The sequence below is a fragment of the Clostridium lentum genome (assembly GCF_014287815.1).
GTDB classification, from domain to species: Bacteria; Bacillota; Clostridia; order Clostridiales; family Clostridiaceae; genus Clostridium; species Clostridium lentum.
In genome coordinates this window covers 115343-173013 of sequence record NZ_JACOOQ010000002.1, presented here as the reverse complement: position 1 = coordinate 173013, position 57671 = coordinate 115343, and the positions used below count along the sequence as shown (strand labels likewise).

At 28.0% G+C, this 57671-nt stretch carries 59 protein-coding genes, 1 pseudogene and 2 riboswitches (1 of these 62 cut by a window edge); of the genes and pseudogenes, 11 read left to right on the top strand and 49 right to left on the bottom strand.

The features are described 5' to 3' along the window. Window positions 1–164 precede the first annotated feature (164 nt). The 11 genes and pseudogenes from H8R92_RS02355 to H8R92_RS02305 form a co-directional block, all read right to left on the bottom strand. Window positions 165–680 (bottom strand): DJ-1/PfpI family protein, encoded by a 516-nt coding sequence (locus H8R92_RS02355; protein WP_186834604.1) that lies wholly within the window; start codon window positions 678–680, stop codon window positions 165–167. A 28-nt stretch (window positions 681–708) separates the two neighbouring features. Further along, window positions 709–1272: a class I SAM-dependent methyltransferase gene (locus H8R92_RS02350; RefSeq protein WP_022213014.1), complete on the bottom strand. Its 564-nt coding sequence runs from the start codon at window positions 1270–1272 to the stop codon at window positions 709–711. Window positions 1273–1292: 20 nt separating this feature from the next. Then, window positions 1293–1454, bottom strand: coding sequence for a hypothetical protein (locus tag H8R92_RS02345; protein ID WP_022213015.1), 162 nt, complete (start codon window positions 1452–1454; stop codon window positions 1293–1295). A gap of 24 nt (window positions 1455–1478) precedes the next feature. Then, window positions 1479–1907 (bottom strand): GNAT family N-acetyltransferase, encoded by a 429-nt coding sequence (locus tag H8R92_RS02340; RefSeq protein WP_022213016.1) that lies wholly within the window; start codon window positions 1905–1907, stop codon window positions 1479–1481. A gap of 113 nt (window positions 1908–2020) precedes the next feature. Then, window positions 2021–2188 (bottom strand): hypothetical protein, encoded by a 168-nt coding sequence (locus H8R92_RS02335; protein ID WP_022213017.1) that lies wholly within the window; start codon window positions 2186–2188, stop codon window positions 2021–2023. 24 nt (window positions 2189–2212) lie between these two features. After that, entirely contained in the window at window positions 2213–2380 is a 168-nt protein-coding gene (locus H8R92_RS02330) for a hypothetical protein (RefSeq protein WP_022166580.1), read from the bottom strand. A gap of 378 nt (window positions 2381–2758) precedes the next feature. Beyond that, window positions 2759–3883 (bottom strand): annotated as a pseudogene (locus tag H8R92_RS02325) (RNA-guided endonuclease InsQ/TnpB family protein). Between the two features lie 644 nt (window positions 3884–4527). Beyond that, entirely contained in the window at window positions 4528–5298 is a 771-nt protein-coding gene (gene dapF / locus H8R92_RS02320; protein WP_186834603.1) for a diaminopimelate epimerase, read from the bottom strand. 30 nt (window positions 5299–5328) lie between these two features. Then, window positions 5329–5856: a GNAT family N-acetyltransferase gene (locus H8R92_RS02315; protein WP_022166582.1), complete on the bottom strand. Its 528-nt coding sequence runs from the start codon at window positions 5854–5856 to the stop codon at window positions 5329–5331. Between the two features lie 40 nt (window positions 5857–5896). Continuing rightward, on the bottom strand, window positions 5897–6352 hold the full coding sequence (locus H8R92_RS02310; RefSeq protein WP_186834602.1) for a GNAT family N-acetyltransferase: 456 nt from the start codon (window positions 6350–6352) through the stop codon (window positions 5897–5899). 152 nt (window positions 6353–6504) lie between these two features. Continuing rightward, window positions 6505–7941, bottom strand: coding sequence for a deoxyguanosinetriphosphate triphosphohydrolase (locus tag H8R92_RS02305; RefSeq protein WP_186834601.1), 1437 nt, complete (start codon window positions 7939–7941; stop codon window positions 6505–6507). A 96-nt stretch (window positions 7942–8037) separates the two neighbouring features. Here H8R92_RS02305 and H8R92_RS02300 point away from each other — a divergent pair, with 96 nt between their 5' ends. Next, the gene (locus tag H8R92_RS02300; protein ID WP_186834600.1) at window positions 8038–8250 is read left to right on the top strand and encodes a hypothetical protein; all 213 of its coding nucleotides are present in this window, start codon (window positions 8038–8040) and stop codon (window positions 8248–8250) included. Between the two features lie 194 nt (window positions 8251–8444). Here the strand turns inward: H8R92_RS02300 and H8R92_RS02295 are convergent, their stop codons facing one another. From H8R92_RS02295 to H8R92_RS02255, 9 genes are all read right to left on the bottom strand, one after another. Further along, a complete protein-coding gene (locus H8R92_RS02295) occupies window positions 8445–8624 on the bottom strand; it encodes a YjfB family protein (protein ID WP_186834599.1) in 180 nt (59 codons plus the stop codon). A gap of 193 nt (window positions 8625–8817) precedes the next feature. Then, on the bottom strand, window positions 8818–9282 hold the full coding sequence (locus tag H8R92_RS02290) for a DUF1648 domain-containing protein (protein WP_186834598.1): 465 nt from the start codon (window positions 9280–9282) through the stop codon (window positions 8818–8820). 112 nt (window positions 9283–9394) lie between these two features. After that, the gene (locus H8R92_RS02285; protein WP_186834597.1) at window positions 9395–10450 is read right to left on the bottom strand and encodes an IS1595 family transposase; all 1056 of its coding nucleotides are present in this window, start codon (window positions 10448–10450) and stop codon (window positions 9395–9397) included. A gap of 85 nt (window positions 10451–10535) precedes the next feature. Beyond that, window positions 10536–11099 carry a GNAT family N-acetyltransferase gene (locus tag H8R92_RS02280; RefSeq protein ID WP_330606856.1) on the bottom strand — a complete coding sequence of 188 codons (564 nt, stop codon included), beginning with the start codon at window positions 11097–11099 and terminating at the stop codon, window positions 10536–10538. Between the two features lie 108 nt (window positions 11100–11207). Further along, a complete protein-coding gene (locus tag H8R92_RS02275; protein ID WP_186834596.1) occupies window positions 11208–11993 on the bottom strand; it encodes an ABC transporter ATP-binding protein in 786 nt (261 codons plus the stop codon). Further along, a complete protein-coding gene (locus tag H8R92_RS02270; RefSeq protein WP_022213028.1) occupies window positions 11990–12982 on the bottom strand; it encodes a FecCD family ABC transporter permease in 993 nt (330 codons plus the stop codon). Before H8R92_RS02270 ends, H8R92_RS02275 begins: the two co-directional genes overlap by 4 nt. A gap of 3 nt (window positions 12983–12985) precedes the next feature. Next, on the bottom strand, window positions 12986–13864 hold the full coding sequence (gene isdE, locus H8R92_RS02265) for a heme ABC transporter substrate-binding protein IsdE (RefSeq protein ID WP_022213029.1): 879 nt from the start codon (window positions 13862–13864) through the stop codon (window positions 12986–12988). 15 nt (window positions 13865–13879) lie between these two features. After that, window positions 13880–14524 carry an NEAT domain-containing protein gene (locus H8R92_RS02260; protein WP_022213030.1) on the bottom strand — a complete coding sequence of 215 codons (645 nt, stop codon included), beginning with the start codon at window positions 14522–14524 and terminating at the stop codon, window positions 13880–13882. Window positions 14525–14585: 61 nt separating this feature from the next. Beyond that, complete coding sequence (locus tag H8R92_RS02255) at window positions 14586–16541, bottom strand: NEAT domain-containing protein (protein WP_186834595.1); 1956 nt, start codon at window positions 16539–16541, stop codon at window positions 14586–14588. Between the two features lie 181 nt (window positions 16542–16722). Here H8R92_RS02255 and H8R92_RS02250 point away from each other — a divergent pair, with 181 nt between their 5' ends. Then, the gene (locus H8R92_RS02250) at window positions 16723–17448 is read left to right on the top strand and encodes a helix-turn-helix transcriptional regulator (RefSeq protein ID WP_022213032.1); all 726 of its coding nucleotides are present in this window, start codon (window positions 16723–16725) and stop codon (window positions 17446–17448) included. Between the two features lie 40 nt (window positions 17449–17488). On the opposite strand, the gene H8R92_RS02245 is transcribed toward H8R92_RS02250, so the two are convergent. From H8R92_RS02245 to H8R92_RS02235, 3 genes are all read right to left on the bottom strand, one after another. Further along, the gene (locus tag H8R92_RS02245; protein WP_186834594.1) at window positions 17489–18937 is read right to left on the bottom strand and encodes a TrkH family potassium uptake protein; all 1449 of its coding nucleotides are present in this window, start codon (window positions 18935–18937) and stop codon (window positions 17489–17491) included. Window position 18938: 1 nt separating this feature from the next. Beyond that, on the bottom strand, window positions 18939–20294 hold the full coding sequence (gene trkA / locus H8R92_RS02240) for a Trk system potassium transporter TrkA (protein ID WP_186834593.1): 1356 nt from the start codon (window positions 20292–20294) through the stop codon (window positions 18939–18941). A gap of 178 nt (window positions 20295–20472) precedes the next feature. Then, window positions 20473–20703 carry a hypothetical protein gene (locus H8R92_RS02235; RefSeq protein WP_022213035.1) on the bottom strand — a complete coding sequence of 77 codons (231 nt, stop codon included), beginning with the start codon at window positions 20701–20703 and terminating at the stop codon, window positions 20473–20475. Between the two features lie 266 nt (window positions 20704–20969). Here H8R92_RS02235 and H8R92_RS02230 point away from each other — a divergent pair, with 266 nt between their 5' ends. Beyond that, window positions 20970–21818, top strand: coding sequence for a DegV family protein (locus tag H8R92_RS02230; protein WP_022213036.1), 849 nt, complete (start codon window positions 20970–20972; stop codon window positions 21816–21818). Between the two features lie 67 nt (window positions 21819–21885). Here the strand turns inward: H8R92_RS02230 and H8R92_RS02225 are convergent, their stop codons facing one another. From H8R92_RS02225 to H8R92_RS02190, 8 genes are all read right to left on the bottom strand, one after another. Then, on the bottom strand, window positions 21886–22659 hold the full coding sequence (locus H8R92_RS02225) for a sugar phosphate isomerase/epimerase family protein (protein ID WP_186834592.1): 774 nt from the start codon (window positions 22657–22659) through the stop codon (window positions 21886–21888). Window positions 22660–22680: 21 nt separating this feature from the next. Beyond that, the gene (locus tag H8R92_RS02220) at window positions 22681–23376 is read right to left on the bottom strand and encodes an ECF transporter S component (RefSeq protein WP_022213038.1); all 696 of its coding nucleotides are present in this window, start codon (window positions 23374–23376) and stop codon (window positions 22681–22683) included. Then, a complete protein-coding gene (locus tag H8R92_RS02215; RefSeq protein WP_186834591.1) occupies window positions 23358–25037 on the bottom strand; it encodes an ABC transporter ATP-binding protein in 1680 nt (559 codons plus the stop codon). The genes H8R92_RS02220 and H8R92_RS02215 overlap by 19 nt, the downstream gene beginning before the upstream one ends. Continuing rightward, the gene (locus H8R92_RS02210) at window positions 25010–25909 is read right to left on the bottom strand and encodes an energy-coupling factor transporter transmembrane component T (RefSeq protein ID WP_186834590.1); all 900 of its coding nucleotides are present in this window, start codon (window positions 25907–25909) and stop codon (window positions 25010–25012) included. The genes H8R92_RS02215 and H8R92_RS02210 overlap by 28 nt, the downstream gene beginning before the upstream one ends. Window positions 25910–25934: 25 nt before the next feature. After that, entirely contained in the window at window positions 25935–26786 is an 852-nt protein-coding gene (locus H8R92_RS02205) for a DUF4430 domain-containing protein (RefSeq protein ID WP_186834589.1), read from the bottom strand. A gap of 132 nt (window positions 26787–26918) precedes the next feature. After that, window positions 26919–29189, bottom strand: a complete 2271-nt coding sequence (locus H8R92_RS02200) for an outer membrane protein assembly factor BamB family protein (protein WP_186834588.1) — start codon at window positions 29187–29189, stop codon at window positions 26919–26921. Between the two features lie 244 nt (window positions 29190–29433). After that, window positions 29434–29635: riboswitch (cobalamin riboswitch) on the bottom strand. 153 nt (window positions 29636–29788) lie between these two features. Then, the gene (locus H8R92_RS02195) at window positions 29789–31366 is read right to left on the bottom strand and encodes a starch-binding protein (protein WP_186834587.1); all 1578 of its coding nucleotides are present in this window, start codon (window positions 31364–31366) and stop codon (window positions 29789–29791) included. A 250-nt stretch (window positions 31367–31616) separates the two neighbouring features. Continuing rightward, window positions 31617–32471, bottom strand: coding sequence for an alpha/beta hydrolase (locus H8R92_RS02190; protein ID WP_186834586.1), 855 nt, complete (start codon window positions 32469–32471; stop codon window positions 31617–31619). A gap of 400 nt (window positions 32472–32871) precedes the next feature. Between H8R92_RS02190 and hydG the strand changes: the two genes are divergently transcribed. After that, on the top strand, window positions 32872–34290 hold the full coding sequence (gene hydG, locus H8R92_RS02185; RefSeq protein ID WP_186834585.1) for a [FeFe] hydrogenase H-cluster radical SAM maturase HydG: 1419 nt from the start codon (window positions 32872–32874) through the stop codon (window positions 34288–34290). Window positions 34291–34373: 83 nt separating this feature from the next. Here the strand turns inward: hydG and H8R92_RS02180 are convergent, their stop codons facing one another. The 8 genes from H8R92_RS02180 to H8R92_RS02145 all read right to left on the bottom strand — a co-directional run bounded on the left by H8R92_RS02180 (window position 34374) and on the right by H8R92_RS02145 (window position 41855). Beyond that, entirely contained in the window at window positions 34374–34925 is a 552-nt protein-coding gene (locus H8R92_RS02180) for a hemerythrin domain-containing protein (protein WP_186834584.1), read from the bottom strand. Between the two features lie 10 nt (window positions 34926–34935). Beyond that, window positions 34936–35574, bottom strand: a complete 639-nt coding sequence (locus H8R92_RS02175) for a hypothetical protein (RefSeq protein ID WP_186834583.1) — start codon at window positions 35572–35574, stop codon at window positions 34936–34938. A 153-nt stretch (window positions 35575–35727) separates the two neighbouring features. Next, window positions 35728–37401 (bottom strand): hydroxylamine reductase, encoded by a 1674-nt coding sequence (hcp, locus tag H8R92_RS02170; RefSeq protein WP_186834582.1) that lies wholly within the window; start codon window positions 37399–37401, stop codon window positions 35728–35730. A 100-nt stretch (window positions 37402–37501) separates the two neighbouring features. Then, entirely contained in the window at window positions 37502–38314 is an 813-nt protein-coding gene (locus tag H8R92_RS02165; RefSeq protein WP_186834581.1) for an ABC transporter ATP-binding protein, read from the bottom strand. 11 nt (window positions 38315–38325) lie between these two features. Beyond that, a complete protein-coding gene (locus tag H8R92_RS02160) occupies window positions 38326–39375 on the bottom strand; it encodes a FecCD family ABC transporter permease (RefSeq protein ID WP_186834580.1) in 1050 nt (349 codons plus the stop codon). 12 nt (window positions 39376–39387) lie between these two features. After that, window positions 39388–40335 carry an ABC transporter substrate-binding protein gene (locus tag H8R92_RS02155; RefSeq protein WP_022213051.1) on the bottom strand — a complete coding sequence of 316 codons (948 nt, stop codon included), beginning with the start codon at window positions 40333–40335 and terminating at the stop codon, window positions 39388–39390. 36 nt (window positions 40336–40371) lie between these two features. Next, window positions 40372–40582, bottom strand: a riboswitch (cobalamin riboswitch). Between the two features lie 148 nt (window positions 40583–40730). Next, window positions 40731–41660, bottom strand: coding sequence for a glycoside hydrolase family 32 protein (locus tag H8R92_RS02150; protein ID WP_186834579.1), 930 nt, complete (start codon window positions 41658–41660; stop codon window positions 40731–40733). A gap of 6 nt (window positions 41661–41666) precedes the next feature. Continuing rightward, window positions 41667–41855 (bottom strand): hypothetical protein, encoded by a 189-nt coding sequence (locus H8R92_RS02145; protein ID WP_302703154.1) that lies wholly within the window; start codon window positions 41853–41855, stop codon window positions 41667–41669. Between the two features lie 164 nt (window positions 41856–42019). Here H8R92_RS02145 and H8R92_RS13420 point away from each other — a divergent pair, with 164 nt between their 5' ends. Together H8R92_RS13420 and H8R92_RS13415 are read left to right on the top strand one after the other, a co-directional pair. Then, a complete protein-coding gene (locus H8R92_RS13420; protein ID WP_330606862.1) occupies window positions 42020–42667 on the top strand; it encodes a LacI family DNA-binding transcriptional regulator in 648 nt (215 codons plus the stop codon). 27 nt (window positions 42668–42694) lie between these two features. Continuing rightward, on the top strand, window positions 42695–43033 hold the full coding sequence (locus H8R92_RS13415) for a substrate-binding domain-containing protein (protein WP_330606861.1): 339 nt from the start codon (window positions 42695–42697) through the stop codon (window positions 43031–43033). A 54-nt stretch (window positions 43034–43087) separates the two neighbouring features. Here H8R92_RS13415 and H8R92_RS02135 read toward each other — a convergent pair whose 3' ends face one another. The 5 genes from H8R92_RS02135 to H8R92_RS02115 form a co-directional block, all read right to left on the bottom strand. Beyond that, on the bottom strand, window positions 43088–44017 hold the full coding sequence (locus H8R92_RS02135) for a carbohydrate kinase family protein (RefSeq protein WP_022213055.1): 930 nt from the start codon (window positions 44015–44017) through the stop codon (window positions 43088–43090). 68 nt (window positions 44018–44085) lie between these two features. Further along, the gene (locus H8R92_RS02130) at window positions 44086–45552 is read right to left on the bottom strand and encodes a glycoside hydrolase family 32 protein (protein WP_022166815.1); all 1467 of its coding nucleotides are present in this window, start codon (window positions 45550–45552) and stop codon (window positions 44086–44088) included. A 71-nt stretch (window positions 45553–45623) separates the two neighbouring features. Next, window positions 45624–47228 carry an extracellular solute-binding protein gene (locus tag H8R92_RS02125; protein WP_186834578.1) on the bottom strand — a complete coding sequence of 535 codons (1605 nt, stop codon included), beginning with the start codon at window positions 47226–47228 and terminating at the stop codon, window positions 45624–45626. Window positions 47229–47253: 25 nt separating this feature from the next. Further along, window positions 47254–48150, bottom strand: coding sequence for a carbohydrate ABC transporter permease (locus H8R92_RS02120; protein ID WP_022166817.1), 897 nt, complete (start codon window positions 48148–48150; stop codon window positions 47254–47256). Window positions 48151–48159: 9 nt separating this feature from the next. Then, window positions 48160–49038: an ABC transporter permease gene (locus tag H8R92_RS02115; protein WP_186834621.1), complete on the bottom strand. Its 879-nt coding sequence runs from the start codon at window positions 49036–49038 to the stop codon at window positions 48160–48162. Window positions 49039–49454: 416 nt separating this feature from the next. On the opposite strand from H8R92_RS02115, the gene H8R92_RS02110 reads away from it, so the two are divergent. Then, entirely contained in the window at window positions 49455–50501 is a 1047-nt protein-coding gene (locus H8R92_RS02110; RefSeq protein ID WP_186834577.1) for a LacI family DNA-binding transcriptional regulator, read from the top strand. 259 nt (window positions 50502–50760) lie between these two features. Here the strand turns inward: H8R92_RS02110 and H8R92_RS02105 are convergent, their stop codons facing one another. Both H8R92_RS02105 and H8R92_RS02100 read right to left on the bottom strand, forming a co-directional pair. After that, complete coding sequence (locus H8R92_RS02105) at window positions 50761–51063, bottom strand: HNH endonuclease (protein ID WP_186834576.1); 303 nt, start codon at window positions 51061–51063, stop codon at window positions 50761–50763. Between the two features lie 96 nt (window positions 51064–51159). Beyond that, window positions 51160–52068, bottom strand: a complete 909-nt coding sequence (locus tag H8R92_RS02100) for a patatin-like phospholipase family protein (protein WP_022213060.1) — start codon at window positions 52066–52068, stop codon at window positions 51160–51162. A gap of 303 nt (window positions 52069–52371) precedes the next feature. On the opposite strand from H8R92_RS02100, the gene H8R92_RS13290 reads away from it, so the two are divergent. Next, window positions 52372–52503: a hypothetical protein gene (locus H8R92_RS13290; protein WP_279287093.1), complete on the top strand. Its 132-nt coding sequence runs from the start codon at window positions 52372–52374 to the stop codon at window positions 52501–52503. A 185-nt stretch (window positions 52504–52688) separates the two neighbouring features. Next, entirely contained in the window at window positions 52689–53540 is an 852-nt protein-coding gene (locus tag H8R92_RS02095) for a metallophosphoesterase family protein (RefSeq protein ID WP_186834575.1), read from the top strand. 98 nt (window positions 53541–53638) lie between these two features. On the opposite strand, the gene H8R92_RS02090 is transcribed toward H8R92_RS02095, so the two are convergent. Then, entirely contained in the window at window positions 53639–54502 is an 864-nt protein-coding gene (locus H8R92_RS02090) for a DegV family protein (protein WP_022213062.1), read from the bottom strand. A gap of 256 nt (window positions 54503–54758) precedes the next feature. On the opposite strand from H8R92_RS02090, the gene H8R92_RS02085 reads away from it, so the two are divergent. Then, on the top strand, window positions 54759–55670 hold the full coding sequence (locus H8R92_RS02085; protein ID WP_186834574.1) for a patatin-like phospholipase family protein: 912 nt from the start codon (window positions 54759–54761) through the stop codon (window positions 55668–55670). Between the two features lie 112 nt (window positions 55671–55782). Here H8R92_RS02085 and deoC read toward each other — a convergent pair whose 3' ends face one another. Then, window positions 55783–56448, bottom strand: a complete 666-nt coding sequence (gene deoC, locus H8R92_RS02080) for a deoxyribose-phosphate aldolase (RefSeq protein ID WP_186834573.1) — start codon at window positions 56446–56448, stop codon at window positions 55783–55785. Between the two features lie 224 nt (window positions 56449–56672). Between deoC and H8R92_RS02075 the strand changes: the two genes are divergently transcribed. Beyond that, complete coding sequence (locus tag H8R92_RS02075; protein WP_022213065.1) at window positions 56673–57191, top strand: ferritin-like domain-containing protein; 519 nt, start codon at window positions 56673–56675, stop codon at window positions 57189–57191. 45 nt (window positions 57192–57236) lie between these two features. Here H8R92_RS02075 and H8R92_RS02070 read toward each other — a convergent pair whose 3' ends face one another. Then, on the bottom strand, window positions 57237–57671 hold the 3' portion of the coding sequence (locus H8R92_RS02070; RefSeq protein WP_186834572.1) for a hypothetical protein. It continues 51 nt past the right edge of the window; the window shows 435 of its 486 coding nt (coding positions 52–486); the start codon falls outside the window, past its right edge; it ends in the stop codon at window positions 57237–57239.

The following is a 57671-nucleotide window of genomic DNA, read 5'->3' as shown; positions in this document are numbered from 1 at the left end:
AATTTCCTAAGATTGAATTTTTCACAATTATAACATAAAGCCGTTATTAATTTAACATATTTTTTTATTTTTATTCTTATATATTTATTATTTCCAATATTATATTTAAGCATATAATATTTTCACATTAATTTTCTCCATAACTATTATCCATATTTTGCATCTTACTGAACTCTTTTATGAAATTTCCAAAAATCTATGGTTTCCTTTAAATCGACTTCATCTTTAAATAAATTTAATTCCTTTGCAACTTCAATGGCAAAATCCACATATGCATTAGCTCTTGCTGTAATTACTTTTTTATCATTATAAATATCAGTATCCTCTGAATGAGTTGATTTAGTATCTTTTAATACTCCTGTATTTTCTAGTACGTCCACCCCTGCACAAATAGCTGCTACAATTATTTCTTTTTTCACTAAATCTTTGATAAGTTCATATACCTCTTCATTACATATAATCTTTATATCTCCACCTGGAATAATCAAACTCTTTATATTATCTATTTCTACATCTTTTAATGCCATATCTACATTAACTGAATAACCTTCCATACAAGTTATAGCACTTCCATTTAGTGAACAAATAACTACATCTTGACCTGTAAATTTCATAAAGTAATTTAATATCACTATTTCATAAAAGCAACAATCATCATATACCAGAAAAACATTCTTCATAATCTTCTCCTTAAAATATTTTATATATCTACTCTTTATATGCATCAATAATAATTGAAACCATTCCTAAACTACCATTATTATTTCTAGTATCAAATCTTAATGATCTGCCAATTATACCATCGTCTGGACTCCAATAATTAAAATGAAATCTACCATTTTCATCACAATACTCAAGCAAATCCACTTTAAACCCTATTCTTTCAAAAATTTCAATTAAAGTTCTATAGTCGTAAAAAACTTTATGGCTATAGGCAGGATGATTTATATCTCCTGTCCCTCCTGGTTTGCACATATTATGATACCATTCATTTTTAAAATTAATGTCTGGAACAGCTACTCTAATATACCCACCTTGCTTCAAAAATTTATATATATTTTTTCCTGCCTCTGCTCCTTCTTCATAACTTAAATGTTCAAAAACATGTTCAGCTAAAAAGGCATCAGCTGACTCTTCCTTACCAAATAATTTATAATAATCCTCAATATTTAGCAGATTTAATTCTTCTTCTTGTGTTGCTATCCACCCTTCATATGAAGTATTACCTGCTCCAATAATAACTCGTTTTATAAAATTCTTTTCCTTACTCATCACTCTTTACCCTTTATTATTTATGGTAATATCTCATTCTTTTTGTTATTTACCATATATAAATAACCTAATGAAATTAAAGCTATATTAGCAGCATACGCCACCATCATCCTTATTCCTCCAGATAACAATGCAGCTATACCACTAAAGACTATTACTAAGATTGCTAATTTTTTATTCATATTACTAATTCCTCCTATATATATTTATTTAATTAACTTTTTAAGATAATATCTTTTATGCTTCTTTGGACATTCATCTAAAACACCAAATACTTCATATCCATGCTTAATATAAAAATCCTTTGCTTGAAAATCAAAAGTATCCAAATGAATCAAATGACATCCTTTTTCTATTGCAATATTTTCAATTTCTTTTAATAACTTTGATCCTAATCCATCTTTTCTATAACCTTCTTCAACCCATAAAACATCTATATATAAGCAGTTCCAACAATACATTTTGGCAAGTATTCCAGCAATGATATTACCTTTAACATCTTCTACAACTCTATCTATATTTAAAAAGTCAATTTCTTGTGTACTTGCTACTTTGGATAAATTGTATTCTACTAATTTATCAATAACAAAATCTGCTTCTTCATTACTACATTCTCTTATATCATAATCTTTCATCACTATTATCCTTTTTCTCTCATATACTTGTTTACAGTCTTTTAGTAAAATAATGACGCTTTCCTTCTAATGGATATTCTTCTAAAACAAACTTTTCTTTATATCCATGTTTTTTATAAAATTCTGGTGCTTGCTAAAAGTTCATCATTGTCATCTTTTAAATAAACACCTAAGTCTTGAGGATTTTTATCTTCTAGTCTTGCCAAATTATATTCTAATAATCCTTGGAAAATAATTTCTTTATCTTTTGCATTAATTTTATCAGTAACCTTAAATTCCATTTAAACACTACCCTTACTTTCAAACTAATAATATTTTGCAAAATAATAAATTACATATACCCAGCTAAGCAAACCATGTATAATTGCCCATCCAATTGATTTCCATGCAGTATAAGATATTACCATAGCTAAGCATGTCCCAAATGAAATTCCACTTTTCACTGCACTATTTCTCTTACTATTATCTACCATCCCTTTCACCTCACAAAATTATATTACTCTTTCAATAAACAAAACATTCTATTATGCTTTACAGAAACTCCCCTCAAGGAGTTTCCTCCTTCATTTTTAATTCTTAATTCTTCATTTTTCATTTACTTAAGGTCTTCAATAAGTTCTCCATTTAAAATTCCTTCAGCTATTTGTCTAACTTCTCCAGTCATTCTTACATTAAAGTCATCATCAATCTCAATTGTAAGCTCTGGTGCTAAAAATATACTTAAATGTGTATATTTTTATTTATTCACTACTTCGTTGTGTCCTATTTTGCCTAAGCTACTTTAGTTTGTATAACACTCCATAGCATCTAAGGATACACCAAAATCCCTAAGACCAAAGCCTCTCAACATTTTAGGCTCTAGAATAATTACTTAAATTAATACTTGCATTATAATCTCTATCTATTTCTAAACCACATTTATCACATTTATAATTTCTATCATTAAGTTTTAAATCTTTTTTATAAATCCACAACATGAACAAGTTTTACTTGATGGATAAAATCTATCTACTTGAATAAATTCAATTCCATTAAATTCACATTTATATTTAATTTGTCTCATAAACTCATAAAATCCTTGTTCTGCTATTGCCTTAGATAAATGCTTATTCTTCATCATTCCACTAACATTTAAATCTTCTATTACAATTCTATATGGGTAATGCTTTATTATTTTATTAGTAGTTTGATGTATATAATTATTTCTTATATTAGATAACTTTCTATAAATTTGCTTCACTTGTTTTTCTAATTTAATAATATTATTAGTTTTAACAAATTTACTTCCTTGTTTATTATCTTCATATTTTCTGCTAATACTACGTTGCAAGTGTTTTAATTTACTTTTTAAATTTTTAATTCTTTTTGTTTTGTTTATATTTTTAAATACATCATCATTGGAACAAGTAGCTAAATCTTTTACCCCTAAATCTATTCCTATTGATAAATCTTCATTTAAAGCAGTTTGGTTTTCTTCTACTTCAACACTAAAACTTAAAACCCAACACCTTCCATTATAACTACAGTAAGGGTTACTATACTTACAGTTTTTAGGAATACTATAATTAGTTTTAAATCTTACTTTTCCTATCTTTTCAATGTTGCACATATCATCTGTGAAATATAAACTATCACATCTAACATAAAAAGATTGTTTTGATTTTCTTTTAGTTTTAAATTTAGGATACTTTAAATTGTTTATTAAAGAAACTTTTAAATGCCTTATCTAAATTTCTAATAGATTCTTGTGTTACCTTACTAGAAACTTCATTTAGCCATTTAAACTTTTCTTCTTTCTTTAGCTTAGTAAATTCTTTTCTTATATTTGCTATTGAATATTTTTCATTATTATTATATTTTTCATTACACTTATTCAAAGCCCAATTATAAGCAAATCTGCTACAACCACTACTTTTTAACATTAATACTTCTTGTTCTTCTGTTGGTAATAATCTTATTTTTATTGACTGTTTCACTTTTTCACCTCCTTCCATATATCCATATTTTAGTTATACCACTGTTATAACTTCTTTATTCTTATGATATATTCCCTTTTAAGAGGTGACATTGTATTTTAATAAATAGTATTTTTTAATTAAAAATATATAAATTATTCATTCTTAGAAATTTTCATCATCGTTATTTGAATAAATAAAAATATATACAGTTAGCATATTTTTAGCATGTTCAATATGGTTCGTTACTCCATACCAGTTCTCTTATGAACTTCTTATGCTTTCACATAAGCACAGACTATATCACCACCTTTTTAAAAGGTGCTACCCACTTCCATCCACTTAGATGTACTTCCTTTACGGAATAGTCGTTGAAGTTTCCTCTATTGGAGGCTTACCTGCTGATTATCCATTGTATAAGCACTTAGGATTTAACCTTATGCCATCTAACTAATTTTTTCTACTTTCGTAACCTTCACGCTTAACTTTATTTCATGTTTACGTTGTGGTTTAGTTAGCTTTAGGAACTTCCAGCAATTCAAGTAGTTTTGGATAGGTATTTCCTATCACTCCATGCTCTTTATAAACATGGGGAGCTTTTTATATTAAAAATATATTAAACACATTTGTTCACAACTAAACATATTTGTATATATTTTTAACAACTAAATAGTTGCTCCTCCAAGCATTTTAATTTTCACCTTATTATCAATAAGATTTCTTTTTCTTAAAACACAAGCTACTGCACAAGAAGAAGTTCCTGATGCTAAAGTAAATTCTGCTCCTCTTTCCCAAATAAGAATTTCTGCTTCATTTCTTGAAATAACCTTAGCAAATTGAACATTAATTCTGTTAGGAAACATTTCATGATGTTCTAAGTATCTACCATATTCTTTAATTTCATCTATACTTAATTGTTCCTTTAAAACAACACAATGAGGATTTCCCATAGATACGCAGTTAACTTCAAATTCTTTTCCATTTGCCATTAGTTTTTTACCTATGGCTTCTTCAGAATCAAATCTTGTTGGAATTTCCTTTGCGTTAAATATTGCTTGTCCCATATCTACTGTGATTAGTTTAGCTTTTCCAGCCTCAGTAACTTCAACAATATCAGCATTAACTAATCCACCTTTAGTTTCAACAGTAAACTGTCTATTTTCTGTAAAGTTATAATCATAAATATACTTGCAAAATATTCTTAATCCATTACCACTCTTTTCAGCTTCTGAGCCATCTGGATTATATATTTTAAGACCAAAATCTGCTTTATCTGATGGAACTTTTAAAAGAATTCCATCAGAACCTATTCCAAAATTAACATTACAAATCCTTTTTATAGCCTTTTCTGTTAATTGAAAACTGATATTATCACTATCTAAAACTATATATTCATTTCCTAATCCATGTGTTTTTACAAAAGTATTTTCTTTCATTTTTTCTTCCCCTTTTATTTATGCTTATTGCTATTTATTTAAATTAATCCAATATCTTTGAACTATTTCATCTTCTTCATTTACTTCATTTTCTAATACCCCACCTTGGCTTTTAATGGTACTAGCAGAAGCTATATTTTCTTTATCACAGGTGATTAGCACTTTATCTAATCCCATTTCTCTGCATTTTCCTAAGGCTTGTCCTAACATTTCTTTTGCATAACCTTTTCTTCTTTCACTTTTTCTAATGCTATAGCCAATATGTCCACCAAAATTAAATAAATATTCATTTAGCTTATGCCTTATATCTATCATTCCTAGCAATTTGTCATCTTCTACCCTTACAGCTAAATAAGTAGATGATGGAACAAAGCCTTGCCTTACTGTTTCTTCAAATGAATTATCAACTATTGCCTTCAACCATTCTTCAAAGTTTTCAGCTTTTCCTAAGCCTGCTGTACCATGTAAAATTTCATTATTATTATCAAATTCATCTTTATATTCTAAAACTTGTTCTCTAAAATTTTCACTAACTTCAACTAATTTTAAAATTCCCATCTTATACCCCTTTTCTTATTTCAAATTCTATAATGTTAAATTATTTTCTTATCATCCTATAAAATTCACCTTCTCCAATTGTAGTAGTTTTCCTTAATTTCTTCTCAATTACAAAACCAGCTTTCTTATAACAATTAATAGCTCTTTTATTCCATGTTCTAACTTCCAAATATAATGGCTTCAGAGGATATAATTCTTTAGAAATTTTATAAGCTGTATCTAAGATCATCCTCCCATACCCCTGGTTACAGTACTGTGGGTTTACACCAATGCCTATAAACACTTTATTTTCTTCCTCAAAAATATTAGTAAAACCAACTAAAGTTTCCCCATCATAATAAGAGTAAAAATTCTTTTTTATTGCTGGATTACAAAAACTCTGCTTATTTTGCAATAGCTCCTCATATGGTGAAAAATTATAGATAGCATACTCATCAGGATACTGCCAATTACATATTTCTTTTTTATCACTTTCTGTAGTCAAATTATATTTCACTCTCTCACCTTACTTTATATCTCTTTTATGTTATATATTAACATATTACTGTGGTATTTTACAAAAAAAATCAGCAACTGGCTATGTTACTGATTTTAACTTTATTCTTTATCTAATTCATTTATCACTGTCTATTCAAAATTTATAACTATCTAGGCCTTCACCCCATTTATTTCCTCATATAAATAAGCTGCATAAGAATCTGTCATGCCACATATAAAATCCGTTACTAATAATAATCTTGAATATTCTTCACTGCATTCTTTTTGTTCAATATTATTTTCACATACAAACCTATAATTTTTTGAAATAAGTGAATAAAGCTTCCCATCATAACCTTTATAAGGTTTAACTTCTTTATTAAGTGCTGCTGGTACAAAGATATCTAAAAGATTATGAATTATATTATAGCCAACTATTTCATTTGCCACTATTTTTTCATTGGTATATACATATTCTTTTGATATACTTCTTAAAAATAAAGATATCTTATTAGCTTTTGAGTTGCTTATTAAATCACCTTCATAAACTCCATCCATAATTTCATCATAAGAATTAATAAACTCTTCAATAACTGAATCTTTTAAATATCTATTAAGCTTAATAATAAATGATTTTAATGCATATTCTCCTGGATCTTCATATCCATATTCCTCTTTTGCTATATTATAATTTTTAGAAAGATAAAATGATAAGCTTTCTTCTAGTGTTTTTTCTTCATATCCCTCTTCTTTAATAAATTCTTCATATTTCATTTTAAAAATATCATGTGTTATTATCTTTTTATTAAATGCATCTTCCAAATCCCCTAAAAGATATGCTATATCATCAGCTGCTTCTAAAATATATACAAGAGGATTTCTACACTTCCATATATCAGTATCTTCCGCTATTTCTTTAAATATCTTTTCCTCTGCTTTATAATATCCAATCTTTTTTAAATTACTATTTTCTTTATCTAAAGATGAAATAGGATATTTTATTATTGCACTTAATACACCTGTTGTTAAGTTCATGCCATATCTATCAATAACAAAATGTAATTTTGTTAATATTCTAAGTCCTTGAGCATTACCTTCAAAGTTTAATAAATCTAAAGCTTCTTGTTTATCTAAATTAAAATCATATTTATCATACTTAAAATTATAGCTTCCATCTTCATTTTTACATAATTTATTTTTAAACCACTCTCTAATGGCTACCTCTCCAAAATGACCAAAAGGTGGGTTTCCCAAATCATGTATTAGTCCTGCACATGCTAAAATATTACTTATATCTTCAACCATGGATATGGTTACCTTTTCCTCATAATTTATGGTTTTTTTCACTAACCTACTACCTATACTAATACCTAATGACTTTCCTATAGATGAAACTTCTAATGAATGGGTAAGCCTGGTTCTTACGAAGTCAAGCTTTTCTAAGGGAAATACTTGTGCTTTATCTTGAAGTCTTCTAAAAGATGCACTAAAAAGAATTCGATCATAATCATTTTCAAACTCATCCCTACAATCTGAACTCTTCTTATTGATTTTATAATCTCTTATTCTTTTCTTATTTAAAATTTTTTCCCATTTAAATTTGCTCATTTTTAACCTCACCAATACTTTAACTTATATAATAGTTTTTCAATTTAACTTTTTTCTTATGCAAAAATTTCTTCTTTAACATAGGTCATATATATTATGAAAAAAATAAGAGTTCCAGCTATTGAAGTACCTGTACATATAGCTGCTGTGCTAAAATATTCATTTTCATTGATCAAATTTAATATAAAAGGAATAACTCCTATAAATATAGATAAAAGAAACCACCATTTAGATATAGACATTTTACTCTTTGCTTTAGTCAGCTATGTATCTATATTTAAAATATGCTTATTAGGTAAAAGCCAATGATTTTTTCTTTTTACTTCTTTTAATTTACCATTGTACTTACAAATCAGCTTATAATAAATATAGTAAAATAATGCAAACCATAAAAACCATCCAATTAACAGCCATACGGTTTTTATAAACATCAAATATAACTCTTTTGACAAGTATAAATAACATAATAACAAAAAACTGTGACATTAAATGCCACAGTTTAGTTAAACATATTTATCTAAATTTAATCCTTTTCCAGGCTCAACTGCCATAGTTTTAGCCATTTCTAATAAATTATTAGAAGTTTCTTCACCAGTATTCATCTGCATTTTCAGCAAAGCTATTGACGCTGCGGTATTTACTGCATTTTGACTCATCCCAATTGATAATGCTGCTATATCCATATTATTCCTCCTATTATATTATTCATCTTAATTATCGTACAAAAACAAAATAGTATTAAATTTATTTGGCTTTGTTTTAAAATAGTGTTGAAATTAGCATAACATAATAGGACGTCCATTGGACATCCTATTTGAATCGTATAATATTAAGATTGTTTATCTAAATATACTGGACATATTAGAATTTCAAAAACTATTTAACCCTATATAACTTCAAAATCCAATAAAGTAAATTACCAAATATAACCAAAAGAGATATAGGTGTAAACCATGCAGATAATTCAAATGACAATGCTGTCTGTACTGTAAGATATGCAAACACGCACACCATTATAAATTTTATTGTGCTTACAAGATGGAGTAAGGTAGAATAAACTCTTTCTATATTTTCTTCTGTAACTTTAACTCCTGTATTCCATGCTTCTGGAAATTTTTCAATGATTGTCATAAAAACATACATAATCCATGTAATAATGGGTAAAATAAGTATTTCTAATTTTGAACCCCACCTATCAATATTCCCAGCAAAATCATAGTGCATAGGTACTTTATCAGGAATTTTTGACCAAGTTAATATAAGAAATAAAATTGTGCTAACTAAAATTATCAAGCATAAGCCATTCAATATAATGTCAAATTTTCCTCTTTGAAATTTCAATATATTTGCCCCCTTGTTAATCCCTATTCCTCTCACAATATAATACAATTGTTCATCAATCATTATATTTATTGTACACTAAAAACAGTAAAATAAAAACAAATTTTACCTTTTATACATATATTGGTCTTCTAATCTTAAAATCCTTTATTAAAGATATAGAATATGTTGAATTGGCATGAACAAAGAACTTTTTAGGCTTATTTATTTCCATTTCTGTTTTAAATAATTGGGTCCATTTATACCAAAATAGGTAGTTTGTTAAGAACTTGGTTGAAACGCCGTTAAACTTCCTTATCCATATTTTTAAGCTACTATGAAAAGCATTAACTCTTTGAATATTATATATATCCACATTTTTTCTCCCACCCCTAATTTGATGTAACTCAAAATTATGTTGAGCGGCAAAAGGTATATAACTTCTATGTTTATCTGTACATAATATAGAATTATCTTCAACAACTTCCGATAAAGCTCTATCTATATCAGTATATTTAGGTCTACCATCACATATTAAACCAGTATATATATTTCCTAATCTATCTACACCGCACAATACACAAGCAAATTCCTTTGATATACCTCTTGTATTTATTTCTTTGCCACGCTTTCTTGATTCCCTTGGCATAGTAAAACTAGAACTTTTACTATGATTACCTTTATAGCTAAGGGCAAAATAAGTCTCATCAAGTTCAATAACACCTTCAAGAGAACCATAGCCAACAAACTTTCTAATTGCGTCTATAATTTTATGCCTCCAAAAGAAAGCTGTTGCAATATTAATTTCAACGATTTCAGCACATTGCCTAATGGTATTACCGTTTACCATACATTGAGCGTATAGTAGCCATTTATCTAATCCCTTTTTACTACTTGAAACTGGAGATTTAGAAAAATCATTGAAAGTTTTTTTGCACTCTGCATTTTGGCATTTATACCTTTGTTTAACACCGTTCTTACCATGATATTTTCCATACTTAGATATTTTATCATGATTACAAAAAGGACAGCACTTCCCCTTGTTAAATCTATTTTCAGCGATTTCTTCATCTATAGAATTAGTTATTCCGTTTGACATCAGTACAGTCTTTAAAAAATCAAATACCTTCCCTTGCTCATATGTATTTAATTGTGAAACTTGTTGGATAACATTATTAACTCTTGGCATAAAAAAACCTCCTAAATAGTAGTTATATTATAACCATATTTATAGAGGTTAATCAAATTTCAACAGTTTATTAAAACAAAGCCATTTATTTTTGAAGTTCCTTAGCTACAACATATCTTCTCAATCCGCCATATTTTAACTTGTCCTTTTTAATTTCATAACCAAGATCTAAGAAACTTTTTAAACTATATTTATTATAAGGAGAAACAGTGGCACATAATAGCTTATCATTATTATTTTTTGATATCCTTTCTAATTGAAGACAAATCTTCTTTTGCAGTGAATTTCCTCTGTACTCTGGTGAAACCACCGTTGATTCAATTTGTCCTACTGATAACAATTCCTCTTTAGCCATTTCCAAATCATAACCATAGTTATTTTCTCTATGTCCTAGTTTACCATATACACCCATAGCTATAAGTTCATTGCTTTCACTTTCATAGCATCCAATTACATTGCCTAATTCTTTAATGTATAAAAGGAATTCGCCTTCCTCTGATGGTGCAAATAATTGCTTATCTTCCAATGCATCTATAACAATTTTCTGTAATCTCATTATATCCTTAATATCTTTTTCTTCTAGAAGCTTAAACTGACCTTGTAGTATTGCTCCATCTTTTCTTTTTATCTCAAGTATTTCTCCCATCATAAACTACTCCTTAAAATTTATTTTTTATTACATATTTGTTATTATATCATAATCATTATATTATTATTTATACCTTTTATTATATTAAAAACAGCAAAAAGAATTGCGTTAAACGCAATTCTTTTCTTTTTTCATTGGTACAAAGTACACATTATCTTTTTGATTACTTAAGAATCCACCTATATTATAAACATCATTTAATAAATTCATACTTATTACTACACTTGCTTCTCCACTTTTAATAAGTTCCCCATTTTTCATGACTATAATATTATCGCTATATGTTAAAGCTTGATTTATATCATGCAAGACCATTACTATAGTCAATCCCTCTTCTTCCTTTAATTCCTTTATAAGCTCCAACAATTCTATTTGATGATAAATATCTAAATATGTAGTAGGCTCATCTAAAAATAATATCTTACTTTTTTGAGCTAAAGCCATGGCTATAAAAACTCTTTGTCTTTCTCCACCTGACATACTCATGACTTCCTTATCTTTTAATGGTTCTAATCCTGTTCTGTCAATTGCCCACTTTACTATTTCTTCATCATCATGAGAATTCTTTGCAAAATATTTCTTATGTGGCATTCTACCATATGCGATAAGCTCTTTTACTGTTATGTCATCTGGCACAGTATTTTGCTGGTGTACAGTAGCAATTTCCTTAGCTATATCTTTATATTTCATACTCTTAATATCTTTATCATTAATGATAATCTCTCCAGATGAAATCTTATTTAAACCACATAATAAACTTAATACTGTAGACTTTCCACTACCATTTGGACCAAGTATAGTAGTAATTTTTCCTTTTTCAATATTAAAGCTTAAATCTTTAATAAATTTTTTCTTCTTATCATAACTAAACGATAATTTATTTACTTTTATCATTTTAAGTCACTCCTTCTTAAAAGATATAAGAAAAATGGTGCCCCTATTATACAGGTAACTACTCCCACAGGTATTTCATAAGGTTTCATAACAACTCTTCCTATAGTATCAGCAAAAAGCACCAAAAATGCTCCTAATATTCCACTGCATGGTATTAGATACTTATGATTAGATCCTACTATTATCCTACATATATGAGGTACAACTAATCCTACAAAAGAAATCACTCCTCCAATAGCCGTTGAGATACTTGCCAAAAATACGGCAATTAAAGTTACTATAATCATATATAAATCACTATTAAATCCTAAGCTCTTAGCATTCTTACTTCCTAGTACAAGTACATTACATATTTTGCTTACACATATTGATAAGATTATTCCTATAATTGAATATGGCAATAACATATATACATTATCCCATGTAACTGTGGCTAAACTTCCCATAATCCACTTTTGTATATTGCTAGCTCCAAGTCCTGCACTTATGGTAAACATTGATGATAGTCCACCTAGTAGAGCATTACAAGCTGCTCCTGCTAGAACTATTCTTATAGGTAAAAGTCCTTTTTTATAAGCCATTAAATAAACTATGGCACAACAGATAAGGCCTCCAAAAAAACCAAATACAGGCCTTAATGTTGTTACACTTGGTACAAATACCATAAAGAAAACTGTTACAGCACAAGCTCCAGATGAAATACCTGTAATATAGGGATCAGCTAAAGGGTTTCTAATAACTGCTTGCAAAAGCACACCTGAAATAGCTAAATTTGCCCCAATAAGTACTGCAATGATTACTCTTGGCATTCTTAAATCCTTTATAATTCCTATATTACCAGTGCTATCACCGGTGAATATTCCCTTAATTAACTCCGTAAAGCTTATATCAATACTTCCTAATTTTAAAGATATTAATATAGTAGACAATAATACTAAAAGCAAAGAAACTGTAAAAACTATTTTCGTTTTTTTATTCAACATCTTCATTTTCTATTCACCTTTATTATGCACTATATCATATAGCATGTCTAAACCTTCAATTACTTTTAAATTAGCACTCATACCAAAATAAGTATTATCTAGATATTCAACTTTACCATTTCTTACAGCCTCAATATTTTGCCATGATGAATCAGTAGCCATTTCAGTTTCTAAAGCTGCCTTAGTTTGCTCTGGAAGTGCATGCATCATTACAAGGATTTTATCTGGATTTAACTTTGCTATTTCTTCCTTACTATATGTTACATACGCTAAAGAAGTATCCTCAATAATGTTCTTTCCTCCCACAATTTTAACTAAATTTCCTATATAAGATTTTTCAGTGGCAATCATTGTTGAACCTGGTGCTGCAAATAAAATAAGTATATTAGGTTTTTCTTTTTCACTTATTGAAGCCATTTCTTCTTCCTTAGTATTTAGTTCTTTAAGTATAGCTTCTGCCTCAGCCTGCTTATTAAATTTATTTCCTAAATTACTAACTGTCTCTTTTAATCCTTCCAAGCTTGATAATGAAACAAATTCACTTGGTATATTGTTATCTGTAAATAGCTTTTCATAATCTGCTCCTAATGTATCAACAGACACTACCACCGACGGATTTAATGACTTTATTATTTCTAAATCAGGACTCATTGGATTACCAACTTCTACTGCCTCCTTTGTACTTTCTGGTAGTTCATATGAAGTGGTAGGAACTCCTGATACTTTTACTCCTAAAGCATCTAAAATTTCTGTTACTGCTACAGAAGTAGCTACTACAACATCTTCATCATTGTTAACAACAACATCTTTTTTGTCATTACTACAACCTATCATTGTTGCAGAAAGCATTGTTACCATTAACATTCTTAATATATTCTTAAATTTCATATTAATTCTCCAGTCTTACTTTTTTCTTTTTAACATTATAGTACAAACTATACCAATCACTAATATTGCTACTCCACCAAATAAAATTACTTTACTAATACTACTATTTTCTTCTGTATTATTATTTTCACTTATAGGCATTATTTCATTATCTTGTATTTCTTCAATAGCACTATTTTCAGTAGTTTCTTCTGTACTTTCTTCTTCAATAGATTCAATTAATGACATTGTTTCTAATTTTGGTATTATTCCAAACTCTACGTCTCTTCCCATTGGACCTACATATATACATGCTTTTAGTTCATCACTTAATGAAGTTGCAGATACTTTCAATGTTACTATTCCATCTCCATCAACTCTTTCTACTGGAACTTCAACATCATTAACCTTCACTCTATAATTTTCCATATAATCAGTTCCTGTAAAACCAATAGTATATAAAACTTCATTTTTTGTAATTTTCATAGTCATGGTATCTTTTAAATAACTTCTAGCCATAGACATACCAATTTCAGTATCATGATACACTTCATTAGAAACTTCATATATTCCACTTGCTATCTTTTCTTCTGCAAATACCGTATAAATATTGATATTTCCCATAACTACTATTGATAGCATAATCATTATTAAAATCTTTATCTTATTAATTATTTTCATTTTTTTCCCACCTTATCCTTTACGCTGAAAATGGGCCTTTACAGCCCATTTTAATCTTTTTCTATTTAACTTTTTTTCTTAAAACTACTCCTGAACCAATGGCCATTAATCCTATAGATAATGCTAATGCTGATGATGTTGCTGCTCCTGTTTCTGGAAGTGAATCAGCTTCTATAGTATACTCATTAACTAAAGTCATAGTATCTAATAATAATTCCACACCAAATTCAACATTTCTTGCCATTGGTACAACATAAGTTTTAACTGATATTGTATCATTTAAGCTTGCAATGTTAAATCTAATTGATACTGAATCACTAGTACTTGATACTATACTGTGACTTACTTTGCTACCATTTACATAAACTTCATGATTTTGCATGAATTCAGTTCCTGTAAATGTTAATGTTACATAATACTTACCATTTATCTCTTTTATTTCTGTATCACTGTTTAAATATTTTCTTGCCATAGCTACTCCTGTTGCATTATCATGAGTAACATTATTTTGCACATTATAAACTTTAACTTTTACATTTTCTTTAACATTTTTCTCTTCTTCTACTTTATTAGTAGCATTATTATTAGAACTGCTTGTCCCATTATTTACTAAAGATGAATTATTATTAGATTGATTATTTGTATTATCTTTGTTTTTATCTTCTTCAATATTTCCATTAACTAATGTAAGAGTATCTTCCAATAACTTTACATCAAATTCAATATTTCTACCCATTGGAATTACATAAGTTCCAACTTTAATTGAATCACTTAGGCTTTCTACAGCAAATCTTAAAGCTATCTTACTTGAAGTACTTTCAACAACCTCAGCTTCAACTTTGTTGCCATTTACATATATTTGATGATTATTCATGTATTCAACACCTGTAAAAGTCATTGTTACATAACGCTTACCATTAACATCCTCCACCTTGGAAGTAGTATTTAAATATTGTCTTGCCATTGTCATACCAGTAGCATTTTCATGATATACCTGATTTTCTATTGTGTATACCTTAGTTCCTGGTATTGTCTCTGAACCTTCCCCATTATTTCCTGAGTCTGGTGTAGTTTCTGGTTTAACTTCTGGAGTTTCAGGCACTTCTGGTACTGTGTCATTCTTGTCATCTTCTGCTGGATTATCTGTCTCCTCACTTATCTTTGCCAATGTATCCATATCATTAATCACATAGAAATCAACTGGATGATTCATTCCTTTTATATTCATTCCTAATAATACTTCTGTATCTACTGATGGAACTTCAAAAGTAACTGTTCTTGCATTTGAATCTTCAACTATATCTAGTTTTTTTCCATCTAAAGAAACAGAAATATTTTCTAACATAGAATACATAGATGAAAAAGTAATTGTTAAGTAAGTTTTTCCATTTTCAACCTTTATTAAAGTTTCGCTTTCAATAGCTCTTCTTGCAGATGAATTTCCATGTTCACTATCTGTATAGTATCTTGTAATATTACTTGCTTTATATTTACCATCTTCTAAAACAACAGCATCTGTTTCTTCCTTAAAAGCTTCTTCTAATGTTAAGGTATCCATATTATTTTCTACATAAAAAGATACCTTTCTTCCCATTACACTAACTGTAACATCAACCTTCACCTTTGAATTCACAGATGGTACTTCCATGGTAACTGATTTTTCATCATTATTAACCTCAGATATTAATTCTCCTTCATCCATAGATGCTTTTATATCACTTAGCATTTTAAACATTTCTTCATCAAAATACATCGTTAATAATACTTTACCATCTTTAACTACTATTTTTGAATCTTCCTTTAGTACTTTTCTAGCCATACCTTCGCCTGTAGTATTACCTTCTTCTACATACTTAGTAGTATTTTTTACAGTATATCTTCCACTTTGCAATTGTTTTTCATTTTTTAAAATTGTTTCATTTATTATATCAGCCTTTACCACTGGAGTAACAGCTCCAAATACTGATGTAGCAATCATTATTACTGATAATAGCTTACATATTTTCTTCCTTAACATTCTTTATCCCCCTATATCTTAGTAGTATATTTATTTTTTATTCAATATTGACATTTTATTATTTTCTGCGATAATTGAAATTGATTCTCATTTACCCTTAATATAATAACATATCTTTTTATGAATGTTTTTAAGGATATTTATATTTTATTTTATATATTTTTAACTATGGAGGTATAAAATGACTGCTTTATATACTAAATTAGATAATTTTTTTAATTGCTGTAATGTTCCCCTTTCAATTATAGATTTAAATTCAAATTTTCTTTATGAGCATAATTTAAATAAATTATCAAAGTTTACATTACTTAATTTAAATATTGTAGATAAGATTATTAAAAATGATTTAAATTCACCACAAGAAATTATCTCTGAACATTTAAAAATAGTAGCAATTCCTTTTGCCAACAACAATAAGAACTCTGCTACTTTTCTTTTACTTGGTCCTTACACTATCCAATTAGAGGAAAATAATACTTTTTATTATATTAATTGTGAAAAAGGCCTTACTTACTTTATTAAGCTCCTTAAGTTATTTTTATCATATAAGAATACATGCTCCTGTGAAAAAATTTCTGATGTATCACCAATAATCAAAGAATCACTGGATTATGTACATAAAAACTACTCCAAGCAAATTACAATTGATGATATTTGTGATAAATTCAAAATAAACAAATGTTATTTCTGCTATATGTTTAAAAAGGAAACAGGTCAAACCTTTATTAACTATTTAAATAATTACAAGATAGAAAAAAGTAAGAACTTATTAGAAAATACTAATATGACTTTACTGGATATATCTTTAGAAGTAGGTTTCAATAATCAAAGTTACTACAGTACTATCTTCAAGAAATATACCAATATGACCCCACTGGAATATAGAGAAACAGCCCTTTACACATAAAAAATCACACAGCCAAAAAACTGTGTGATTCTTTATTACATTAGTATTTTTTTCTCCAAATTGATGGGCTAAATAAAATTAACATTGGATATATTTCTAACCTTCCTGCTAGCATACAGAACGATAAAACAATCTTACTTAAAGGTGAAAAAGCTGCAAAGTTACCTGTAGCTCCTACCATTTCAAATCCTGGACCTATGTTACTTATAGTCGCAATAACTGATGTTGTAGTTGTTACTAAATCAAATCCATCTAAAGCTACTATAAAAATAGCAATTAATGATATGACTATATACGCTCCAATAAATAATAGTACACCTAAAACCACTTCTTCTTCAACTACTTTACCATCCATTTTTACTCTTTGTATTCTCTTTGGATGTAGTATTTTATCTATTTCTCTTTTAATAGCTTTAAGAATTAAGACTATTCTTACGGTTTTAATTCCTCCACCTGTTGACCCTGCCATAGCACCTGCAAACATTAATAACGTTAATATTATTTTACTAAAGGTAGGCCATAAATTAAAATCTGTTGTGGCATATCCAGTAGTAGTTATTACTGAAGCAACTTGGAATGATGAATCTCTAATAGAAAGTCCAATATTACCTCCATTAAAATCAAGTATGTTTATTGTAATAAGGACAATTGATACCACTATCATTAAAATATAATATCTAAGTTCTTCAGATTTAAATACACTTTTAAAATCCCCTTTAAACATTTGGAAATAAAGTGCAAAGTTAACTCCAAATAGCAACATAAATATTGTTATGATCCATTCCACTGCTGGATTATTAAATGATGCAACACTTCTATTCATATTAGAAAACCCACCTGTCCCTGCAGTTCCTAATGCATGAATCAAAGCATCATATAATGATAATCCTGCCACCATAAGTAGGATAGTTTCTATCACTGTCATTACAAAATAAATCATATATAATATTTTTGCTGTTTCTCGTATCTTTGGAACAATTTTTCCTGGGTTAGGTCCTGGACTTTCTGCTTTTAATAAAAATATTGTATTAGTTGATAATGAAGGTATTACTGCTAATATGAATATTAAAAATCCCATTCCTCCAATCCAATGTGTAAAGCTTCGCCAAAACAATATTCCTCTTGGAAGTGATTCAATTTCTGTTAATATGGAAGCTCCTGTTGTAGTAAAACCTGATGATGTTTCAAAGAAAGCATCAATAAACGAAGGTATTGCTCCACTGATTACAAAAGGAAGGGCACCTACCACTGAAATCAATATCCATGCTAATCCTACTGTTAAAAATCCCTCTTTTGCATATATCTCTTTCTTATCAATTCTAATCTTACATAAGTAAATCATTAAAGGTACCATAAGACCCATTGTTATTAAAAACGATAAGGCATCTCCATCGCCATAATATAAAGCTACCAATAATGGAATAATTAAAAGAAATATTTCATATTTCAATACATTACCCAGTAGTTTTAATACTACTCTATAATTCATGCTATTTGTCACCTCCGAAGATTATCTCTTCAAATTTCTTATTTTGTGACACAACTATTACTTTATCATTAATTTTTAAGCAATCATCTCCTGTAGGTATAATTATCTTATCATCCCTAACTATTGTTGCATAAATTACATCATCAGATAATGTTATATCCTTGAATTTTTTATTTAAATTTTTAGTATTTTCATCAACTATAAATTCTATTGCTTCAACCTTTTCATTACAAATCATATACATATTTTCAATTAAATATTTTCTTTGACCTTTAAGAGATCTGACATATTTAATTATCTTATTAGCAGTGGCAAGTTTAGGACTAACTATTGAATTAATTCCTACACTTTCAGCTATAGTAATATGATTTTCTCTTGTAATCTTAGTAATAATGTTATTAACACTCTTATTTGCCGCAAACAACGCAGCCACTATATTATCTTCATCTCTATCGGTTAAGGCAATAAAATTATTAACCTCACTTAAATTTTCAGACATTAATAATTGCTGATCCATTCCATCTCCATTAATTATTATAGAATCTGGCAACAATTCAGTTAATTCTTCGCATTTTTTAATATTTTTTTCTATTATTTTACAACTTACTCCTACTTCATTGATTTTCTTAGCTAAGTAGTAACTTATTTTACCTCCGCCAATAATCATTGAGTTCCTAACTCTTTTTTCGTATTTTCCCAACCTCTTAAAGAAATCTTGAATTTCTTTATGCTCACCAATAACATATATTCTGTCATCTACTTGAAAAACATAATCTCCTTTAGGTATTATTACTGTATCATTTCTTTCAATTCCACAAAATAATACATTTCCTCTGATAGAACCTATTTCGGAAATTCTCTTTCCTACTAAGTCTGTATTATGAGCAATCTTAAATCCAATTAAATTTACTTTTCCTTCGGAAAAATCATCTATACTACATACTGATGGGAACTTTATTAGTTTTGCTATTTCATTAGCAGCAGCTTTTTCCGGATTAATTACTAAATCAATACCTACAGCTTCTGATAATAAAGTTATATCCTCATCATATTCTGGATTTCGTACTCTTGATATAGTATACTTAGTACCTAATTTTTTAGCAGCTAAAGAACAAAGCATATTTAATTCATCACTATTTGTTACAGAAATTAATAAATCAGCATCTTTAACCTCTGCTTCATTAAGCACTTTCAAACTTGTACAATTTCCTTTAACACACATTACATCTAGACTATTGTTAATTCTCTCTAAAGCTACAATATTATTATCTATTATAGTAACATTGTCACCTTCTATAGAAAGATATTTGGCCAAGGCATATCCTACTTTTCCTGCTCCTACTATAACTATATTCATCTGTATATCTCCTTAAATCATATGTATATTTAATATAAATAAAAAATATATTCTTATTATATATTATTACACTAAGTAACTCAATTACTCTTTGTATTTTACTTAACAAATATATATATATTTATTAAGTATTAAGTAAAATAAAAGCTCCTCTATATTTGGGAGCTTATATATATATTTAATTATTTAATAACTGAATTAGTTCAGCAACAGATTTTTTTACATTATCAGGTAATTTTTTTATAGCTTTTTGCCTTTCTCTTTCATTAGTCATTTGAGCTATTTTTATTATCTCTTGTTGTAATCCTGGAATACTATTTAATTCTTGAGCTAATCTATTAAACTTTTGAGCAAAATTAGAATCTTGCATCTTGTTCTGTAGCTTTCTTATAAGTTCATAGCCATTCATTTATATTAGCCTCCTTGAATATACATTACATTTTATAATATTCCTAAAAATAAAATAATGTTCGTTTATTAAACATTATTTTATTATTTATTCGATTTCCCACTTATTTTTTAACATTTATGTAATATAATTATATGAAAATTTGTTAATAATTCTTATGAAAGATTAATGTTAAATTTCTGATAATTATTTATAATTAATAATTTTTCCAATAATTTTTGAGCTATAATATTATAATCAAAGAAGAATAATAAGGAGGACTATATATGGCAATAAAAATTGTTACAGACAGTACATCATATATACCAAAGGAATTCATAGATAAATATGATATATCTGTAGTATCACTTAACGTAATTATGAACGGAGTATCTACACGAGAAATAGATTTAGATAATGAAACATTTTATCAAAAGATGAAATCAAGCACTGAAATTCCTTCATCTTCTCAGCCATCTCCTGATGAAATATATAATACTTTTGAAAAGATAATTAAAGAAGGTAATTCTATAGTTGGTATTTTTATCTCTTCAGATATGAGTGGTACTGTATCTAGTGCTAACCTAATAAAAAATATGCTCTTAGAAAAATATCCAAATGCACAAATAGAAATAGTTGATTCCCGAAGTAACTGTATGCAGATGGGATACATAGCCATTGAAGCAGCTAAATCAGCCATTGCTGGAAATTCTATGGCAGAAGTATTAAATGTATGTAATACTGTTATTAATAATAGTAGATTTTTATTTACACCTGATACCTTAGACTACCTAAAAAAAGGTGGAAGAATCGGTGGAGCCGCTGCTCTTTTAGGAACGCTTTTTCAAATCAAACCTATACTAACAGTATGTCAAGGAAAAACCACTGTATTTACTAAAGTTAGAACTAAGAAAAAAGCCATAGATACTATTATTAATACATTAATTAGTGATTTACAAGGTAAAGAGTTAGGTGGTGTCATTGTTCATCATATAAATTGTCCCGATGAAGGTCTTAACTTAGCAGAAAAAATCAAAGAAAAACTAGGTGTTGAGGTACAAATTGACACTATTGGTCCTATAATTGGCCTACATGTTGGTCCTGGTAGTATAGGCGTAGCCTATTTTACCAAATAAAAAGGTATCTGAAAGTAATATTTCAGATACCTTTTTAAAAATATTTTATATAATTATGTAAGTGATTTTATTTATTGTTATTGAAAAACTTTTCTACTATATTAATTGAATTATGTAATTCATTATAATTATTAATCTCAATAGTAATTGATGAATCTTTACAATACTTATTTATACTATTAAGTACAGTATCAATATCAATATTTCCACAACTTAATCCATTATGAGTATCCTTAACTCCATCATTATTATGTAAATGAACATGACCTATACGATGCCCACATCTTTTTATCCATGTTTCTATACTATCTTTTCCATAACAATTCACATGTCCAATATCTAAGCATAATGTTAAATTTTTATTATTTATTGCATCAATAAGTTCTATTAAATGATCCATTTTAGATTCTAACACATTTTCAATATGTATTTTAATAGTATCATCCTTATCTTTCAAAAATCCCTTCCAAAACTCAATAGAGTTATTAACATATGATTCCTTAAAATAAATATTTTCATTAAAGCATGAATGGTAAATTACTCTGTCAGCTCCAAGTTTCTTGGCAACTGAATATACTTGATTATATCTAAGCATTGTAATGTTTCTTACCAAACTATCATAACTAGCAGGATTTAAATCTAAAAATGGTCCATGTATTGATAAAGAACGTTTTTTAATGGTATCTCCCATTCTATTACAATAATCACTTAATCCATTATCCTCTTGATCTAATACACTTCCTATTCCAAATTCAATAATTTCCAGGCCTATATCCCTATCCTTAAGAAAATCAATTATTTCATTATCATTAAAAAGTTGCGATATATAAATTTTACTCATTATTAATTCCTCTTCTATCATCTATCTAAACAATCCATATTTAATCTTTAATCTTTCCATTTTTTCTTTCATAGGCATTGCTAATATAAATAAAAATAAAATAGTTGAAACTGCATGTATAGTGTCAAATGGTATGCTTGAAATATAAATTGTCATTAATCTTTCTTTAGTAATATCATTTAATTGTGTAGAAACAATCCATAAATTCACTATAAATCCATATAAATAACCTGCTATACCTCCAAATATACAAATTGATAATTTATTTTTTATAATTTTATATTTATATAAAAGCCCTGCAAGAAATCCTAGTACACCAAAAGCAAACATTTGCCAAGGAGTCCAAGGACCTTGCCCAAAAAAGAAATTTGATACTAGTGCCGATACTGCTCCTGTTAAAAAACCTGCTTCTGGTCCAAAGGACATTCCTGTTATTATAACTATTGCTGCAACTGGTTTAAACTGTGGCAACATTGCAAAAGCAAACCTTCCAATTGCTGCAATTGCTGACATTACAGCAATTGGAACTATCTCTCTAGCTCTTGGTTTTCTACTCTCAAATAAAGAAAAAAATAACCATATAGCTAAAATAATTAAAGACATGCTTACAAACCAATAATTCCTATCACCTATCTTTACCCCAAATAATAAAATTATAAAACTTAATAAAATGCTTATAATTGATGCTTTTACTGACTTTAATTTTGATAATTCCATATATCTACCATATCCTCAACTTTTAATATATCTTGCAAAATACCTCTCGACATCTTATTAGCACTGGTTGTATAAAATGTATTGCCACAGAAAAACTCCCTTGGTGTACCTTCTGATGAAATATCTCCATCAAAAAACATTAAACATCTATCCGAATTATCTGCAGCAAATTCAATATCATGAGTTACAATAACAATGGTCATGCCTCTTTTCTTTAAACTTTTAAATAAATTTCCTAGTTCTCTTTTAAAATTTCCATCTATCCCTTTCGTAGGCTCATCTAATATTAATATTTTAGGTTCTAGTAATAATATCTTTGCTAATGCTGCTTTTTGTTGTTCTCCACCACTTAAATCATATGGATGCATTTTTAATAAATTAACTATACCTAGTAGTTCACTAATATTCTTAACTCTTTCAGTCTTTTCACTTTTAGATAGTTTCGTACCATCTAAAACCTCTTCTAAATCATCTTGCAAAACACTTTTTACGAACAAGCTTTGTGGATCTTGAGGAAGTACTGCTAAATTATTATTAAATAACTCTGATAATTTATACTTTTCTATCTTTTTTTTATTAATATAAACATTTCCTCTATATGCTCTATTACTACCTGAAATAACACCTAAAGTAGTGCTTTTCCCTGTACCATTTCCTCCAAGAATACATAATACTTCATTTTTATAAACTTCTAAATTTAAACCTCTTAATATATCTGGAGATGTTTTATCATACCTAAACCATACATTGTTTAATTTAATAACAGATTCTTTTTTATTATTCTCTTTTAAATCACTTGATACTGCTTTAAGTATTGTATTTTTTTTATTAAATGTTTTTTTAACCCATTCCCTTCCTTCTTTTATTGTTAAAGGAGATTGTCCAACACCATCACATTCTTTATAAACTTTAATTGGTGTAGGAAGAGAATAAAACATAGAATGCTTATTACCATTATTATATATTATATCACCTATTTCATTTGCATTTTTACTTCCTATAACCTTGCCATCATCCATTAAAATCACTTTATCAGCCATAGAAAATACTTCCTCTAATCTATGTTCTGTAAGTATAACTGTTACACCTAGTTCTCTATTTATCTTATATACAGTTTCTAAAAACTCTGTTGCAACTATAGGATCTAATTGAGATGTAGGTTCATCTAATATTAATATATCAGGTTGCATACACATTATTGCTGCTAAATTCAATAATTGTTTCTGTCCACCACTTAATTCAGATACATCTTTTCTAAACCATGTCTGTATTCCAAAAAAACTAGCCATTTCCGAAACTCTTCTTCTTATTGTTTGTGAATCAATGCCTAAGCTTTCTAACCCAAAAGCAAGCTCATGCCACACTTTATCTGTAACTATTTGATAATCTGGATTTTGCATAACAAATCCTATTTCTGATGCAGATTTTCTTTGGTCTAATTCTCTTATATTTTTCCCTTTATATAATATCTCCCCAAACACTTTGCCATATGGTTGTATTTCATTTTTTAATTGTCTCAAAAGAGTGCTTTTACCACACCCTGATTCTCCAATTAAAAGAATAAATTCCCCTTCATTTATATTAATATTTATTTTATCTAATACTTTCTTTTCAGTATCTGGATAACTAAAACTTAAATCTTTGATTTTAATAATCTCCATCTTAATGCCTCCACTACTTCAATTATAATTGGGAAAAAAACTAATATGATATATGTTAAATATATAATATAATCTATTACCTCTATTTTTTTCATTTGTATATATGGATAAAACTGCATTGTATTTTTACCACCTAAATATCCCAACATACAAATTGCAATTAATACTCCCATTATAGATAAAGTTAATTTATCTCTTTTATCCATCTTGTATAACGAAAAGTGAGTTCTTCCTCTTAATCCATATCCCCTACTCCTCATTGAATCAGCTGTTTGAACACCATTTTCTAATGCCCACATTATAAGTATAGATATAATCCTACATCCATGTTTAGCCTTTTCATAAAAATTTCCATTATTAATATCACGCCCTATATTTCTTTGAGACATTCTTATTTTCTTTAATTGCACTTTAAACTTTGGAACAAAACTTAATGTCATAGAAATTAATAATGCTATTGATGGAATTGTTTTGCTAAAAAGATATATTATCTTATCTGAAGTTATTACCTTATTATAAGAACTAAACCACATAACCATTGTTACAAGCACCATAGCTGTAACTATCCCATATATAAATGATTCAAATGTTATAGGTTTATTGTCAATATAAAATAATATAGTCATACCTTGATGACTAAATAATGGATTTAATGCTATTACCATAAAAAGCATTGGCAATAAAAAATATAAATTAAATTTTAATGCTTTAATTCCATTAAGTATTATTGTATAACTAAATGAAGATATAATAGATATTACTAATAATACTGGATGTTGAAATATCATGGAAAACATTATAACTACAGTAAAATATAAAAAGTTTACTAATGGATGATATTCACTAAACGAATTATATGATTTTATATCCATGTTTCTATTGACTCCCTTATTATTTTTATAAATCTTTACCTAAATCACAAGTATACATCCACTGAATAACATCGCCATCATTTAAATTGTAAATGCTACATCCATAATTAGGGAAAACACCATTTACACTATACATCCATCCACTAAGTTCCCCAGCATCAAATTCATAAATATTGTTTATTCCCTTTATATATGCACTTCCATATACAGGAGATTCCACAAAATCCATATGAATTCTTTGTTTTCTTGTTTCCCTTAAAAGCACATCAAATACTGTATCACCATCATTTATTTCAACTTGCTTTTGTGATAGTATAACACCATTTGACGGTATTATTCCTTTTTTGTTATCTGAAACTTTATCTAAGTTATTTAAAATAGTATGACAAGTTATTGATATAGTTACATATTTACTTACTGGTTCTTGATTACTTTCTGGTTTAATTTCTGGCTTACTTTCTTGAGAAACATTTGTACTACCAGCACTACCATTTGCTTCTTGATTTTTTTCTACTGTAACTTTTGATTCCTCTTCATTTGTTACTGGATTACTACTTCCTAACTTAACTTCATTGATATTATCATCACTTAATAAATTATCTTTTTTATCTTCACTAATATTTTCTTCATTTTTTAATTCTTCACCATCACTAATAGACGTTTCTTCTTCTTTTGACTTATTATTTTCATCATTACTTTCCCCATTAGAACTATTATCTTCCATAGTTTTATCAGTTATTAAATCATTATTTTTATTAACTTCAGGTTTTGTTGTTAATGAACTTTCATAACTTTTTATCATAAATCCACCTGAAACTATAATTGCTAATATAAGAACTATTATAATAGCTCCTATTTTAACATTTTTATTTTTCATAATTGCCTCCAATATATTTATTAAAGTATTAAATTATCTTTATTAAGATTTTATTTACTTAAATAAAAAAATGCTTGCACAACTAAGCTTTTCTAAATAAACATTCAATTGTGCAAGCTATTTTATTTTAAATTACTTTTTAATTTCTTTTCTTAAATTATTATTTTTTAAAAATAATATAGTTCCAGTAGTTAATATTATTGCAGAAATAAATATTAATATTACTGAATTTACTCCACCTGTTTTTGGTAAATTTGTTTGAGTATTAACTTCTGATTTAACTTCAGGTTTTGTTTCTGGTTTAACCTCAGGCTTTACATCTACTTTTTCTTCAGCTTTCTCTAATGTATCAATTACTTTTTTAGCATCTAACACTTCATCAAAGTGATTTACATACTTTCTATCTCTTTCATCTAATGCATTATATCTTGATATTAATCCATAAACTATATTTTTATTTTCTAAAGTGATATTTTCAGGATTTATTTTTTCCCAAATATCTTTTTCTATTGAAGTTACTTCTCCTCTAACATAATCTATCTTTTCCTTAGCTTCAATAAGCTTATCCTTATTTGTAACTTGATTTTGTACATCTTCTGATAAATTTGTAAACTCTTTATATAAATTATTTATTTTTTCTTCTTCATCTAAAACAATATCTTTTAGCTCTGGTAGTTTAGCTATCTTAGCTTCCATATCTTTAATAGCTTCAGCTTCTTCTAATTTTATAATAGTTTTATATGAATTAATTAACTTATCTGCATTAGTTACCTTTAATTTATGCTCTTCTGATAATTTATCATAACTATCAAATAACTCTTTAACTTTAGCTTTATCTTCTAATGTTATTTCATCTGGTAATTCTTTTATTTCAACTAATAATCTTTCTACTTCTTTATCAGCATCCTTTAAGTCATTTATCTTTTCTAATGCTGCATTTAATTTATCAATATTAGTAACCATAAGTTTATCTTCATCAGATAAATCTTTATATCTTTCCATTACATCATTAATTGATATTTCATCATTTAAAGTTATATTCTCAATATTAGGTAATCTATTTATAATATCTATAACATCTTCCACACCAAATGCACCATTTACTTTATTTATAAATTTAAATAAATAACCTGAATCATTCTTAAAATATATACTTCCCTCTTCATCTATTGCTGCAGATGATGAATTATATTGTGGTTTTGATGGTGTTGCTACTTTTTCATAAGATGGTTCTGTATTACCTTGGAAATCTTTAATCACATATATATCATCTGGATTTTTATAATTAAATAAATATAAATACACTGTATAGTTATTTTCTGCTGTAGCATATGCAGTTGTTAATATTGGTGATGATTGTGACGCTATATCATTAATTTGATATATTATTTCTAGTGTATTGGCATCTAATACAGAGAATCCAGCTCCAGATAATGCACCACCACCAGCTACGTATATTCTTCCATTATATGAAACAGGACTTGATGTTATATCAGAACCTATTTTTTTAGTTATTAAAGATGATTTGTCAAAAGTACCATCTGAATTAACTTTCACTGAATGTATATTTCCTGCCTTAGTTGCTATATAAATTCTACCTGTTTTTATATCATAATGAATTGATGTTCTTATGGCTTCATTTATTTCTAAAGTATCTATTACAGCATCTGTAGTTAAGCTATGACTTACAACTTGTCCACTTTCACCACCAAAAACTATACTGTTTCCAATTATAGAAGCACCACTCCAGTAGTATCCTTTTTTCCCTTCACTTGGTGAATATGTCCAAGTATACTCTTTTATTTCATCACCAACTGATGGATCTTCATCTTTAGCTGATACTGCATAAAAAATTCCCTTATCAGCAGAACCACTTGTTGCTCCCATATAAACATAACCATTATAATAAGTAACAGGTGATATAGCTTGTAAAGACATGTCTGATGGATTTACTTTTGTTATCCAAAGAGACTCTAATGTATTTGCATCAATACATTGTATTCTTCCTTCTCCAACTGGAACAAATAACTTTCCTTCTCCATAAGCCATTCTTGAGAAAAATCCTATTCTTTCTGCTAAAGGTTTTTCTAATACAATATCTCCAGTTTTCTTATCTAATTTTTTGACATTTGAACTATCTGTTATGTAAACATAACTACCAACAACTATTGGATCACTAAAGCTCCAGCCTGTCCCCATTTTCTTAGCCCATGATTCCTCTATTTCTTCTGAACTTCTTGGAGTTTTACTATCTGTCACTCCTGGATTTAAAGTTTCTCCTCTAAACTGTGGCCATGCCGATTCTTTTCTTGGAGTAGCACCTACAACCAAAGAGTTAGTAACTAATAAAAAAGCTACTAGTAGCATAGACAATACTTTTTTGCCTACATTAATTTTTTTCATACTTTTACCCCTTTCAATTGATGGCAAATAATTTCATTATCCTTATGAAATGCTAGTATTCTTTTTTTAATCATCTTTAAAGTATTACAAATAAAAAAATCCCATAAAATATGAGATTTTTAAGCAATACATATTAAATAAATAAATTAAATCATAGACAAATTAAATAATTCATTAATTTAATGAATTATTTATCTGCAATATGTTATTAAAAAGTATATGCTTTCATTTCCCACCGAAATTATTCACTTATATTTTTGTGGCAGGTATCCTGACTTAAAGCTTCAAATCTATTCCTCTTGCCTTCCCAAGTATTCCTCAGTGACATTACTTAATAAAATAATATATTAAGTAGAGTTTCGTATCTTTTACAGTAGCGGGGGCTGCTATGGATTCTAACCATATTCCCTATTATTACAAATGTAACCACAAAAACTTATTAAATTTTACTTATTAATTCTATAGTAACATAATACCAATGTCAACTTAATTTAACTTTTTCATTTTATTAAATCTGTATATATAAAAATAACTTTATCTAGGTACATATCTTTTCACTGACCATATACTTAGATAAAGTTATATCTTAAAATAAAATTTTATTTATTTTTTAAAATAGGTAACCCTTCTTTAGCAAACTCTGGTATCTGAGTATTTCCATTAGTAAATATCACTCGTCCACTAATCCAATAATCTTCTATTGGATAGCTATATAAATTTTCTCCTTCTCTATACATTTCTCTTCCTGGCCATGGTGATAATTCTGTAGATTTATAGTTTCCTTCTTTATATATATATACCCTTGCTTTATCCCACCTTAAAGGATTTGTGAAAAATACCTTATTATCACGAAGATAATATATATCTTTTTCTATAAAATCTTCTTCTAATTCATGATATATTATTGATATTCTCCCTTCTTCAACAGTTCCATTTAACCGCCCATCTCTTACATAAAATAATTTATCGGAAATTTTATCCTTATATATGCCATCTTTTAAGTTAGTATATATATTTATATCATAGTGTCCACCAATATTAATCATTATCACACCTTTATTACCTCTTTCAACAATCATCAGATTATTACCTAAAGTAATAATATTTTCCTTTTCTCCTTTCATCTTTAACCTAAACTTGTTTATTGCAACAATTTCACTACTCTTCCAGAAATCGTTTCCTGCTTCTCCAATAGTTCCTTCAAGCCATATTTTTCCTTTAGGCCTATTAAAAAATAATGGTATTGATTCACTTCTTGAAGCAATTATTGCCCATCCCATCTTTATCTGCCACTGACTTAACTCAAAGCTTTTTTCAATATCACTGGCATAATCATCATGAGATTCTATCCACGTCACTAAATTTGAGCCATTAACTCCATAAGGTACTTGATATTCTTTAGCGTTATTAATATTTTTTTCTGACTTATATCCAACAGTTTTCCTTATGGCATAACTATAACCTTCTGCTGATAATCTCATATATTTTATATATTTTTCATAATTTGATGCTCCACACTGTAATACTTCTCCATATAAAAGTAATCTTTCTTTATTTTTTAATGCACCTATTACTCTTGGCCAAAAATCACTTCCACCTGGATCCTCAGGTAGTTCAATATGCTTAGCTGCATCAAATCTTAATCCATCTGCACCACATTCAATAACATCATTTAAAAAATCAATAATTATGTCTTGAAGCATATGGTTAGATGTGTTTAAATCTGGAAGACCTATACACCAGTGAGTAACTTGCCACCTATCATCCCAATCTTCTACTTTTTTTCTTTCATGCCAAAAATTAATATCATCTCTTATAAATGATTCAACTGTTTCATGTGGAAAATTGCTATCATTACCTCCACCTCTATTGGCCATATGGTTTAATATTACATCTACCATTACTTTTAATCCATACCTATGAGCTTCTGCACACATTCCAATAAACTCTTCTCTACTTCCTAATTGAAAATTTCCTATCTTAAAATTAATTGGTTGATATAACATCCACCAATCCTTTACTACTAGACTTTTATCTTTAGTCCCTTGAACTGGCGATATCTGTATCCAAGTATATCCTGCATTGACTATTTCCTTTATATTTTCTTTTATTGTTTTAAATGACCAATTCCACACATGAAGAATCGTTTCCTCATTGATTCCGTTATTTATAATCATAAAACCTTCCCCCAATAATAATAGAAAGTTATTATTAATTTAATGGAATTTTATTTTTTATTATGCCCTTGCTTTTAAATTATTATCCAATCTTTTTCTCATAATTAAACATTATGATTCTATATATATTCGTAAACAAAAATGAGTTCGCATATTATACTATTATTTTTTTATTTAAAATGTGATAAAAAAAGATATTAATAACTAACTTATTGCTAATTATTAATATCTTTTTACTAATTATGAATTTTTAAATAATCATATCTTCTAACATCTTTACATACTCTACTGGCCTAAATAAAAATGATGCATGTCCACCACTTTTTATTGTTTTACTAATGTTATTTTCAAATAGTTTCTTTAATTCAGCCTTAATTCTTTCATCAAAAACCTCATCATCATTTGTATTTATTATACATATGCTTCCATCAAAATCCTTAAAGTCATTCTTATCAAAAGTGATATTTTCAGCAAAATCTAATGCAATACTGCATAGATATATAGCTTTCTCCTTACTTACCCTTTCCATAAGGTATCCTACGTATTCCTTGGCATATATGCTATCAATACTTCCATCAAAATCTTCTTTAATCTTTTTCAATGATTTTTTTATCAATGCTGATTTTAAGATATATGCTGGTGTCATCTGTACAGTCTTAATGGCAGATTTTATTCCATCAACAACTTCTTTTCTCATTGTATTAGGAATATTTTTAGTGATAGTTCCTGTATTAGTAAGCACTACTCCCTCTATCATTTTGGGATACTTTTTCATAAATAGTTCTACTACTAAACCACCTAATGATTCCCCAATGAAATAAGATTTATTAAAATTTATACTTTTTAAAAATTCTGCAATACTATCAACTAAATGGTAAATATCCTTTTTCCCATCAGGATAATCAAAAGCTACCACAGTATACTTCTCTTCCAATAATTGTATATGTCGATAAAACCCTTCATATAATCCACTGCCTGCTGTAAATAGTACAATCTTTTTCTCTCCGCTGCCTGAAAGTACATAATTAAAATCCCCTCCTCCAATCTTTACTGTATTCATCTTATGCTTTTCATTAAACCTTCTAATATCCTCTTTAAATTCCATAATTTCCTCCAAAATGCTAAAGAGCCGCATAATTACAGCTCTACTCCTATATACTTATTATTATTCAACTCTTCTTTATGCTATGACTTAATTTATTCTTAGCTAACTTATACAAAAGTAAAGTTTCTAATTTTAAGCCTTTAATTTCATTGATACCCATAAGCTATAAAAATCATTTCCTATATCATAATGTGATGTTACTTCTTCTTTCTGCTTAACTTTATTATTAGCCTTATGAAATATATGTGGTAGATTTTCTTCAATAATTTATCATTAATTATAAATTTTGATAAAAGAATTTATTTATGTTAAAATTTACTTATATGTAATATATAGTAAATTAATCTACATTAAAAGATACGATTTTAAATAAACTATTAAGGAAAGAAGATGTTTGAATATGTATAATGTAAAATCAAATAAAGCTACCGAATTCATAAATGATGATGAAATACTTGAAACACTTAAATATGCAGAAAAAAATAAAAACAATAAGCAATTAATTAATAAACTCATTGAAAAAGCTAGAAACTGTACTGGCCTTACTCATAGAGAAGCTGCTGTACTTCTTGAATGTAATTTAGAAGAGGAAAATAATAAAATTTATAGTTTAGCCAAAGAAATTAAAGAAAAATTTTATGGTAATAGAATTGTAATGTTTGCTCCTCTATATTTATCAAATTATTGTGTAAATGGCTGCACATATTGTCCATATCATTTCAAAAATAAACATATTCCTAGAAAAAAACTTACTCAAAAGGAAATAGAAAAAGAAGTAATTGCACTGCAAGATATGGGCCATAAAAGACTTGCCTTAGAAACTGGTGAAGATCCTATAAATAATCCTATAGAATATGTACTTGAAAGCATAAATACAATTTATAGCATAAAACATAAAAATGGAGCCATTAGAAGGGTTAATGTCAATATAGCTGCTACCACCGTAGAAAACTATAAAAAATTAAAAAAAGCTGGCATAGGAACATATATATTATTCCAGGAAACTTATAATAAAGAAGCTTATGAGGCATTACATCCCACTGGTCCTAAACATGATTATAATTATCATACTGAAGCAATGGATAGAGCTATGGATGGTGGTATTGATGATGTTGGCTGTGGAGTATTGTTCGGCTTAAATCTTTATAGATATGATTTTGTAGGTCTTTTAATGCATGCTGAACACCTAGAAGCAGTTAAAGGCATAGGTCCACATACCATAAGTGTACCAAGAATAAGACCAGCTGATGATATAAATCCCCATGAATTTACCAATGCAATTTCCGATGAAATATTTGCTAAGATAGTTGCTGTCTTGAGAATTGCAGTACCTTATACTGGATTAATCGTTTCCACTAGAGAATCACAAAAAACTAGGGAAAAAGTCTTAGAGCTTGGAGTATCTCAATTAAGTGGTGGCTCTTCTACAAGCGTTGGAGGATATGCCATTAAAGAAAAAAAATATGAAAGTTCTGCTCAATTTGATATAAGTGATGACAGAACTTTAGATGAAATTGTCAATTGGCTATTAGAAATAGGACATATCCCTAGCTTCTGCACTGCCTGCTATAGAGAAGGAAGAACTGGTGATAGATTTATGACCCTTGTTAAAAATGGACAAATAGCCAATTGCTGTTTACCAAATGCTCTTATTACTTTAAAGGAATATTTAGAAGATTATGCTTCTCCTCTTACAAAAGAAAATGGAGAAAAAGTAATTGCTACTGAAATAAAAAAGATACCTAATGAAAAAGTTAGGCAAATAGTACTTGAATATTTAAGTAAATTAAATAATGGTAAAAGAGATTTCAGGTTTTAATTTAATTACTATAAATTTTCAATGTTTAAAAAGCAACGGATAGTACTTATACTTATCCGTTGCTTTAAGTTATTATACTGTATTTATTTAGTATATTTTTCTTCTAATTTACCTAAAATATTTAAATATTTATCTTTTACAGCTTCATTAGCATCTTCAAATTTATAGCACTCATTATTAACTTTCTCTAATATTTCTTTGCTTAAATTTCTTTCTGCAAAAGTATATACTACTCTATCTTCCTTATCAATATGTCTTTCCATTAGATGGGTATATGATATTGCATTAGCAATTATATCAAGCTTAGCTTCTTCATCACCACCTTTTACCTTTTCAATAGATTCAACTAAATTACTTATATAAAGTCTTCCATAATCATGCTCTACAAGCATTCCATGCTTCACAAGTTTTTCTCCTAATTGCCCTAAATTTTCAGTAATTCTATTAAATAATATGTCTTCTTCTTTTTTATGATGATGACTATCGGCATAATTTCTAATGAATTCAATTATATCGTCTAAATCTTTATAATTAATTTCTGTACCATTCATTATATTGAAGCATACCTTTCTTATAACCTTAATCATTCTTAGTATATTTTTATGTTCTTCATTCATTAATTCTATAGCATTCATAGTCTTTTCCTCATTGCTTTTTCTTTATTTCCATTGTAGTTTCATCTATTTTAACATACTCATATTGACTATTTACTTCTTGAACAAATGCTTTTATCCATATATTTCTTAATTGATAGAATATAGATACATCCATTGATTCTTTTTGCCAGATATCGTTATGTACACATATTCTTCTCTTCCATTGCACTTTATCTTCTTCAGCTATTATAACTTCATTAACTCTGTCACAAGGCATACCATCAAGAATATAATCATTAATGCTATCATATATTTCTTTAGCACTTATAATATTTTTTTCTTCTTTTACTTCTTTAGCCGCTTTTATTCCTTGATTAACATATATATTTTCTAATTTTCCAATTGCAGTTTCATTATTTTCTAAGATAGCTTTTGTCCATGCTGCCATTCTTCCTTCTGCACTATGAATTTTATTTTGTAACCATCCATGAATATTACTTGTATCTATTATTTCTTCTAAATTTTTATTTTCAGTTTTTTGTCCATACTTATTATTAATTTCAACACTTAATTTTTTTACATTTAATCCTTCTTCTTGTGCTAACTTTATAATTTCATCCTCTAACCCTTCAAACCATAATACCTTATTAAATAACCAAAAATGTATTTTACCTAAAAATAAACTCATTTTCTCTTCTCCTATCAACTTACATAATACTTTTTACTTCAAACTATAATATTAATATACATCAACTTTAAATTATTTTAAGTAACATTTGTTACAAATATAAATAATATTCATATAAAATACACATTATTTTCAAACTAACTTATATTTCTTTTATACCTCTTGTTTCAAACAAGTTTTTAAATCATCTTCAGGTGTACTTATTAAATGCAAATTAAAAGTATCTATAAGATATTGAAGAACATTAGGACTAAAGAAAGCAGGAAGTGTTGGTCCTAAATATATATCTTTAATTCCTAATGATAGCAATGCTAAAAGATCTGCTACAGCTTTTTGTTCATACCATGAAACTATTAAAGATAATGGTAATCCATTTACATCTGTTCCAAAAGCATCTGCTAATGCTGTAGCTATTCTAATTGCTGAATAAACATCATTACATTGTCCTACATCTAATAATCTAGGTAAACCTGCTACTTCACCAAAATCTAATTTATTGAATCTATATTTTCCACATGCTAAAGTAAGAATTATACAATCATCTGGTATCTTTTTTGCAAATTCAGTATAATAATTTCTACCTGGTCTTGCCCCATCACAACCTCCTATTAAAAAGAAGTATCTTATTTTTCCATCCTTTACAGCTTCTACAATAGCTTCTGCATTGCTTAAAGTTGCATGATGACCAAAACCTACAATAATTTCATGTGGTTCTTGGTCTTCTTCAAAGCCACCTAATTCTAATGCTTTTTCAATTATTGGTGTAAAATCTTTTTTACCATCTTTTCCTTTTGGTATATTTATAACTCCATCCCATCCAACAACATTAGTTGTAAATATTCTATCTTTATATGTTTCTCTTGGTCTCATAAGACAATTGGTAGTCATTAGTATACATCCAGGAATACCATCAAATTCTTTTTGTTGATCTTGCCATGCACCTCCATAATTTCCAATTAAATGTTTATATTTCTTTAATCCTGGATAACCATGTGAAGGTAACATTTCTCCATGGGTATATATATTTATACCTTTTCCTTCTGTTTGTTCTAATAGCTGTTCTAAATCTCTTAAATCATGACCAGAAACTATAATAAAAGGTCCCTTTTTAATCTTTACATTTACTTTATGTGGTGAAGGCTGTTCATATACTTTATTATTTGCTTCATCTAACTTTTTCATTATAGCAATACTCATATCACCAGTTCTCATAGTCCATCTTATTAACTCTTCTACTGATAAACTATCATCTGTTGTTGCTTCTAAAGCTCTTACATAAAAATTATCTACTTGATCATCGTAATAACCTAAATATCTTGCTTGATGTCCATAAGCACTTATACCTTTTAATCCATATACAATTGTTTGTCTTAATGAACGTATATCAGGATCTAAATCTTGGTCATACATAATTCCTGCAATTTTTGAATCTTCAAGCATTTCTGCTTTGCTTTCTCTTAATATATAAGTTACATGAGCTGTATCATTTTTAATTTTACCAACCTTCTTTTTTAAATCATCTTTTATTTTTTGAGATTCTCTTAATAACTTAACATGATTATCTGCATCAAAATTAACATTTGTTAATGTTGTAAATAAACAATCTTCAATAAAAGCTATTGTTGATTTATCAACATTTTCTCCCTTTTTTATAAGTTCATTTGCATAACAACTTATTCCTTTTAATTGAAATATTAATAAATCTTGTAGATTTGCTACTTCAGGGGTTTTCCCACATACACCCATCTTAGTGCATCCCTTTCCCCCTGATGTTTGTTCACATTGATAACAAAACATTGGATATTCCATAGCCATATTATTTTCCATTATATATTCCTCCTTTATTATTATCTTGCCTTAATATCTATTTTTTTATAATCAAAATACCCTAAATAACAAAAAAACATATACTTTAACAGCATATGTTTTATTTATATTTATTCAATAATCCAGATACTAAGGGTACAAAAAATAATTGATTACTTTTAGTTAAATGTTGAATTTCAAAATCCATTTCATATACAGCCTTCAAATTTTCTTTAGTAAGTACTGATTCTACTTTTCCTTTAGAAAAAATTTTTCCATTTTTCATAAGTACTATCTCCTTGCAATATGCTGAACTTAAATTTAAATCATGCAAGATTGCAATAATTGTTTTATTTTCCTCATTATTAAGCCTTTTTAATGTCTCCATCAATTCTATCTGATATCGTATATCAAGATGTGAAATAGGCTCATCTAATATTAAATATTTAGTATCCTGTACTATAGCTCTAGCTACTAATACTCTTTGTGATTCCCCTCCACTTAAATTAGCAAATATCTTATCTTTTAAATAAGCACAATTTGTAATTTCCATAGCATGTTGTATAATTGCCTTATCTTCAATAGTTAAATCTTGAAATCTTTTTAAATATGGTGTTCTCCCCATGGCAATAATATCATATACAGAAAAATTTACATCCATATTAACATTTTGAGGTACAAAAGAAATATTTGTTGCCAATTCTTTTCTTGAATACTTATTTATGTTTCTTTCATCTAAAGAAATATTTCCTTCTTTTACTTCTAAAAATCTTAAAATATGTTTTATTAAAGAAGTCTTTCCTGAACCATTAGGTCCCAATATACCATAAAAACCACCTTCTTTAAAATCACTGGATATGTCATTTAATATATATTTTTCTTCATTATTTGGTTGCCAGCTTAAATTGCTAATTGACAAAATATTTTCCGTCATCTCACTTCACCTCAAACTCTTCCATTCTTTGAATTACGATAAAGTAAATATATAAAATATGGTGCTCCAAAAACAGCTGTTATTACTCCTACAGGTATTTCTGTAGGAGCAGCTATTGTTCTAGCTATAGTATCACATATTATCATAAATGCAGCTCCACCAAAATATGAAAATGGTAAAAGTAATCTATGATCTGAACCTACTAGTAATCTCATGCAATGAGGAATAATAAGCCCTACAAATCCAATAGTTCCACTTACTGATACACTTGCTGCAACTAATATAGCACAAAAAATTATAAGTAGATTTTTTAATTTTACAGTATCTATTCCTAAACTTGCTGCCACCTCATCACCTGTAAGAATTACATTTAAATCCCTACTGAAAACAAATAATATTACTACGGATATTAAAGATACTATAAACATAAATAATACTTTGCTCCAATTGGCAGAAGAAAAACTGCCTAGTGTCCATAAATAAACTTTTTCTAAATTATCTCTATTGTAAATCATAAGTAGTGAAATAACAGAACTTAACATTGTTCCTATAGCTGTACCAGTTAATAAAAGATTTGTAGTTATTATTTTTCCACCTAAGCCACCTACTTTATATACCAACATTACAGTTGCTATTGCTCCAATAAAAGCAAATATACTAATAATACCTATTCCTAAAAAATTAAGTGTTAAACCTGACAATATTGCAATTGTTGCTCCTAATGATGCTCCTGATGAAATACCTAATATATGTGGATCTGCTAAAGAGTTTCTAAATACTGCTTGAAAGGTGCAACCTACCACTGCAAGCCCACCTCCAACAAGAGATGCTTGCAAAATTCTTGGTAAGCGCACCTTCCAAATAATTACTTCATATATTTCCTTTATATCAGTAGTATCAATAACTCTATTTATCAAAGGAATTTTATTAAGCACAAGCTTTAAACTTTCCACTGGATTAATAGATGATGATCCTACTGATGCAGAAACCACTATACATAGGAATAAAAAAACGCACAATAAGCTAATATAAATATAGTTTCTTGCTTTCTTTGATTCCAAAATATGCTCCTCCTATTGTTGAAAGGCTTCTGGATGGAATATCTTTGCTAAAGTCATTACTCCTTCTGCATTTCTATAACCTTGACGGTCTATTAAGTTATTATCTATTTCGTATACTTTTCCTTCTTTAACAGCAGTTAACTCCTTATATCCTTCAGCTGTTTCAAATCCATCCTTCATACCATTACCTATAATGATTATTTCAGGATCTGCTTCTAAAAGTGCTTCTAAACTATATGACCAATTGTCTTGTGCTGGTACTATATTATCTCCACCAGCTAATTTAATAATTTCTCCTGCAAAAGTATTTTCTGGTGCAGAGAAATCACCATATTCTCCATATCCTACTACATAATAAACTGTAGGTTCTTCTAAATCTTTAACAGCATCAGTTACTTCTTTAATAGTAGATTTCATTGCAGCTACATCCTTAGTTGCTTCATCTTGTTTATTTAAAGCTTTTCCTAATGTTTCCATCATAGTGTAAACACCATCAACATCATGTTCTTCATATAATCCTATAATCTTAATACCAGCTGCTTCAAGTTTAGCTGTATTTTCCTTATCAAAATGAGTTGAAGTAATTACTAAATCTGGTTCTAAGCTTATTATTTTTTCAATATCTGGCGTCATTAAATTACCAATTGATTCAATATTTGTTACTTCTTTTGGATAATCACAATAATCAGTTCTTCCTACAAGTTTGCCTTCTGCTCCAAGTTCATATATCATTTCTGTTATGTTAGGTGCTACAGAAATAATCTTTTTAGGTTCCTTATCTAAAGTTACCTCTTTACCAAAAGAATCTGTTATAGTTACTGGATATACTACTTCTCCAACTTGAGATGATTGATTTGCAGTATTATCTTTTTTTTCTGCATTATTTCCACAGCTAATTAAGCCAAAAGCAATCATAGTGGATAAAGATATTGCTGCAAACCTTTTAAATAATTTATTCATTTTTTCTCCTTTTTTGTTCTCTCCCTCCCAAAGAAAAACACTATTAAAGTTATGGCAGGTTTCCTGACTTAAGAATCTCTTTACTCACTAAACTCCTTCTCAAGAAAATATCTCAATGGAATTTATAATTTTAGCTTTCATCCTCTATCACAGTAGTGGGGGCTGTTGTGAAATTTCATCACATTCACTTTTAACTTTTGCCTATTTATATTTATAAACTAAAAGCACCATACTAATTCCTTCAATATTATATATATTAATAAAACATATTTCAAGTATAATATAATTATTAGTTTATCAATCTTACATATATTTAAAACTATCTATTCAAAACAATAAAGCTATACCAAAAATAATAAACTTTTTGATACAGCCTTATATATTTATTAAATTATCTAGTTAGTGCTATTCTCTTTCTTTTGAAAAACCGTGTATAGCAAAATTGTTGCTACAGTTGCTGTAACAAATGTAATAACCATTGTTACCATATATTGTACCATAGACTTTGGTCTAATCACTATAACTCCAGGTAACCCAGCTGGTCCTTGAGATAATGATAATACTTTCATAAATGTAGCATATGCTGAACCTACGGCAGAACCTATTAATGCACCTACAAATGGATACTTTAATTTTAAATTTACCCCAAATACGGCTGGCTCAGTAATTCCTAATAGAGCTGAAATTCCTGATTTTAACGTAACATTTATTTTACATGGATTATTTATATCAAATTTGCCTATATCTATTTTTTTATTAAACTTATCATCGATATAGTCAGGTATACTAAAATACACTTGATTTTTCCTAACTGTTATTTTTCTTGGTAGTGTCATCATTCCTATCCACTCTTCATTAGAAGGCTTGCTAGGCATACGCATCCATCCAATTAATATCCTATTTCCGTATTTATCAATATTTGTTTGTGCTGCATATAAATCTAATCCCTCATCTAAGATCATTACTTCATCATCAATCTTCATATCACAGGATTCTTCATCAAAGCCAACTATTGAGTAAACAGTATTATTAGTGTAATTATTTCCATCACTTATTAAATGTTCCGGAGACATAATTAATATATATTCATTATCGACTTCAAATAAATCTGGACATTCCCACATATCTCCTATTTTTTTATCATAATACCTATTTTTATAACTCCAGTTTTCGCCGTCCTCACTAGTGTAAAATAGAACTTCTCCAGTAAACTTATCACTACCACTTTCTATAAACTTACTCCCAAGTATTAACGTATATCTATCTTTATATTTCCATACTTTTGGATCTCTTGTATGAGTTCTATGTCCTAACTTTTCATCCATAATCAGTTATATAATTATTTTCTTATCTTCTAAATTATTAAATGTATATCCATCTTCAGAAAATATTTTTACTTGTGATGACTCAAAAGACTCATTATCATATGGGAAATATTGATAAAACAAATGATATTCTCCCTTATAATAAATAAATCCATTTGGATCATTAATCCAATTTCTCGGTGCTGTTAAATGTATCTTAGGTCTCCCTATATAATTCCCTCCTAGTTTTAGTAATCGGTAACATAACCGGTTATTTTAAGGTAATATTATCATGTTATCGATTACATGTCAATGTTCTATAAGCATTTTATTTTCATTTGAAATCCTTTTTTGATATAATATACTTAGGTGATGTGCATATGAAGAAAAAAATTACATTTAACGATATAGCAAAAAAAACAAACTTTTCTAAAACAACTATCTCTAGATATTTCAATAATCCTGATTCTTTAACTGAAGAATCTAAGAAAAAAATTGAAAATGCTTTAGTTGAATTAGACTACAAAGAAAATAAAGTTGCTAGAAGTTTAGCTAATGGTAAAACAGAAATGATTGGTATTATTATTCCTGATTTATTTTTACATTACTATTCTCAAATTTTAGATTCTCTTATTAATACTTATCCAAAATACAAGTATAAATTTTTAGTATTTGTTGGAAATAACAATAGAGATGAAGAAATGAATTATATAAACGAATTATTAGCTTATCAAATCGAAGGATTAATTATACTAAGCCATTCTATAGATTCTAAAACCCTAAGTGAATTAAATATTCCTATAGTCTCTATTGAAAGAGAAGACAAGTATATTTCAAGTGTTAATAGTGATAATTATTATGGCTCTTTGCAAGCAACTAATTTACTAATTAACAATAATTGTGATATGTTAATTCATATAAACGTAGATGTAAAGAAAGACACTCCTTCTTATAAACGTATTGAAGCGTTTAAAACTGCTTGTGAGACTAATAACATTAATTATAAATGTTATCTTTCTAAAATATGAAGTACATTTGATACAGCTTATCATAATATTTATAATATATATGAAGACATTGAAAAAAAATATCCTAATGGAAAAAAAGGTATATTTTTAAGCAATGACACTCATGCCAATATTTTATTGAATATTTTAATAAAAAATAAAAAAAATATACCTGATGAATATGAAATAATAGGATTTGATAATTCACCAATTTCTATGGAGTCTATCCTTCCAATTACCACTGTTAAGCAAGATATTGTTAAAATTGCTGAGGACTCAATGAAATTAATTCTTAGACAAATTAATGCTAAAAATAAAAATATGCCTATAACTATTGAACATATTAATATAGACACTGAATTAATTCAAAGAGAGACAACTTCTTAATATTTATACGTATAAAAAATACTGAGATTTAGTTAACTAAATCTCAGTATTTCCTTATTTATACTTTTCAACTTCTTCCCAAGTAGGTATTGATTCAAGTGCACCTATTTTAGTTGTGGTTATTCCTCCTACTAAATTAGCTAGTTTAACAATTTCAACAATATCTTTATCTGGTTTATTTATAATCTGAGCAATGACAGCTCCCATAAAAGCATCTCCTGCTCCTGTAGCATCTATCATTACCATTTCTTTTGTTGGCACTAATACTTGTGTTTTCTTCGTTGTTACTAAAGAGCCTTTTTTACCTAATGTTATAATCAAATTTTCACAACCTAATTTTACAATATACTGGGCAGCTTCTTTAACTTCATTTTTACCACTAATTAACAATGCTTCTTCCTCACTTAGTTTTACAATAAAACTATCCTTTATAAAATCAACAGAGCATTTAATAAATTCTTCTTTTTTATCAGCAAATAAATTTTCTCTATAATTAGCATCAAATGTTATTAACTTGTTATTTTCAACTGCATACTCTTTTAATTTATAATATGTTTTTTTCAATTCTCCTTCAAGAAATGCTGTGGCACTTCCAAAATGAAATAAATCAAAACACTCTAATTTATCCTTAAACATATCAATTGATAAAAGTGAATCAGCATCCCTTGCAAATTCAAAATCTCTCTCTCCATCTTCCATTAACGAAACAAATGCTAATGTAGTACTATGATTTTCTAGCTTAAACAATAAACTTGTATTAATATTATTAGCTTTTAAAGTAGTTTCTATAAATGCTCCAAAAGCATCCTTTCCTACAGTTCCTGCAAAATAAGCTTCTGCTCCTAATTTAGATATAGCTGATGCTACATTTGCTGGAGCCCCACCAGCTTTTTTTACAAATCCATTTGTATTCTCTAATGATTTACCTACATCTGTTGATACAAAATCTATTAACGCCTCTCCAGGACAAATTACTTTTTTCATAATAGTTTAATCTCCATTTCCTAGTACTCTATTTTATAACTTTAAATATTTTGATTAATTTTTATAATTTATATGTCGATTTTATGTTTTTCAATGCTAAGTATTGATTTTCCTTTTGATGAAAGTGTTATATCTTGTGCATCCAATGGTGTATAAAATGTTGAAGTCATTACTTGTTCTCCATCATTTGCAAATATTTCAGCAGAATATTTATCTAAAACTAATCTCATTCTTAACTTACCATCATTATCTTTAACCTTCATCTCTCTTTTATGAAGAATATCTCCATATTTTCCTGAATAACTTCTATCAAACTCTATTGTATTTCTTTTTGAATAATATCTTATTATCGTTTCATACTCATTATTTTTTGCAAATTTGATTTCAAATTCTTCAGCTTTTGAAGCGTCGATATCTAAAGTCATATCAAGTACTCTTCCGTTAATTCCTTCTAGCGAAACTTCTTTATCTATAGTTATTTTTTCATATTTTACTGTATCACCATAGTAATTTTCAATTTCCTTAATTGGCGTTTGAATTACATTATTATCTTTTATTCTAATTTCTCTTGGTATTGTCATCATTCCACACCATTTAAACTCATTAGGAATAATTCTATTTTCCCAAGAATGCATCCATCCAATCATTATACGTCTACCATCTTTATCTTCAAATGTTTGAGGTGCATAAAAATCTAATCCAAAATCTATTACCTTTGTTTTTTCTCTATTAAATTTTTTATTTTCTTTATCATACTCTCCAATTAAAAATGCAGTATTATTCCCATTATGGAATCCATCTTTGGTAGCTCTAACCTCTTGTGGTGAAATTACAAGTACATTTTTTCCATCTATATTAAAGAAATCTGGACACTCCCACATACGACCTAATTTATTTTCACTCTTGTCTAAGATAGTAACTAACTCCCAAGTTTTTAAATTCTCTGACTTAAACATTAATATCTGTCCACTACCATCTTTACTTCTACTAGCAACAACTGAATAAAAATCTCCATCTTCTTTCCATATCTTAGGATCCCTAAAATCTTCAAAACTGCTTCCTTCTGGTAATAATTCATCAGTTATAACTGGATTACTATCTAGCTTAAAATAATTTTCTCCATCACCAATAGCTATACATTGAACTTGTCTTACATAATGCTCACCATTTTCATTTTTCTTATCAACTACTCCAGTATACATAAGTATATGTTTATTATTATCTTCTATAGCACTCCCTGAAAAACATCCATCTATATCATATTTACTATCTGGTGCCATAGCTACTGGTAGCTGTTGCCACTTTATCATATCTTTTGATTTACTATGCCCCCAATGCATTGGCCCCCACACTGTACCATATGGATTATATTGATAAAACAAATGATATTCTTCATTAAAAATTGAAAATCCATTTGGATCATTAATCCAACCAATTGGTGCTGATATATGAAAAGCTGGTCTTTCTTCGCTTTTTATACTCTCAATAAATCTATTCTCATAATCTCTTGCTTTCTCTAAAACTGAACTACTCATAATTACCCTAATCCACTCCTCTAATATTTTTCAGTAAACACAAGTGACAATCTGCCACTTGCGTATGTTTATTATTTAAAATATTCATCTAAATATTTTTGCTTTATTTCCAACATTTTTGATAGCCCTAATTTTTCCATCTCATCAAGATAAGAATCCCATTCCTTTTCTATGCCTCCATTTAAAATCCATTCAGCTTTTTTTCTTTCAGTATATTGTCGTACTGCTGTTTCATATTGAGTAAACAATTCTATATCTTCTTGAGTCATAAGTAATACAGGATAGTTATACTCTGCCTTCATATCTTTTACATAAGTTTCATGGAGTATATTTAACCTTTCTTGGGCATCATCTGGACATGTTGTATAATTTCCATAGTATTCATTAAGAACTGCTAAAGGACCACCTACATTTTGATTTACTCTAACTTCCCAAGGTGAAGTATCTCCTAAAGGTAAATGTGCTAATGAACCATCTTCTTTTAGTTCAAATACATTTTGATGTTCTTCATCTCCGTAAGTTCCCCAGTTATCTTGTACTGATTGTAATGGATCATATAATTCATCTATCCATTTTGCTGTTAATTCTAAATTCTTATTAGCAGTAGTTATTACACATCTTCCAATGTCTATACCTGCTCCATTTGATCTTGGTACATTAACGTTCCCATTTGGTCCTGCTAGTGCTGGTAATGCAATATAATCTTCTGGATTTGTAACTATATTTGCTGCATCCCAAGTAAAGAACATTCCATATCTTCCATTATTACCTTTAGATACATAAGTTGCCCAATCTTGTGTAAATGCTTCTGGATCTATAAGTCCTTCTTCTTGAAGTGAATGAAGCCAGCTTATACCTTCTTTATATCCCTCTTGTACAGTTGAATAAATAACCTTTTTATCATTTGTTACAAGAAAATGATCACTATTGTCCCCTTCTCCAAAAGCTCCTAATAATATTCCTGGATCTTGGTCTCCATTATTTATAATGAACGTCATAGGTATTACATCTGTTCTACCTTCTGGTTTCTTATCCCTAAAAGCTTTTAGCACTTCAACTAATTCATCAGTTGTAGTTGGTACTTCTAACCCTAATTCGTCTAGCCATTTTTTATTTATAAAAGGCATATCTCCTACAGCCTGTATAGCTTCTTTTCCAGTACCTAATTCCTCAATCCAAGGGAATGAATATATATGTCCATCAGGAGCTGTTATCATCTTTCTATACTCAGGATTTTCATTTAATATCTTGCTTAAATTAGGCATATATTCATCTATCAAATCTTCAACAGCAATAATTACGCCTTGTTTAGAGTAACGAAGTAAATCATAATTACTCATTCCAGCATTAAAAACTACATCAGGTAGTGTATCTTTTTTAGATAATGCTAAACTTTTTTTATCGCCATATTGATCATCTGGATAGCATGTCCAATCTACTTCTACATTAGTTTTTTCTTGTAATCTTTTAAATATAAGTCTATTATTAGGATTTTGTTCTGATACTGCTGGTGCACTTGTAAGCATAGTTAAAGTGGCAGTTTCCTCTAGTGGAAATGATACATCAGAATGTACAGTTACATTTTCCTCCTTCTTACTTCCACAAGCACTTAAAGATGTAGTTACTACAGTTAACATTACAATACTTAAAATTCTTTTTATCTTATTTTTTCTCATTTTACTCTCTCCCTTTTATATAATATCAGCCTTTTACTGAGCCCATCATTATACCTTTATCAAAATATTTTTGGAAAAATGGATACATAATTAACAATGGTAAACTTGAAATTACTATTGTTGAATACTTTAATAATTCGGCCATCTTAGACATTTCAGCCATATTTTGTATATCAGCTATCATTCCTGTAGATGGTGAATTTTGAATTAATATTGATCTTATTACTAGTTGTAGTGGCTGTAGCTTAGAATCATCTAAATAAATCATTGCATCAAAATATCCATTCCATTGAGCTACAAATTGGTATAACATCAATACTGCTATAATTGGTTTGCATACTGGTAACACTATTTTAAAGAAATGCTTTATTTCACTTGCTCCATCTATAGATGAAGCTTCTCTTAATTCTTTAGGTAGTGACTTAAAATATGTTTTTGCAAGCATTATATTCCATACATTTATGGCTCCTGGTAATAACATAGCCCATATAGTGTTTAAAAGATTTAATTTATCCATCAATAAATATGTTGGGATTAATCCTCCACCTAAAAACATAGTTATTACATATAAAGTGTTTATAAATGTCTTACCCACAAACTTATCTTTTGATAACGGATATGCTGCCATAAGTGTAACTGCAACTGAAATTACTGCATATGAAATTGAATAAAAAATAGAATTTAAAAATCCTCTTAAAATCATATCATCTTGCAGAACTCTCTTATATCCATCTAATGACCATTTGCTAAAATCGAATGTTATTCCTTCACTGCTTAGCACAGTAGGATCTGTAAATGAAGCAATAACTATATATGCAAGTGGAATTATAATAGCAAGTAGAAAAATTCCTAGCAATATATATCCACTATTTAAAATAATTTTATCTGACATTGAAAGATTTCTTTTTCTTTTCTTTACCATTTTACCCTCCTATAAGCCTACTTCTTCATCTTCGTTCATTTTCTTTATAGTTACATTCACCATAATAAGTAGTATTATATTTATTACTGAGTTAAATAATCCAACTGCTGTAGAGAAACTATAATCACCTAACTGTAACCCCATTCTGTAAGTATAAGTAGCTAATATATCAGATGTAGGCATATTTAAACTTGTTTGTAAAGCAAGTGCTTTTTCAAATCCTATACTCATTATTCCACCTACTGATAAAATAAATTGAATAATCATAATTGGCTTTATAGCTGGAATATCAACATTCCAAATCTGTTGAAAAATATTAGCTCCATCAATGACAGCAGCTTCTGTTAGTTCCTTACTTGAATTAGAAAGAGCTGCGGTGTAAATAATAGACGCCCAACCTGCCCCTTGCCAAATTCCACTGGCAATATATATAGTACGGAATGCTTCTGGCTTAGTCATAAAATTAATTGATGTTCCCAAAAATTGATTTACAGGTCCAACAGGAGATAAAAATAATATAATCATACCTGATATTACTATTACAGAAATAAAGTTTGGTGCATAAATTATTAATTGCACTATTTTCTTTATTCTTTCACTTTTTACCCTAGTTAAAAGTAAAGCTAAAATAATTGGTACTGGAAATCCCCATAACAATCCATAAACGCTTAATTTTAAAGTATTCATCAGTAAGGTCATAAAATCTGGTGAGGACATAAATCTTTGGAAATGTTTTAATCCAACCCACTCACTTCCTAGTATTCCACTGATAGGGTTATAGTCTTCAAAAGCAATTAGTATTCCACCTATAGGAATATACTTAAAAATTATTAACAACAGTAATGGAGGTAATGTAAAAAACAAATATAACTGGTAGTTTTTTTTCATATAATCTAATTTTTTATAAATACTTACTTTTAAATCTTGCTTTTTACTGCTGAAAAATTCTCCCTGTATTTTTTCATTTGTAACTAAAACATCACTTTTTATCTCTCTCAATATAATCTCATCCCTTCTTATAATTTTAGAAACAATTCCGCTTACCTTTATACCATTGCAAACATTTTCATTTCTCTATAAACTAATATTATCACCATTATTTTACAGCGTCAACTATTTTTGTTACATTTATTAATATTTTATTTTTACATTGTAAACTATATACTTTTTATATTGTAAACTATACTCTTTTACTTTTGTAACAATAATTATGTATTTATCTTTTATTTTTATAGTTAGTTTGCTATACTTATTATAAATATTTTAAAAATTTGTAAATTTATCAAAATGAGGAGTTATAAATAATGCAAAACAAGAAAATTACAGCACAAGATATAGCTGATAAATTAAATATATCAAGAAACACTGTTTCCAAAGCGCTAAATAATACTGGAAATATATCTGAAGATACTAAGATGAAAGTAATCCAAACTGCATTTGAGATGGGCTATAAGAATTTTTCTCAAGAAAATAAAAATATTACTTTTAAAAATAAAGAAATTGCACTTTTCACCACTAATATGCCAAACTCTTCACACTTTGGTTCTAAATTTTTATCTGGATTTGAAAAAAAGATAAGTAGTTTTGGGATAAAGTTATCAATATATATAATTAGAGAAGATGATTTACTCTCTAGAAAGCTACCAAGCAACTTTCAAACTGAATTAATAGATGCAATTATTTGCATAGAAATGTTTGATGCTAATTATAGCAACTTTATTTGTAAGCTAGGAATTCCTACACTGTTCATCGATTGCCCTACTACTAAAGAATGTCCTAATCTTAAATCAGATATTCTACTGATGGAAAATTATAATAGTGTTTATACTGTAACTAAAAACCTAATAAATAATGGTTGTAAAAATATAAGTTTCGTAGGTGATCCTAATCATTGCCAAAGCTTTTATGAACGTTGGCAAGGATACTGCTCAGCATTACTTGATTATAATATTCAACTTGATAAAAGCACATGTATATTAGATAATGATTCAAATCCATATTCAGATTCTTCATGGCTTAGAGATAATATTAAGAAACTAGATAAACTTCCTGATGCATTTATCTGTGCAAATGATTTTATTGCTGTATCATTGGTAAATGCTTTAAAATCAATTAATATTTCTATTCCTGAAGATACTTTAGTATGTGGGTTTGATGGTTCATTGGAGGCAAAAATTATAGTATCTCAACTTACTACTATTACTATTCCTAGTTATGATATGGGCAATTTAGCAGCTGAATTAATTATTTCACGTATCAAAGATAATTCTACGCCATTTAAAACTGTTCATGTAAAAACCTCAATAGACTATAGGGAGTCAACAGGTTTTAATATTATTAATACATTATAAAACTAGTTAACTTAACTAGTTTTATATTTTACCGGTTACGCAACCGGTTACTTTCTTTACTTTACCACTTACATATATCCCTTTCAAGACTTTTCTTATTTTAAGTATTAATAAATCATAATTTTTATCTATATTATGTTGTTTAGTTATTTTGAATCTCTTCCAAAAATATAATAGCTAAATATACCCATAAATAAGATATATTATCTTATTTATGGGTATATTAAACTAATTAAGTTGTAAGTATTTTATTTATTCTTTACCTCTTGCTTTTCTTTCTTACTTCCCTAGACTTTTTTATGGATAGCTTCTTTGATGGACATTGCTTTTTTACATACTTAAGATATTTTTCAATCTTATAATCACATTTAAGTTTTTCTAAAGTATTGAGTCTCATGGCAAGTTCCTTATTAGTATATAAGGCATGAATTTGTTTATGACAGTCTTCACATAGCAATGCAGTTTCCTTATCTCTTCCTCCCTCTTCCCTTGGAATAAGGTGATGTTCTGTAAGTTTAGGGACACCAGACCTTTTACATAATTCACAAACAAGTTCCTTCATTTCTTATCTCCATATTTCTATTCCTATATTTTATTAATATTTTTAACAAATTTATATAATATATTTATCAATTAATGTATTTCTATAAAAATCTATTTACCTAGATATAAATTTATCCACTATCTTTTTAGAATAATTATAAGCTTTATATAATCTAGGATTAGCTTTCTCCTCTTCTTTTTCTTTAATAAACTTTACCATTTCCACTATAGGCATAAGCTTGTTCATAGTATCATTATATCCTTCATTTATCCGTATTCTTTTAGCATCTGCATCTAAATTCAAAGTTCCATTTAAAGTATTTTCCACAAGTCTTTCAGGAGAAATTATTATTAATTTTGCCTCTGGATAAAGACTCCTATCTATTGTTACTTCCTTGGAAAGCAGTACAACAATTATTATGTCACATCCCTCATCATAAACTGGCTGTATAGGCGTATTATCCACCATACCACCATCAATATATTTATCTCCTAACACTTCTGTACTATCATAAATTAACGGAAGTGATGCCGATGCTAAAATCATTTTTCTTGCTTCATTTTCTTCATAATCATTTATTCTGAAATACTTAACAGAACACTCTGGAATCTTGGTACATGCAGCATAACATATTTTGTTATTTTCATTAACTTTATTACAATCAATGTACTTATTTAATACTTCAACAGCACCTTCATTACTTATTGAACCATGGTCTAACTTATCACTGAGTAATTTAATTACAAGCTGTGGATTTTTGCTTCCTAAATATAATCCTATTCCTCTTTTTATTAATTCCTTCTTACTTATTGGTACTAGCTTATCCATAGTAACTTCATCCCATAAATTTTCTGCTTTTTCCAAATCATCCATTGCAAATAAAGCTGCATTAAAAGCTCCGATAGATGTTCCTGAAAAAACTGATATATACTTATTTAAGTTAAGCTCTTTTAATGCTTTCCATACGCCAAGCTCATATGCTCCTTTTCCGCCTCCACCTGATAAAACTAATCCTATCTTCATCTTTTTTCACCTACTATTTTAAATGTACTTATTTTTATATTTTAATTATACTTTATTTGAAATTCTTATTCAAAATCCCTCTATACCTATGAATAAATAAATTAATCTATTTATTTCTAATTTATAGATAAACTTCTTTATCAATCACCTACTATTTATCCAATGTTTTACTTGCATCATAACCTAAATTTCTAAAATCAGAGTTTAGTAATTCTATTCACAAAAAATAAAAATATAATACTATACACTTTTAAAAATATGTTGAATATACTGTAGTATATAAATATTTAGGAGGTAATAATTATGTATAATAATAACAATTGTTGCTATAATCCTTGTCAATGCAATAATGGACGTTATGGAAATTATGGTTATGGAAATTGGGGATTTAATAATAACCTATACTGGCTTCCACTATTATTCTTATTCTTCTAATTTTTTATCAATTAGTTTTATTTGGCATATGAATTTTTCATATGCCATTTATATTTATGACAAATAAATTAAATACATCATATATTATTATTGAATTTAAATATTAACTTTGCATTATGTAAAAATAATTAAAACTATATAATAAATATCTGAAATATTTACTGCTTATTCTTGGAGAGATTTATATGAAATTTATTATTTTTGGTGATACTAAAGGAAAAGACAATGGTATAAATAAAAAGGTTTTAAACAACTTATTAAAATCATCTAAAAAATATGCTCCATCGCCTGATTTTATAGTAATTTGTGGTGATTCAATTGCTGGTTCAAAAGACACTAATATTTTAAAACTCCAACTTGAGGATTTTAACAGCACAATAAATAAACATTATCCAAACACTCAACTTTTACCTGTAATTGGTGATAACGAAGTTAATACAAACCCTACAGATAATCGCTTTGAAAAGATATTTGCCTCAATTTATGACAATATGATTCCTGAAAGTAATTATCTTAAGGAATATAATAAAACAATATATTTCTTAGACTTTTCTAATATACGAATTATTGTTCTAAACTCCTTTCACTATGGTGAAATTCAGAAAGTTAGTGAAAGAGTTCTTCATTGGCTAAAGGAAATAACAACTGATTGTAATAAGAAAAAGCTTCTTTTCATACATTCTCCACTATTTCCAACTGGAGCTCATTTAGGAGATTGCTTAGATTTATATGCAGCTGACCGTGATAATTTATTACTTACCATAGAAGAATGTAATATTGATGCTGTTTTTTGTGGTCATGAGCATAATTACTCTAGACGTCTTATAAATAAAACTAATAATTTGAAAGACCTATATCAAATTATAACAGGCGGTGGTGGTGAAAAACTTAGAGATAAATATAAAAGTAAAAAAGGTGTGATAGTGGCGCCTATTGCAGAATATCATTATTTAATTGCTGATTCATACGATGATTATATTAAAATTACATCCATAAATATTAAAGGTAAAATATTAGATCAATTTATCATAGAATAGTGTTAAACCCTACAAAATCATTTTAAGTGACTTTGTAGGGTTTAACACTATTTTAAGTATCTCAATTTGATACTATATGCAATTTATATCTATATTATTTAAACTAGAGAGTATTTTAAAGCATCATGCTTCTTAATATATTGTATTGAAATACATCCTGGTCCACCTTGAGTAGTAAAAGCTGGTCCTAATAACCCCACTTCAATATCAGCATCTGGTATAGCTGATAATATTATTTTCTTAACTTCTTCTGCTCCATCTTCATTAAATGCATGATAAATATACAGCTTATGTTCAGAATTTATACCATCCTCTGTCATCTGTTCTATTATCTTTTGAACAGCTTTTTTATAAGTTCGCTTTGTGGTAAACTTAACTAAGGATTTCTTATCATCAGACATTGTCATTACAGGAACTAGCTTTATTACACTTCCTATCTTACCAACTATTGAGGATATTCTTCCACCTCGCACTAAATAATCAAAATCATGTGGAATTAAATATGATTTAGATTCTTTTAATGCCTTATTAATTTCATCAACTATTTCTTTACATTGTCTTCCTTGTTCCACAAGTTCCATTGCTAAATCTACTAAATATTTTTGTGGACCACATAAAGTTTGTGAATTGATTACATGTATACGCTCTGGATTTTCAACCATTCCTCTAGCTACACAAGCTGAATTATATGTACCAGATAAACCATCAGCCATTGAAATATTTATTATTTCATCTTCTTTATACTGATTATATATATCAACAACATGTCCAATTGACGGTTGAGATGAAGTTGGCATATGTCCTTCATTTATTATCTTTATAAATTCTTCCGTTTCTATGTCTTCATATTCTCTATAATTTTTTCCATTTATATGTACTGTTAGTGAGGCAATTGTTATGTTCTTTTCTTGACCTTTTTTTTCTGAATAAAGTGATGATGAATCTGATATTATTCTAATCATGCTTATTTCCCCATTCCTCTATATTTTACTTAATTCATATAAAACCTAATAACGTAGTTTTTAAAACTACTTGTTTTAAGGTTATCATACCAAACATTTTTTGTCAATATTCTTCATCATATTCACTTCTTAAACAATAACTTTTAAATATAACATTATTGACTTATTATCATAAAGCTTTTTGTAGAATTAAAATTTCACAATATTAATTTATCTTGCTAAACTATTTATAGAACTATTTTTTTAGGTGATATTTATGAAAATTAATCTTGTATGTCAAGGAGGAGGAGTCCGTGGAATTGCCCATATAGGTGCTTTATGTGCTCTAGAAGATTATGGCTTTACATTCAATTGCTTTTCTGGAACTTCCGTAGGTGCCTTAGTAACTTCACTTATGGCCGTAGGTTACTCTGCTTACGAAGTAAAAAAAATCTTATTTGATATAGATTTTAATTTATATATTAATAAAACCATATTGGCATCTATCCCATTTATAGGAAGAAACCTAAGCATATTTAAATCTAAAGGCATCTTTTCTACCTCTGCCATTGAAGAATTGCTTACAGAGCTTTATAGTGCAAAGGGAAAAAAATATTTTAAAGATATTTCTAATAACAGCAATTTTTTAAGATTTATTGCTACTGATATAACACAAAAACAAATATTAATTCTTCCTGAAGATTTAAAAAAATATAATATTAATCCAATGAATTTTGAAATATCTAAAGCTGTAAAAATGAGTATAAGCCTACCTTTTATATTTATTCCTGAAAAACTAAAGACTCCTAAAGGTTCCTGCTACATAGTAGATGGCGGACTCATAAGTAATCTCCCTATCTGGCTTTTTAATAATACTACTACAAAGTACCCCACCCTTGCTTTGAAGCTTGTAAGTAATCAAGATAAAAATATAACTTATGCAGAAAAATGCCCTTTAAGTAAGTATTTAATGGATATTCTAGATGCCTGTATGACTACAAATGAATCTATTTACTTTAGTTCACTAAAGAATATCCACACCATAGATATTCCTACCTTTGATATTGCCGTAACAGATTTTTATATATCCTATCAAAATAAAGAAAGACTTTTTAATTCTGGTTATAGCACCATAACTAATTTTTTAAAAAAGAATAATATCTCATCTAATACAATTAATCTTAATTAAATAAGAAAAGATGCCTTCTTACTTAAAGAGAAGCATCTTTTCTTATTTATTTTTCTTTTTTCTATATATTCTGTATCCTGATGAATTAATTATCCATTTTCAATTAATTCTTTTAGTATCCTGTTACTTCTTCACCTTTAAGCATGTTAACAGCAGAACTTGTTCCTATTCTGTCACATCCTTCATTTATAAACATTTCTAAATCAGCTATAGTCTTAACGCCACCTGCTGCCTTCATCTTTACATTTGGTCCTATATGTTTCTTAAATAATCTTATATCTTCTATTGTTGCTCCTGCTGTACCAAAACCAGTTGATGTCTTGATATAATCAGCTCCAGCTTCTGTAACAGCTTTGCACATAGAGATCTTTTCTTCTTCAGTTAAATAACAAGTTTCTATAATAACCTTTAAAATTTTATCTCCACAAACTTCCTTTAAGTCAGCAATTTCTTTAGTTACTTTATCATAATCTCCATTTTTAACATCACTTATATTAATAACCATATCAATTTCATTAGCACCATCTTCAATTGCTTTTTTAGTTTCTAAAACTTTTGCTTCTGTTACTGAGTATCCTAGAGGGAAGCCTACTACTGTACAAATATTAATTTTATTGCCATATGTTTTATGAATACGTGAAATATAGCAAGCTGGAACACATACTGAGGCTGTTCCATACTCAATAGCTTCATCACATAATACTTTTATATCTTCCCAAGTAGCCACAGCCTTTAATAATGTATGATCTATATGTTTTAATATTTGTTTTCTTTCCATAATATTACCCCTTTTTTACATAATTTTAATTTTCCTATTTATTATAATAATCAACACTTGTAAATAAGTCAAACCTTGTTTATTGGAACTTTAAATATTTCTGAAATAACCATATAACCAGATTCTAGCAATACATTTACTAAAAATAAAACTTATTCTTGTATAGACATTATTAACACTCCTTAAACATATTATATATATAATTGTTTTTTAGGAGTTTTTTTATGGACAATAATCTTAACTTATGCAAGGCAAAGCTTCCTTATCCTCCAATAGTTGTTGCAAAGCCAAATAAGCATTATGCCGAAATAATCCAAGTTAACTTTGCTGGTGCTGTATCTGAATTTTCTGCCATATCTCAATATATAAATCATCACTTCAGAACAGAAAATCAATACCCTGAAATTTCAAAAACATTAGAACATATTGCAATAGTAGAAATGTATCATTTAGAAATATTAGGAAAGCTAATAATAAAACTAGGTGGAAACCCTGGCTACTGGATTAACAAAAAAGATAAAAAATTAAACTGGAGTCCTCATTTTATTAATTATGGCTTAAATGTAACCGAAATGATAAATTACGATATTAAAGATGAAAAGGTAGCTATTAAACAATATATTAGTACTCAGAAAAAAATAGATGATTCCAACATAATTTCAATTATTGATAGGATAATTCTAGATGAAGAAGTCCATATTCAAATTCTTACTGAATTATCAAAGAAATATTTGACACCATAAAAATAAAAGGAGCTAAGCTAGCTCCTTTTATAAATTATATTCAATTTATCCAGCACGTTCCATATTATTATAACCGGCAATATTCACAGTAATCCATATACCATACTTCCTTACATTTTCAAAAACAGTTTCCATATCATTGTAATCAGATCTTGTTAATTCTTTATTTAGAGCTACTTCTATAGACTCCTTTTCTGAATTTAACCAACTATCTATTTCATTTATCTTAACCGTTTCTAAAACCTTGTATAATTTACTAATTTCCCTCATAACAATTTTACTATATGAACTACTATAACTTTGAAGTTTAATAATACTTAATCCATCAGTTTTTAATCTCACTGAATCCTTCTCCATAACCTCTCTTAAAGAAATATGTAAATTGCTTATTGATTTTTCATTTGAAGCAATCATTTTTCTAGTTTCACTGTTTATCTCTTTAGTTTCTATATTAAATAATTCTGATTGATACAAAGCATA

Bases quoted from the DNA above. Each gene is read 5' to 3' on its own strand.
- H8R92_RS02355 (WP_186834604.1), bottom strand. From the start codon at position 680: ATGAAGAATGTTTTTCTGGTATATGATGATTGTTGCTTTTATGAAATA.
- H8R92_RS02350 (WP_022213014.1), bottom strand. From the start codon at position 1,272: ATGAGTAAGGAAAAGAATTTTATAAAACGAGTTATTATTGGAGCAGGT.
- H8R92_RS02345 (WP_022213015.1), bottom strand. From the start codon at position 1,454: ATGAATAAAAAATTAGCAATCTTAGTAATAGTCTTTAGTGGTATAGCT.
- H8R92_RS02340 (WP_022213016.1), bottom strand. From the start codon at position 1,907: ATGAAAGATTATGATATAAGAGAATGTAGTAATGAAGAAGCAGATTTT.
- H8R92_RS02335 (WP_022213017.1), bottom strand. From the start codon at position 2,188: ATGGAATTTAAGGTTACTGATAAAATTAATGCAAAAGATAAAGAAATT.
- H8R92_RS02330 (WP_022166580.1), bottom strand. From the start codon at position 2,380: ATGGTAGATAATAGTAAGAGAAATAGTGCAGTGAAAAGTGGAATTTCA.
- dapF (WP_186834603.1), bottom strand. From the start codon at position 5,298: ATGAAAGAAAATACTTTTGTAAAAACACATGGATTAGGAAATGAATAT.
- H8R92_RS02315 (WP_022166582.1), bottom strand. From the start codon at position 5,856: ATGGGAATTTTAAAATTAGTTGAAGTTAGTGAAAATTTTAGAGAACAA.
- H8R92_RS02305 (WP_186834601.1), bottom strand. From the start codon at position 7,941: ATGAGCAAATTTAAATGGGAAAAAATTTTAAATAAGAAAAGAATAAGA.
- H8R92_RS02300 (WP_186834600.1), top strand. From the start codon at position 8,038: ATGAAAAAAATAAGAGTTCCAGCTATTGAAGTACCTGTACATATAGCT.
- H8R92_RS02295 (WP_186834599.1), bottom strand. From the start codon at position 8,624: ATGGATATAGCAGCATTATCAATTGGGATGAGTCAAAATGCAGTAAAT.
- H8R92_RS02285 (WP_186834597.1), bottom strand. From the start codon at position 10,450: ATGCCAAGAGTTAATAATGTTATCCAACAAGTTTCACAATTAAATACA.
- H8R92_RS02280 (WP_330606856.1), bottom strand. From the start codon at position 11,099: ATGATGGGAGAAATACTTGAGATAAAAAGAAAAGATGGAGCAATACTA.
- H8R92_RS02275 (WP_186834596.1), bottom strand. From the start codon at position 11,993: ATGATAAAAGTAAATAAATTATCGTTTAGTTATGATAAGAAGAAAAAA.
- H8R92_RS02270 (WP_022213028.1), bottom strand. From the start codon at position 12,982: ATGAAGATGTTGAATAAAAAAACGAAAATAGTTTTTACAGTTTCTTTG.
- isdE (WP_022213029.1), bottom strand. From the start codon at position 13,864: ATGAAATTTAAGAATATATTAAGAATGTTAATGGTAACAATGCTTTCT.
- H8R92_RS02260 (WP_022213030.1), bottom strand. From the start codon at position 14,524: ATGAAAATAATTAATAAGATAAAGATTTTAATAATGATTATGCTATCA.
- H8R92_RS02255 (WP_186834595.1), bottom strand. From the start codon at position 16,541: ATGTTAAGGAAGAAAATATGTAAGCTATTATCAGTAATAATGATTGCT.
- H8R92_RS02250 (WP_022213032.1), top strand. From the start codon at position 16,723: ATGACTGCTTTATATACTAAATTAGATAATTTTTTTAATTGCTGTAAT.
- H8R92_RS02245 (WP_186834594.1), bottom strand. From the start codon at position 18,937: ATGAATTATAGAGTAGTATTAAAACTACTGGGTAATGTATTGAAATAT.
- trkA (WP_186834593.1), bottom strand. From the start codon at position 20,294: ATGAATATAGTTATAGTAGGAGCAGGAAAAGTAGGATATGCCTTGGCC.
- H8R92_RS02235 (WP_022213035.1), bottom strand. From the start codon at position 20,703: ATGAATGGCTATGAACTTATAAGAAAGCTACAGAACAAGATGCAAGAT.
- H8R92_RS02230 (WP_022213036.1), top strand. From the start codon at position 20,970: ATGGCAATAAAAATTGTTACAGACAGTACATCATATATACCAAAGGAA.
- H8R92_RS02225 (WP_186834592.1), bottom strand. From the start codon at position 22,659: ATGAGTAAAATTTATATATCGCAACTTTTTAATGATAATGAAATAATT.
- H8R92_RS02220 (WP_022213038.1), bottom strand. From the start codon at position 23,376: ATGGAATTATCAAAATTAAAGTCAGTAAAAGCATCAATTATAAGCATT.
- H8R92_RS02215 (WP_186834591.1), bottom strand. From the start codon at position 25,037: ATGGAGATTATTAAAATCAAAGATTTAAGTTTTAGTTATCCAGATACT.
- H8R92_RS02210 (WP_186834590.1), bottom strand. From the start codon at position 25,909: ATGGATATAAAATCATATAATTCGTTTAGTGAATATCATCCATTAGTA.
- H8R92_RS02205 (WP_186834589.1), bottom strand. From the start codon at position 26,786: ATGAAAAATAAAAATGTTAAAATAGGAGCTATTATAATAGTTCTTATA.
- H8R92_RS02200 (WP_186834588.1), bottom strand. From the start codon at position 29,189: ATGAAAAAAATTAATGTAGGCAAAAAAGTATTGTCTATGCTACTAGTA.
- H8R92_RS02195 (WP_186834587.1), bottom strand. From the start codon at position 31,366: ATGATTATAAATAACGGAATCAATGAGGAAACGATTCTTCATGTGTGG.
- H8R92_RS02190 (WP_186834586.1), bottom strand. From the start codon at position 32,471: ATGGAATTTAAAGAGGATATTAGAAGGTTTAATGAAAAGCATAAGATG.
- hydG (WP_186834585.1), top strand. From the start codon at position 32,872: ATGTATAATGTAAAATCAAATAAAGCTACCGAATTCATAAATGATGAT.
- H8R92_RS02180 (WP_186834584.1), bottom strand. From the start codon at position 34,925: ATGAATGCTATAGAATTAATGAATGAAGAACATAAAAATATACTAAGA.
- H8R92_RS02175 (WP_186834583.1), bottom strand. From the start codon at position 35,574: ATGAGTTTATTTTTAGGTAAAATACATTTTTGGTTATTTAATAAGGTA.
- hcp (WP_186834582.1), bottom strand. From the start codon at position 37,401: ATGGAAAATAATATGGCTATGGAATATCCAATGTTTTGTTATCAATGT.
- H8R92_RS02165 (WP_186834581.1), bottom strand. From the start codon at position 38,314: ATGACGGAAAATATTTTGTCAATTAGCAATTTAAGCTGGCAACCAAAT.
- H8R92_RS02155 (WP_022213051.1), bottom strand. From the start codon at position 40,335: ATGAATAAATTATTTAAAAGGTTTGCAGCAATATCTTTATCCACTATG.
- H8R92_RS02150 (WP_186834579.1), bottom strand. From the start codon at position 41,660: ATGGATGAAAAGTTAGGACATAGAACTCATACAAGAGATCCAAAAGTA.
- H8R92_RS13420 (WP_330606862.1), top strand. From the start codon at position 42,020: ATGAAGAAAAAAATTACATTTAACGATATAGCAAAAAAAACAAACTTT.
- H8R92_RS02135 (WP_022213055.1), bottom strand. From the start codon at position 44,017: ATGAAAAAAGTAATTTGTCCTGGAGAGGCGTTAATAGATTTTGTATCA.
- H8R92_RS02130 (WP_022166815.1), bottom strand. From the start codon at position 45,552: ATGAGTAGTTCAGTTTTAGAGAAAGCAAGAGATTATGAGAATAGATTT.
- H8R92_RS02125 (WP_186834578.1), bottom strand. From the start codon at position 47,228: ATGAGAAAAAATAAGATAAAAAGAATTTTAAGTATTGTAATGTTAACT.
- H8R92_RS02120 (WP_022166817.1), bottom strand. From the start codon at position 48,150: ATGGTAAAGAAAAGAAAAAGAAATCTTTCAATGTCAGATAAAATTATT.
- H8R92_RS02115 (WP_186834621.1), bottom strand. From the start codon at position 49,038: ATGAAAAAAAACTACCAGTTATATTTGTTTTTTACATTACCTCCATTA.
- H8R92_RS02110 (WP_186834577.1), top strand. From the start codon at position 49,455: ATGCAAAACAAGAAAATTACAGCACAAGATATAGCTGATAAATTAAAT.
- H8R92_RS02105 (WP_186834576.1), bottom strand. From the start codon at position 51,063: ATGAAGGAACTTGTTTGTGAATTATGTAAAAGGTCTGGTGTCCCTAAA.
- H8R92_RS02100 (WP_022213060.1), bottom strand. From the start codon at position 52,068: ATGAAGATAGGATTAGTTTTATCAGGTGGAGGCGGAAAAGGAGCATAT.
- H8R92_RS13290 (WP_279287093.1), top strand. From the start codon at position 52,372: ATGTATAATAATAACAATTGTTGCTATAATCCTTGTCAATGCAATAAT.
- H8R92_RS02095 (WP_186834575.1), top strand. From the start codon at position 52,689: ATGAAATTTATTATTTTTGGTGATACTAAAGGAAAAGACAATGGTATA.
- H8R92_RS02090 (WP_022213062.1), bottom strand. From the start codon at position 54,502: ATGATTAGAATAATATCAGATTCATCATCACTTTATTCAGAAAAAAAA.
- H8R92_RS02085 (WP_186834574.1), top strand. From the start codon at position 54,759: ATGAAAATTAATCTTGTATGTCAAGGAGGAGGAGTCCGTGGAATTGCC.
- deoC (WP_186834573.1), bottom strand. From the start codon at position 56,448: ATGGAAAGAAAACAAATATTAAAACATATAGATCATACATTATTAAAG.
- H8R92_RS02075 (WP_022213065.1), top strand. From the start codon at position 56,673: ATGGACAATAATCTTAACTTATGCAAGGCAAAGCTTCCTTATCCTCCA.